This is a genomic window from Campylobacter concisus (genome assembly GCF_003048405.1).
GTDB classification, from domain to species: domain Bacteria; phylum Campylobacterota; class Campylobacteria; order Campylobacterales; family Campylobacteraceae; genus Campylobacter_A; species Campylobacter_A concisus_Q.
In genome coordinates, this window is sequence record NZ_PIQS01000007.1 from 1 (window position 1) to 44,857 (window position 44,857).

Below are 44,857 nucleotides of genomic sequence, written 5' to 3' on the forward strand. Positions count from 1 at the left end.
GTTTAAATTTTTGCTAAAATCACCGCATGAAAAATTTAGAAAAAAATAGAAATATATATATTAAGCATAATCGTTTTTATATTGACTATCAAAAGGACGGCGTAAGAATTCGCCGTGCCACTGGACTGAAAAAATCCCCTTTAGCATTTGATTTTATTCGAAAAAACTATAATTTATTTCTTGGCTCTGAAGAGGATATTGAACTTGCTAAGAGCAAATATTATGAGCTCGAGGATATGCAAACTGATCGCATAATCAGAAAAGGGGAGCAAAAGCTGGAGCCTATTAAAAATACTAGTGAGTTTAGCTTTGAGGGGATTATTTATAGATTGCTTAATGAAAAATCCTTTTTAAAGGATAAAACAATCAGGTTTTATAATGTTGCTAGTCAGGCTGTTATCGATTTTCTGCATTCAAAAAACATCTTTTACCTGTCCGATTTTGAAAGGCAGGATAGTATTGATTTTGTAAAATTTTGTAAAAACAAGGGCTTAAAAGATAGCTCAATTAATGGGTATTGCTCTTTTTTTAAAATGGTTTTTCGTTATGCTATTGCCAATGATATAATCTCAAAAAATCCATTCTATATACCTAGGTTCAAACAAGAATTACATAATGCCGACAATGGTGATTTTACCCCTTTTAATTTAAGTGAGATTTTGCAACTTATAAAACATGCCGAGGGCGAGCTACGCTTATTTTTAATAGTTGCATTCTTTACTGGGGCTAGGACTGGCGAGATTTTGGCTTTGACTTTTAATGACTTGGATTTTCAAAATAAGGAGATACGTATTAATAAAACTCTATCGGAGCTAGGTGTTTTGGATTCTCCTAAAACTAAATCCAGCAATCGTACAATCGATATGCTTGATATTGTTTATAATGAACTGATAAAACTCGATTATACCGATATTAATCAAAATATTTTTTCTCTTTCACGAGCAGTTATCAGATTAAAATTTAATGATTTGCAGAGATCCCTTGGCTTTAAAATACATAAGCTTTATGATACTAGACACTCATTCGCTTCTGTAATGTTAAGTCGTGGCGAGGAGCCGATGTGGGTTGGTTGTAAAATGATGGGTCATAAAAATTTAAATGAGACCTATCGCTCTTATGCTAAATATCTACCAAAAGATACTAGGCAAAGAGCAACTTTTTTAAAGAATATAGCAATTTAAAATTTTAAAAAAATAGACACTTTTTGATAAAAATATGCTATAATATACTAATTTAATTTAAAAAAGTAGATGACTTTTCACCCCTTTTTTATTTATTTAAATGCCTATTTTACGGCATTTCAGCTTATAAATTTTAAAATTTCACGCAAGTCTTTAACATCAACACAATGTGTCGCTTCTTTTTTTAAGATATCTTTTGCACAAAATGCAATGCTAAGGTCGCACTTTCTAAACATCGATATGTCATTGGCCCCGTCCCCAACACACATTATCTCGTCCTTGCCTAAATTTAATAGTCCACATAAGCGGTCAATCATATCTCCCTTTGAACTACTAAACATCATTTCTCCGCCAACTTCACCACTTAAAATTCCATCTTTATGGTGTAAGATATTTGCAAAATTTGCATCAAAATTAAGCTTTTTTTGCATTACATCGGTTGCATTGTGAAATCCACCGCTAAAAACCACAACTTTGATACCCTTTTGCTTTAAAGCTTCTATTAGCTCGCCAGCTCCTGGCATTATGGGTAAATTTCTGCAAATTTCATTTACTTTTAAAAGTGGCAATCCTTTTAAAAATTTTACTCTTTTTGTAAGACTTTCAAAAAAATCAAGCTCGCCATTCATTGAACGCTTAGTTATATTAGCTACTTCTTCACTAGCATTATTAGCGGCGGCGAGAATATCTATCGTCTCGCCGTCCATTATTGTAGAGTCAAAGTCAAAAACACAAAGTTTTATCAAGTTATACCCTAAAAATCACGCTTCAAAAGGCTTTCGACCTTCAAGATCGTAAGGATATTTTGATCGCGCTTACCGATACCATAAATCATGCCTTTGTCTTTTACCAAAGTCTCTGGTGGCGGATCGATCCTGTTACGATCTATTCTGATAGCCTCCGTCAAGCGGTCTATCACAAAGCCAGCGATATTATCCGCATCTTTCATAACGATATATCTTGTGCTTGGGCTTTGTTTTGTGACATTTAGTGAAAAACGCTTACGCAAATCAATAAGCGGAATAACATTTCCACGTAGGTTAAACACGCCAAGAACGTAATCAGGCACACTAGGAACACGTGTATATTCAATAGGTTTGATTATCTCTTGGATATTTAAAATAGGTATTGCGTACTCTTCCTCACCGACAACAAATCCTACTAGTTGAACTATATCCTCATTATTTTTTAACTCAGGACCATTTATTTGCTGTTTTTGTTTGCTTAAAACTTGATTTAGTTTATTGTTCATCCCTTACCCCTAAGCTAATTTTATATTCTTTCTAACGACATTTTCTAGGTACTCGGCTGAATATGGTTTTGTAATATACTCAGTCATTCCAACTTCTACACCACGCAATCTATCTGTTTTTGACGTCCTTGATGTAACAGCAATAAGTGGTAAATTTCTATACTTAGAGTATTTTCTAATTTCGCCAGCCAGTGTATATCCATCCATCCTTGGCATCTCAATATCTATCAAGATCGCATCAAAGGAGTGTTCTCCGGATTTTACGATGTTTAATGCCTCAACACCGTTTGTGGCTTCTATTATCGTTACCCCAGTTGGTTCAAGCGCTTTTTGCATGATAGTTCTATCCATTTTTGAGTCATCAACTATCAAGACTTTATAATCGCTTGGTTTTTCCTTTGCTTTTGTGCTATCTTCTATTTCGGCTCTAATATCTACCTTGATATCTTTTGCCATCTCCATCATAGCACCAACGTCGATAATCAATGTCACACGGCCATCACCTCTAATAGTCGCACCGGCAATACCTGGGATATTTTGTAAATAATCACCCATTGATTTAATAACAATCTCTTCTTGTCCAACCAAAGTATCGACGATAATACCTAGTTTTGCTTCAGCAACACCGATTATTACGACATAAGTTTGATCTCCACCATCAAATGCTTTTTCTACACCAAATACATCAGAGAGTCTAACAAGAGATAAGACTTCATCTCTTAGCCTTAGTACATTTTTGCCATCGATCGTGTAGATATCATCAATCGGCACGCGAACAGTTTCAAGAACGCTAGCAAGTGGAATAGCATAAAATTCTTCTTGAGTTCCAACAAGTAGTGACTGAATAATCGCAAGCGTGAGTGGAATTTTAAGCTTCATAACTGTGCCTTTTCCAACTTCACTTTCAATATCAATGATGCCGTTTAGTTTTTCGATATTAGTCTTAACAACATCCATACCAACACCACGACCAGATACGTTTGTAACCTTTGCTGCAGTTGAAAATCCTGGTCTAAAGATAAGACCAAATGCCTCTTTTTCGCTCATCGCATCAGCTTCGCGCTCAGTGATGATGCCTTTTTCTATCGATTTAGATTTAAGCATGTCAGCATCTAAACCCTTACCATCATCAACTATCTCAACAACGATATGATTGCCTTCATTGTAAGCTTTTAGCTGAACAAGACCTTTTTCAGGCTTGCCTGCTGCCTTTCTTGTCTCAGGATCCTCGATGCCGTGATCGCATGAATTTCTGATGATGTGAACTAGTGGATCGCCGATCTCTTCTACGATTGACTTATCAAGCTCAGTCTCTTCACCTGAAATTTCAAGATCGATTTGCTTACCAAGGTCGCGGCTAAGATCGCGTATCATACGTGGGAATTTATTAAAGACTTTTGCTATTGGAAGCATTCTTGTCTTCATAACTGCAAGCTGAATATCAGTCGTCACTAAGCTTAGACTTGAGACTACTTGATTTAGCTCTTCAAGGAATTTCTCACCCTCATATCTCTCTTCCACATCATCATAAATTTTTAATAAGCGGTTTTTACCAAGAACAAGCTCACCAATTAGGTTCATTAAGTGGTCAAGTCTTTTTACCTCAACACGTATAGTTTGTTCCTGAGCTACTGCACCGCTACTTGCCGCTGGGACCTTCTTATCTCCGTCTTTTTCTTTACTCTCTGCTTTTGCAGCTGGAGCTGAAGTACTACTTGCAGCCGGGGCTATCTCGCTAGGAGATTTTGGAGCTATGCCTTTTGAAGCACGCCTTGCTTGGTCTTCTGCTTTTCTAACCTTTAAAAGTCTTTCTATCTCAGCTTCTACTTCAGAGTCGCTTAGCTTTGAAAGCTCAGCATCACTTATCTCTGGTGCTTCTTCGGCAGGCGCGGCTGGCTCTGGCTCTGGTGTTGGCTCAGCTACCGGTGTGGCAGGAGCTTCAGGAGCTGCTGCTGGAGTCTCACCTTCAGAAATTTGAGTAAGTCTTGCGCAAATATTTTTAATATCAATGCCAGCAGCTGTATCATTTCCATGATCTCTAATGCTACTTAACAAACCTTTCATCATATCAACTGACTCAAGAACTACGTCCATAATGTCTGGAGTGATCTTTAGCTCGCCTTTTCTAGCTTTATTTAAAACATCCTCCATATGGTGAGTAAGCTCTGTTAAAACATCAAAATTTAAAAAGCTTGAACTACCTTTTACTGTGTGAGCAACGCGGAAAATTCTATTTAATAATTCCAAATCTTCAGGGTTTGACTCAAGCTCAACAAGATCGTGATCTATCTGCTCAATAAGTTCGAAAGCTTCTATTAAAAAGTCTTCCATTATTTCTTTCATATCATCCATGTTTCACCTCATTTTGCAGATTTAGAATGTGCTTCAATAACTTTTAGCACTTCTTGATAAAATATGCTTGCATCAAATTTTGTAAGATACGCCGCACCACCAGCTTCTTTGCTCTTGATTTCACTAAAATCATTACTCAATGAGGAGTTAAATACTATTGGTACTTCTTTAAATCTTTCATCGTTTTTAAGAGTTGAAGCAAAGCGGTATCCATCCATCTGTGGCATTTCGATATCACTTAAGATAACTCTAAGCTCTCTTGATAGGTTATCTCCGTATCTTTGATAAAGCTCTTCCATTCTCTCCAAGCCCTCAACGCCGTTTTTGGCCTCAACTACACTAAGTCCCATTTTCTCAAGTGCGTCTTTTACCAGCTTTCTAGCAGTTGAGCTATCATCTAGAACTAAAGCGGCGCCTTTTAATTTTTGATCGTCTGTTACATCAAATTCGATCTTTGGTGAGTAAATTCCAAGCTCTTCTACTATACTTTCAAGATCAAGGATAAGTAAAACTTCATCATTTTCTATTCTTGTTACGCCTGTTATTTTGCCTTTGTCTAAAGCGCCAGAACCTGAAGCAAAATTTGCTGGCTCAATATCTTTCCAGCTTATGCGTCTGATCCTTTTTGCCTCATGGACGATAAAACCGATCAAAATACCACTAAACTCAGCAATAATAACACGTGGCTTTATAACTACGCCTTCGGTTGGCTCGATAATATTCATCCATCTTGCCAAATTTATGACAGGGATCACCACGCCCCTTAAATCAAAAATTCCCTCGATATACTCGGGAACGCCAGGAAGCTCTGTAAGATTTGGCATCTTAATGATCTCCCGCACCTTTGCGACATTGACTCCGTATATTCCTTCATATACTTTGTTTTCGGTCTTTTTAAAGATACGAAAATCAACAAGTTCCATCTCGTTTGAGTCCGTTTTTAGTACGTTATCTCCAAACATCAATGTCCTTTCAAACTCATTTTGAGCAAATTTAACTTTTGCTGGGCGTATTCTACAACAAAATAACTTTGCTCACATGCAAAACAAGGTAAATTTATATAAAACTTATCGTAAATGTTAAATTGCTCGCCTTGATGATAGTGTCCTTCTATTACGATATTAGCCTCGTATCCCTGCAAATGCTTGCTCATTAGCTCCTTAAAATTAGGAATTTTATAGTCTAAATTTTTATTGGTAAGTTTGGCTAGTATCGCTTTTGATATTTTAAAATTTAAAAATTTATCCAAAGCATTCATAAATTTTAAAAACCATCTAAAGCGCAAAAATCTAAGTGCGTATTTATCTACAAAAGGTAAAAATATATCACCATGCGCGATCTGAACGCGCTCTTCATTGATTGTCTTAAAATTTGCTGGCTGATCGTAAATATCATAAACCCTAACGCTTTTATAGCGCAGCATCTCACGCCCATCCCAAATTTCTCTTGTTTTATTAAATAAATTTGAAAGTCTAAAATCGTGATTACCCTCGAAGTAAAAAATTTCTATCTTTTGTGAAATTTTATTTATAAGATCTAGATGCTCAGCGTAAAATTCTCTTGTATATTCGCCCTCGCCCGTTAGAAAGTCAAACATATCGCCTAACAAAAAAATTTGTGGCGGTTCTTTTATCTCGCCACTATCAATGGCTCTTAAAAATTTTAAAAAGCCATTTCGATTTACGTTTTCATGTGCATCAGCTATAAAGATCGCGCCTTCTTTTATAATGGGGGCATATAGATATTCGCTCAAATTTTGCCTTAATTAAAAATTAGCAGAGCCAAAAAGCAGTTTCTAGCTCTTTGTCTCATCTTTTTAGTCAAATTTTATAGGCTTATAGCAAATTTTTACAATCTCAACGTCGCTTCTGCCTTTTGGTAAATTTAACACCACTTCATCGCCCTCAGCCTTACCCAAAAGCTGCTTTGCAAGTGGCGAATTTATCGAGATATAGCCTTTATCGATGTCGCTTTCGCTAATGCCAACTATCGTATATGTATGCTCTATTTCGGTTTCCTCGTCCATTATCGTAACACTTGAGCCAAACCTAACTCTATCGTGCTCATAGCTACTTGGATCGATCACTTCGGCATTTGCAAGAAGCGAGCCTAGCTCAGCGATCCTAGCGTCTATAAAGGCTTGTTTTTCTTTTGCTGCGTGATACTCAGCATTTTCTTTTAGGTCGCCGTGACTTCTTGCGATATCTATCTCAGTTACGATTTGAGGACGCTGCACGAGCCTTAAATCCTTTAGTTCAGCTTCTATTTTTTCATATCCGTATATTGTCATTGGTTCACTCATTTTTTACTCCATATTCTTTAAAATTTTTACTACATTTTTGCTGCTGCCATGTGACAAATACTCTCTCAATTCGTCACAGCCTTTTAAAAATTTCTGCCTATCACAGCTCTCATAGGCTTTAAGTAAATTATCAGCCGTTGCAAACTCTTGGATAAACTCCTCATGAAGCGGCTCTTTGCCCATGAAGTCAAACATTATATTTGCAAGTCCTGCGTGCTTGATCTTTACAAATTTCCTAGCTATAAAAACATCTATCGCTTTTGCTTTATAGGCTAGCACAAATGGTGTGCCAATGAGCGCAGCCTCAAGCGTAGCCGTACCTGAGCAAATAAAGGCAAAATCGCTATCATACAAAGCTTCAGGCGTGTTTGAGATGACCTCAAAATCGCTCACATCACCATAAATTTCGCCCACTTTATCAAGCAAAAATGGTGGCACGACAAGCAGCCTTTTTGCTTCTATCTTTTTAGCAAGCTCTCTATAAACTGGCATCAGCCTTGAAATCTCTGACCTTCTTGAGCCTGGCAAAAACGCCACTTTACCGCTGCTACTTAGGCTAGTTTTCTTAAGCTTTATCTCATCCATCAAAGGATGTCCCACGTAGGTCGATCGGCTATAAAATTTCGCATCAAATGGCAAGATCGAAGCTAGGTTGTCACAGTACCTCTCAACCGTACTCACTCTTTTTGGCTTCCACGCCCAAACTTGGGGCAAGATGTAGTATGTCACGGCTGCCTTTACCCCAGCCTCTTTTATCGCCTTTGCAAGCGGTAGGTTAAAGGCTGGGCTGTCGATAAGTAGCACTGCATCAACCTCTTTTGCCATCTGGCTCATCACTTTCATCGCCTTTTTGGCTTTAAAGATGAGCGGCAAAACCTCGACAAAACCCATCGCTGAAAACTCGCTACTTTTCATATATGGCGTGCCAAGCTCTTCGCTAAAAATTCCCATAAGCTCAAATTCACTCTCGAAATTTTTCAAAATTTCTTTTAAATGCAAATTTGCCGATGGCTCAAGAGCGGAGACTAAAATTTTCATTTACACACTTTCATCAGGTCTTTTTTTGGGGGCATTATACGCAAAATTTCTTTAAAATTTTAAGAAAGCTGTGATAAAATCCAACCCTTTAAAGGATAAAATTTGAAAGAAATTTTGATAACAAATGACGATGGATTTGAGGCGACTGGCCTGCTTGCTTTAAAAGAAGCTTTAAGCGAGCTAGACGGCGTAAATGTCACGATCGTAGCTCCAAGCTCTGAAAAATCAGCCTGCGCTCACTCTTTGACACTTACAAGACCACTTAGGTTTATAAAACTTGATGATAACTTTTTTAAACTCGATGACGCAACGCCTAGCGACTGCGTCTATCTCGCACTTCACGCACTTTATAATAAAAAGCCAGATCTGGTGATAAGCGGCATAAATCATGGAGCAAATTTAGGCGAAGATATCACCTACTCTGGCACGTGCGGAGCTGCCATGGAGGGAGTTTTGCAAGGCATTAGAAGTATCGCTTTTTCGCAGTTTTATGCAAATAACTCGCTAAATGAACTTGGCTTTGAGCTAGCAAAAGAGGTGGTGAAATTTATCGTACCAAAGGTGCTAGATGGTGAAATTTCGCTAAATCAAAGAGAATTTCTAAATGTAAATATCCCAGCTGTAACTAGCAAAAATTTCAAAGGCTACTCCATCGTACCAGCTGGCAAACGCACTTACGCCACGCATGCTACGCTTAATCGCAACCCAAGAGGCATCGAGTACTACTGGCTTGGAAATGCTGCGCTTGAATACGAAAAAGGCGAGCCAAGCGACATCAGCAAGGTAAATGAGGGCTTTGCCACGATAACGCCCATAAAACTAAATATGACTTCATACGAGAGTTTGGAGAGCTTAAAAGGGAAATTTGATGCAAAATGATAGATTTACAAGGATAAGATGGCTCTTTGGCGAGGATGGTTTTAGCAAACTTCAAAGTGCGAAAGTGCTAGTTTGCGGAGCTGGTGGTGTGGGCGGAATGTGTGTGGATGCGCTTGCTAGAAGCGGGGTCGGAAGCATCACTCTAATCGACAAAGACATCTTTGACATAACAAATCAAAATCGCCAAATTTACAGCGAAAACGTTGGTGGCATAAAGGTGGAGGAATTTGCCAAAATTTATCCTTGTATCACGCCTATTCAGGCACTGATTACACCAGAATTTATTGCTGGTTTTGACTTTAGTAAATTTGACGTGGTGATCGATGCAATCGATGATATCACTGCTAAGATTGCCCTTGCAAATGCGGTAGATCCTAGCAAATTTATAGCCTCGATGGGTGGGGCAAAAAGGGTTGATCCAACTAAGATAAAGGTGGCTGGCGTGTGGAAAACCTCGGTCGATCCGCTAGCTAGAAAATATAGATATGAGCTCAAAAAATCAGGCTTTAGCGGTAAATTTGACGTGGTCTTTTCAACAGAAGAGCCACGTTGCAAGCCGCTTGGAAGCTTCATGGGCGTGACTGCTTGCTTTGGGCTAAATTTAGCTTCACTAGCTGTTAAAAAGATAGTTGGGCAGTAAGTCAAAAATTTACTCTCCAAGCAAAATTTCAAATTAGAGCTGGCATTTTGTGGATATAAATTTAGTAGCCAGCTCTACAAAACACGAATTTAACAATCCAAGATGAGAATCTAGCAAATTTTAAAATTTATGAGCGAATAATTTCGGCTCTAAAATTTGAGATAAGCGGTAAGCGAAGCCAAGACTTTTAATCGAAACACTAACCTATAAGCTCTAAATCTTGGCTACAGCGTGGAAATCGCTTATTTTAGTAACAGGGGCTTATGGAAATTTTATAAAATCAAAAGAGAAAAACTAAACAAGACAAGGTAAATTCTCTTTGATTTTTATGGAAGTATCATACAAAATTTAGTAGCCAATTCTTACGAGTGAATGAAAGTTTAAAATTTGCAAAGACGGCTTGATTAAATTTGCAATTTTTTATTCAAAAAGTAGGCAAAAGGACTTAATTTTACTTCTCAGGCTCGCAACTGCGTGGCAGACACGAAGTCCATCCCTTCATCCCCCTTTAATCCCCCAAATCCCTCGCACATTCAAGGGGCATGCTCTAGTGCTTTGCACTGCATGCGGTCTAAACTCTATCAAATTTTAAAATTTACGAGCGAGCATATCACACTTCTAAATTTAGTGGCGAATGTTTATGAGCCCTAAAATTAGTAAGTTGCTAAGGCTGGTGAGTAAGATTTTAAAATTTGTAAAGATAGTAAAATTCTATTTTTAAAATAAAGACTTTGAGTTTTAAAAATTTATATAGTTTTTGGATTAAATTTAAAATAGCCAGCTGCAATTTTAGCAGCTGGCTAAAATTTTAGTTTTTATGTATGCGAAGGTAGCTATTTAGTGCGCCAACATAGGCTTTTGCGCTTGCCATCATAGTATCTATGTCAAGTCCATGGCCTATTACAGCCGTTTTACCCTCAAACTCGACCTTTACATCAACCTTTGCAAGTGCATCCTTGCCTTGAGAAACAGACGCCACTTTATAGTCTTTTAGCGTGCCGCTAATGCCACTAATGCGATCAACCACCTTAAATATCGCATCAGCAGTACCATTTCCTAGAGCTGAGTCACTGATGATCTCATCGTTGTGTTTTATGCTAATTGAAGCACTCGCAAGGCTTCCGCCGCTACTTTGAAGAAGAGCCGTGATCTCATAAGCTTGTGGAATTTTTGTAATCTCTTCAGCCACAAGAGCCCTAATATCATCATCAAATATCTCTTTTTTCTTATCAGCTAGCTCTTTAAATTTTTCAAAAGCCTTATTAAGAGCATCGCTATCAAGGTCAAATCCAAGGCTAGCAAGCTTATCTTTAAACGCGTGACGACCGCTATGCTTACCTAGAACAAGGGAATTTTTCTCAAGACCTATACTCTCAGCGCTAATTATCTCATAGGTCTCTTTGTGTTTTAGCACGCCGTCTTGATGTATGCCGCTCTCATGAGCAAATGCGTTTTTACCAACGATAGCTTTGTTTGGTTGAGGCTCAATGCCTATAATACTAGCGATCAGTCTTGAAGTTGGATAAATTTCTTTTGAGATAATGTCTGTATAAAATGGAGCAAAGACGTCTTGGCGGGTTTTGATAGCCATCACGATCTCTTCAAGCGCAGCATTTCCAGCACGCTCACCTATGCCATTTATCGTACCTTCGACCTGCCTTGCACCAGCTTTTATAGCCGCTAACGAGTTTGCCGTAGCCATGCCTAAGTCATTGTGATTATGCACAGAGATTATTGCTCTATCGCCTACAAATTTTACTATTTCACTAATGCGAGCAGTTATCTCTTCAGGATATAAATAACCAACCGTATCAGGGATATTTAAGGTTTTTGCACCCGCATTTATGGCAGCATCACAAATTTCTTTTAAAAAGCTCATTTCACTTCTACAAGCGTCCTCGCAGCTAAACTCCACATCATCGCAAAAGGTTTTTGCGTATTTTATAGACTCGATTGCACGTTTTATTACTTCATCTGGGCTCATTTTTAGCTTGTACTCCATATGAATTGGACTTGTCGCTATAAATGTATGAATTCTCTTATTTTTAGCTGGAGCTAATGCCTCGCCAGCTGCCTTGATATCACGCTCAACTGCGCGTGCAAGAGAGCAAACCGTGATATTTGAGGCTTGCTTTGCTATTTGATTTACCGCATCAAAATCCCCTGGGCTTGCTGCTGCAAATCCAGCCTCCATAACATCCACGCCAAGCCTTTCAAGCTGAAGTGCGATCTGTAGTTTTTCGGCTGTATTCATCGATGCACCAGGGCTTTGCTCGCCATCTCTTAAAGTTGTATCAAAGATTATAATTTTATTCTTATCCATTTTTGTCCTTTTTTATTTTTTATATTTAAATTTTAAATTTGATGAGTTAAGTAAAGAAAAATTTGCTACCTAAGTAGCAGCAGTAGAGAGTTTTTGATTTCGATTTTTGGTAAAAATTTACGTGATTTTATGACGCCATTTTCGCTCATTCGCTCTCCTTTTTTTTGGAATTTTTACTAAACATTATAGTGGCTCTTACTATGCCATAAAGCATATAGACGCTCATAACCAAAGTCGCACTTTCAAATGGATATAGATAAAGCATCGAAAACGCAACTACAAGAGCTACTAAAATTCTTATCACGTGGGTTTGCTTTAAATTTATTTTTTTAAAGCTTGGATAGCGGATGTTGCTAACCATTAAAGCTGCCAGAGTAGCTTCAAGTAGCATCAAGCACCACTCAAATCCTTCTAAAAAAGTATAGTCGATATAAATACCAACCCAAAGTACGCTCACAATAGCTGCTGATGGTATAGGAAGCCCGATAAAAACATTTGGCTCATATGTACCAGTAGTGACATTAAAACGAGCAAGCCTAATAGCTCCAAAAACCACAAACATAGCAGCTATAAGCGCTCCAAATCTGCCAAAATTTTTACCAATAGTCAAATAAAATAAAATAGCTGGCGCTACACCAAAAGCAACAAGATCTGCAAGGCTATCAAACTCTACCCCAAATTTACTAGTTGTCTTTGTAAGTCTAGCCACACGTCCATCAAGTCCATCTAAAATAAGCGATAAGATTATATAAATAATGGCTTTAAAATAGTTGCCTTGAATAGATGAAATAATGCTAATAACACCCAAAAAAGCACTAGCTGCTGTAAATAAATTTGGCAAGATATACATTAGTTGCATCTTTTGTATGTTATTCATCTCTTTTTCCCTCTTCAAAATATCCCAAAAGTGAAGCAGCCTTTACGCTTTCTCCAACGCTTACACATATCTTAGTATCTCTTGGTAGGTATAAAATCACCTCACCACTTCCTAAAAAACCAAATTTTCTAGATGCTTTCAGGCTAGTAACATTTGAAATTTCTAAACTTCGACTGAAAGCTCCAGCTATAATTTTCATAACAAATTTTATATTCTCTTTTTCAAAGCGAATAATCGCTCTTTCATTTAAAAATTCTGAAATTTTCATAGCTTGACACAAAAATAAGCCATGTCTTTTGCGTATTTCAGCTACTTTTACATCACTTACAGCCCTTAATGTACCAACATCAAAAAAAGATTTTTTTATGACGATCTTAGCTACTTCATTATTGTCAAAATTTGAAGCACTGATCTCTTTTATCTTGCCATCAATTGGCGATAGTAAAGCCAATTTATCATCAGAAAATGGCTCTCTCTCAGGGTCTCTAAAAAAATAAAGACTCAAAAAGAATAAAATAGCAAAAAATAGTGGCAAGATCCCAAACAGCAAAGATAAAACAAATAAAATTAGAAAAAATAATATAAATTTATATCCTGCTTTCGCGATATAGCCACTCATTTTTATTCCTCTTTTTTACTCTTTTCGTCTTCTTCGGTCTCTACAAGTCTGCTCTCTAGACTATTTTCGATCTCATAGTTTTTAATGATCTCTCTAACTCTTTTTCCTTCGATTGTTTCTTCTTCATAAAGTGCTGATACCATATTTTCAATAGCTCCTTTATAAATTTCAAGCAAACCAAGCACAGCCGTGTATCTTTCATGAAGAAGTGTTTTTACAAACTCATCAACCTTTTCAGCCATCTTATCACTATAGTCTTTGATGCTTTGACCGCCATTTAAAAACGTAGCACGTTGCTTTTCAAGCACCATAAGACCAGCAACATCACTCATACCATACATACTAACCATAGCTTTTATGATATCAGTTGCACGCTCTAGGTCGTTGCTAGCTCCGGTTGAAATTTCTTTAATAAACACCTCTTCAGCAGCCCTACCAGCCAAAAGCACATCTACTTCTGCTATCAGTTCATGCTTTTGCATCATAAATTTATTCTCTTCAGGCGTGTTTAGAGTATAGCCAAGTGCCGCAAGACCACGTGGTACGACTGAGACTTTTGTTACCCTTTTTGCACCTTTTGTTAGTTCAGCTATCAAGGCGTGACCACACTCATGATAAGTGACGATTCTTTTTTCTTTTGGATTTACGCGGCGAGACTTTTTCTCAAGTCCAGCAATCGATCTCTCAACGGCCTCCACAAGATCAGCCTGCTCGACAAAGGTCTTTGACTTACGTCCTGCAAGAAGTGCAGCCTCATTTATAATATTTTCAAGATCAGCACCAGCTAAACCGGTCGTAAGCCTTGCAATATCTTCGATATTTACATCTTTGCCAATCTTTACATCTTTCATATGAACTTTTAAAATGTCGCAGCGTCCTTTAAAATCAGGCTTATCAACAAGCACTTGCCTGTCAAATCTACCTGGCCTTAAAAGCGCAGCGTCCAAAACTTCAGGTCTATTTGTAGCCGCTATAACGATAACTGGCGACTTGTCCGCATCAAAGCCGTCCATCTCAGAAAGAAGCTGATTTAGTGTTTGCTCTCTCTCGTCATTGCCGCCCATCGGACCAGAATTTCTACTTTTGCCGATCGCATCGATCTCATCTATAAAAACAATCGCTGGAGCCTCTTTTTTAGCATTCTCAAAAAGATCTCTAACTCTGCTTGCGCCAACGCCGACAAACATCTCTATAAAGCTTGATGCTGACATAGAGAAAAACGGCACACTAGCCTCACCCGCAACTGCTCTTGCAAGAAGTGTTTTACCAGTGCCTGGAGGGCCAACTAGCAAAATTCCCTTTGGAATTTTTGCCCCAAGTCTTAGATATTTATCAGGACTTTTTAGATAATCAACTATCTCTTGAACCTCTTCTTTTGCTTCTTCAACGCCTGCAACATCGTCAAATTTTACTTTTGGCTTTTCAGAATTTATAAGTTTTTTTGCACTTCCTATGCCAAGTATGCCACCACCGATGTTCTTTTGCATACGACTAGCAATAAACATCCAAATAGCAAAAAATATAAATACTGGAATAATCCATGAAAATATAAGATCGCCAAACCAGTTATTTTCGCTATAAACGCTATAAGTTATGCCATTTTGCTCAAGTATACCAATGAGAGTTGGATCATTTATGCGTTTTGCAAGATAGATAGTTTTGTCACTACCTATGCCTTTTATGGTAGTCTCTGAGATAGCAACCTCATTTAGCTGCTTATTTTTTAACATATCTTTAAACTCAGAATAAGCTACCATTTTACTCTGGGCATTACTATTTAGCCCAAAAGAGCCACCTAGTCCGTCTCCACTAAAGCTTCTAAAAGCTAAAACTATAACTATTGCAAAAATGGCAAAAATGAAAATAGGATTTTTATTAAAAAAACCGTTATTGTTGCCATTATTTTGGTTATTATTTTGGTTATTCATCTATTTCCTTATAAACAAAGCTACTCCAATCGTTACTTTGTTTTATCTCAATTAGCTCCAAATCCTTAAACGTATCTTTAATCCTATCTTCGTATTTGCTTAAAATTCCTGACAATACCAAGTAGCCGCCTTTTTTAAGCGATTTTTTTAAGTCATTTGAGAGCATAAAAATGACATCAGCAATGATATTTGCTACAACAATGTCATATTTTTGCTCTAAATTCGCGATAGAGCCTGTCCAAATTTTATTAAATTTAATCCCATTCAATTCGGCGTTGCTAAGTGAGCTTTGTGTGGCTTGCTCGTCTGTATCGCAAGCATTGACCTTGCAACCAAGCTTTGCCAGGGCAATACTTAAAATTCCACTTCCACAACCTACATCTAAAGCGGTATTGCCACTTTTTGCATATTTTTGTAAAAGTTGTAAACAAGAATTTGTGCTTTCATGGTGCCCTGAGCCAAAGGCTAGAGCTGGGTCAATTATGATATTTGTTACGCCATTAAGTGGCTCTTCCCAGCTAGGTCTAACATAAATTTTATCAACCAAAATAGGCTTAACTGCCTTTTTATATTCACCTAGCCAGTCTTTATTTTCTTTTAAATTAAGAGAAATTTTTAAATCATTTGAAATTTTACGAACACTAGAGAGCCCTTTTGCATACTCTTCGATACCCCAAGCTATATCTTTTAGATCATACTCTTCCCTGATGATGATCTCGTGATCTAGCTCTTCAACACAGGTAACTCCAAAAGAGAAAACTAGCTCTAAAATTTCATCATAAAAATTTGATGTTTTTATGCTTAATTCGTAGAATTTATCTTTCATTAACCAAGAACGTCTTCAAGCTTCTCTTTTAAGACTTGTGGAGTAAAAGGTTTAACGATGTAGTTATTAACTCCTGCTTTTAAAGCCGTTATAACTTCAGCTTTTCCGCCTTCTGTTGTTACCATTATGATAGGCATATCAACATACTTCTGCTCTGCTCTTACCTTTTTAACAAGCTCAAGACCGTTCATCTCAGGCATATTCCAGTCAGTGATAAGAACTTCGATACCTTCATTTTGAGTTAAGATATTCCAAGCCTCAAGACCGTGCTCAGCCTCAAGAATTTCTTGATGTCCTAACCTTTGTAAAGTATTTTTTATGATTCTTCTCATTGTTGAACTGTCATCTACAACCAAAATCTTCACATAATATCCTTTTAGTAAAAATTGCCCTATTCTAGCTAATTTAAATTTATAAAAGCTTTAACGCTATCTAAGTAGTTTAAAGGCCACTTTTAGGTCAAGCAACCCCTCATAGTAGGCTTTCCCAACTATTACGCCACTAATCTCATTTGTGGCTTTTAGCATCAAAATATCATTTATATCACTCACGCCACCACTTGCTATCGTCTCGAGCTTACTATTTCTAGCTATTTGCAAGCTAAACTCAACATTAACTCCGCCAAGCATTCCATCCTTATTAATATCGGTGCAAATCACAGCTTCTACACCCACATCTGCAAATTTTCTTGCAAGATCAACTGCTTTTATATTTGAGATCTCACCCCAACCTTGCACGGCCACATAGCCATCTTTTGCGTCAATGCCAACTACAACTCTATAAATTTCAGCCATTTTTGCTGTAAATTCTGGATCCCTAAGAGCTACTGAGCCAAGGATCACTCTGCTAACTCCAAGGTCTAAATAGCGTTTTATTCGCTCTTCATCTCTTATGCCACCACCCACTTGGATGCTTAAATTTGTAGCCTTTGTAATCTTTTCAATTGTTTTAAAATTTATCGTCTCTCCAGCAAATGCACCATCCAAATCAACCACATGAAGCCATTTTGCGCCATAATCTTCAAATTTCTTAGCAAGTTCACTTGGCTCGTTGCTATAAATTTTTGCACTTTGCATAAGACCTTTGCTAAGCCTAACTGCTTGTCCCTCTTTTAAATCAATAGCTGGAAAAATTTCCATCATAACCTCGCAAAATTCTCTAAAATTTTAAGTCCAGCTTCATGACTTTTTTCTGGATGAGGCTGAAAGCCAAATATATTTTCATGCCAAACCGCACTTGTAAATTCATATCCATAAGTTGTCTTTGCCAGTGCAAATTTATCATCACAAACCACGTGATAGCTGTGTACAAAATATAAATACTCAAGCTTTTTTAGTCCTAAAATTAATGGACTATTTTGCTTAAATTCCAAAGCGTTCCAGCCAATGTGAGGTATTTTTAATGGCTTATCGAAATTAGCTTCATTAAATTTTACGACCTTACCAGGCAAAAGAGAGAGTCCCTCATGCTCGCCAAACTCAAAGCTTCGCTCAAATAAAAGCTGCATACCAAGGCAAATACCAATAAAAGCTTTGCCGCTTTTTACAGCTTCTTTTACGGCTTCGTCCATGCCGTTATTTTTTAGCTTTGTTATCGCCTCACCAAAAGCTCCAACGCCTGGCAAAACAATGTGCGAATACTCCTTTAAATTTTCAGGCTTACTTACTAAGGCACATTTTTTGTCAAGAAAATCAAAAGCATTTATCACACTTTTGATATTTCCGGCCCCATAGTCAATTATCGCTATCATTGGTTCTTTGCCTCTAATTAGCCTTTTAAATTTAGCGCATGATTAAACTCAGGCACGATCACCTTAAGTGCAGGTGCGATCTCATTATCCTCAAGCTGCAAAAGCTCACTTATCTGCGAGTTTAAAAGCACTAAATCGTAAGGCTCTGAATGCGTTACAAAGATTGATTCATATTTTGTTTGCACATCATCTTTGTTGATAAGTAGCTCTTCATAAAGCTTCTCGCCTGGTCTAAGACCCACAAATTCTATACCCAAATGCTCTTTATTTGAAAGAAGAAGCATCTTTTTAGCAAGATCTACGATCTTAACAGGCTCGCCCATATCAAGCACGAAAAGCTCGCCACCTTTTGCGATAGAGGCTGCTTGAAGGACTAGCTGACACGCCTCAGATGTGAGCATAAAATATCTTGTGATCTCTGGATGAGTGACACTTAGCGGCTTATTCGCAGCGATCTGTGCTTTAAATTTAGGTATAACTGAGCCACTTGAGCCAAGGACGTTACCAAAGCGAACGCAAACTATCTCGCATACACCTGCTTCATTTGAATTTAGTGCGTAAAGCTCGCAAACACGCTTAGTTGTACCCATTATGTTTGTTGGACGCACAGCCTTGTCTGATGAGATCATGACAAATTTTTTAACACCATATTTTTTTGAAAGATCGACTGCATTTTTCGTACCAAAGATGTTGTTTTCAACTGCTGAGCGAGGATTTAGCTCGCAAAGTGGTACGTGTTTGTAGGCTGCTGCATGGATGACGATTTCTGGTCTAAATTCTTCAAAAACCTCTTCAAAGTCCTTTAAATTTGTGATATTTACAAGCTTGCTAATAGTTCTTTTATCTTTTGTATCTTCGCCTATTTTATAAAGGTTGAACTCGCTATGCTCAACCATTATAAGCTCACTTACGCCATATTTCAAACACTGCTTACAAATTTCACTTCCTATACTGCCGCCAGCTCCAGTGACAAGCACTCTTTTATCTTTTAAGAAATTTGAAATAGCCTCTGGATTAAGGTCTTTTGGCTTTCTAGCGAGCAAATCTTCGATTGAGATATCTTTGATCGGCTCATTTTCGATAAGAGAAAAGAGCTTCATATCTCTTATACCATATCCACTTAACTCATCAACTAGGGCTTGAAGCTCATCTTGATCTAATGCAAGCGCGATGATAGCAGTCTTTGCGTCATAATCTTTTATAAGGCTTGGTATCTCTTTTTTATCTTGTACTAAAAATCCATCACAATAAGTGCCAACAAGATCGCTCCTTTCATCTACCACTCCAACCGCGTAGTAGTCAAGATAACCTTGTTTTAAGCCACGCAAGACGTGAAGCGCTTTTGACGTTGCACCTATAACAATACAAGGCTCACCTTTATGAGGTCTATTTGAAAAGTCTAGCACCATGCGTTTTGAAATTCTTAAAAGCCCAACAAGTAAGCATGAAATAAGAAGATCAATGAAAATAACGCTTCTTGGGTATGGATTTAAAAAATCTTGAATGATAAAAAAAACGATCGTAAATAAAACCGCTGAGCAAACGTGAGCTAGGAAAATTTTTCTTGCTTCGTTTAATCCGAAAAACCTCCACGGCACCTTGTAAATTTTAAACATCCACATAAAAAATAGCTTAAATACGATCAAAAATCCAGCCGTTACAAAAAGCCCTTGCACGTAGATATCTGGGATGTCAGCGTTAAATCTTAAAAGATAAGCCGCATATATCGAAAAGATAAATATAAAAACATCACCAAGAAGGAAAAATACGAGCCTTTTTAACTTCGTTGCATGAAACATTTACGCATTTTCCTTGACTATTTTTATCACTCTTTCTTGTGTCTGTTCGCTCATATCGCTGCCACTTGGCAAGCAAATTCCTCTTGAAAATAGATCTTCGCTATATCCATCGATAAAGCTTAACGCACCCTTAAAGACAGGCTGCAAGTGCATAGGCTTCCAAAGTGGGCGACTCTCAATATTTTCATCTGCTAGTGCTTTGATAACTTTTAAATGTGCATCTTTTTTAGCAAAAACGCCAGTTGTGAGCCATCTGTTACCACGAGAATTTGGCAGTTCTGGCATAAATTCTAAAATATCGCCAAGCTCTTTTTCATAAATTTCAAAAACTCTTCTCTTTTGCTCGACTCTTTTTTCTAAAACTTCCATCTGTGCCACGCCAATAGCGCCTAGCACGTTGCTTAAGCGGTAGTTGTAGCCATAGTCTTTATGCTCATAGTGAAGCAAAGGCTCTCTTGCTTGAGTGCTGTAAAATCTAGCTTTTTCTACAAAATCCTTGTCGCCAACTAGCATACCTCCGCCTGAAGTGGTGATGATCTTGTTGCCGTTAAAACTATATGCACCCATCACACCAAATGTGCCAAGCGCCTTACCAACGTAAAATCCGCCAAGTGCTTCAGCTGCATCTTCAACTAAAGAGATGCCCTCGTTTTGGCAAATTTCGCAAATTTCTTTCATCTTTGAAGCTTGCCCGTAAAGATGAGTGACGACCAATACCTTTGGCTTTTTAGGTAAATTTGAGATCGCTTTTTTAAGTAGTTCTGGGCTTAAATTCCAGCTCTCGTCGCAGTCGATGAAGACTGGAGTTGCTTTTTCATAAAGTATAGGCGAGACTGAAGCCATGAAAGTAAAACTAGAAGCCAGCACAAAGTCGCCATCTTTTACGCCAAGGACACGAAGTGCTAGGTGAAGCGCCGCCGTTCCAGCGCTTAGTGCAAGAGCATCTTTTGCTCCGGTGTAGCTTTTTATACTTTCTTCAAATTTATTAACATACTCGCCAAGTGGCGCTATATAGTTGCTTTCAAAAACTTTTTTTATATATTCTTGCTCTTTTCCGCTCATATTTGGTGGAGATAAAAAAACCCTATCCATTTCATCCCTTTCGTGATTTTTTGGCGATTTTAGCACTTATTTTTAAATTTATATCTTAGCGCGCTCGCATGCTGGCACGCCATAAGCCTTTGTGCCGTCCTTTATATCTCTAACGACCACACTTCCAGCACCGATGATGCAGTTTTTGCCAATACTTATACCTTGAATGATGCTTGAGCCGATACCTATGTGCGTAAATTCGCCCACGCTAACGTTTCCAGCAAGGGCTGCATTTGGGCTGATGTGAGCAAATTTGCCTATCACGCACTCATGCTCTATCACCGCGCCAGAGTTTATGATAGCGCCCTCTTTTATGCGAGCTTTTGCGTTTATCACAGCATTTGGCATGACCACTACGCCTTTTTCTATCACAGCGCTCTCGCTCACAACCGCGCTTTTATGGATCAAATTTACTATCTCAAAGCCAACATCCTCTACTTTTTGGCTGATCTTTTGCCTGGTTTTATTATCGCCAATGGCTATTATGATGTCAGCTTTTTCAAGCTCTGGGTTAAATTTACGCTCACTAGCATCGTCTAAAAAAACCATCTCATCATAGCCGTTATTTCTAGCGATGTCAGCGATCACAAGGCCATGCCCACTCGCTCCGTAGATGTAAATTTTCTTAGTTTTTGCCATTAAATTTCTCCGTCGTAGCCTGCCCTTCTTTGCTGACGCCACTTCGTTTTAGCACCTTTTCGATAGTCTGCAAAGCGATCTTTACATCAAGCAAAAAGCTTAAATTTTTAGCGTAATAGACGTCGTACTCAAATTTTTTCTCCCAGCTTATGGCATTTCTGCCATTTACCTGCGCTAGGCCTGTGATACCGGGGCGCACATCGTGGCGGTGCTTTTGTGTTTCGTTATAAATAGGCAGATACTCAACCAAAAGCGGCCTTGGTCCGATAAAACTCATATCGCCTTTTAGCACGTTAAAAAGCTGTGGTAGCTCATCAAGGCTAAGAGATCGGATCAGTTTACCAAATTTACCAAGACGCTGATCATCTGGCAAGAGCTCGCCATTTGCGTCACGCTCGTCGCTCATCGTCTTAAATTTATAAATTTTAAAAATTTTCTCATTTAGCCCTGGCCTTGCTTGCGTGAAAATAACATCACGGCTAACCTTAAAATAGATAAATATCGCCGTTGCTATGATGATGGGCGATGTTAAAATGAGCAAAAACAAAGCCCCCAAAATGTCAATCACTCTCTTTAAAAAATTTCTATACATCTATAAATTTCCTATAAATTTCTATATATCTTTTCGCGATTTGCTTCTCATCAAACTCGCTAACCGCCCAGCTTCTACCATTTTGCCCAAGTTTAGCGCAAAGCTCCTCATCATCAAGCAAAATTTTTATCTTACTAGCAAGATCACTTGCGTCTTTTACCTTGCATAAAAGTCCGTTGTAGCCCTCTTTTACAGCTTCATTGCAGCCTGTTACGTCGCTTGCAACGACTGCTTTAGCCATGCTCATCGCCTCTAAAACCGTTCTTGGAAAGCCCTCTTTATAGCTAGGAAGTGCTAGCAAATAAGAAGCCTTTAAAAGCTGTGGTATGTCGTTTCTAGCGCCAAGATATCGCACCTTGCCACCTTTTAAAAAGCTCTCGTCTGCAGTTGATTTATTACCAGCAAAGCCCTCGCCCACAAAGACAAATTCGCAGTTTTTGTAGCCATTTAAAATTTCAGCTGCCTCGTAAAATTCACGAACGCCCTTGTGCCACATGGCTCTTGCGATCATTAAAATTACCTTTTTATCACCCAGGTCAGCTGCCTGCGTGATAGCTGGATCAAATTTAGCAGTATCTACGCCGACACTTTTTATGCGGTACACTTTGCTTTTGTCTATCAAATTTTTAGAGATCAGATAGTCTGGATCTGCGTCATTTACGAAGATGCAAGCATCAGCTTTTGCAAAAGAGAGCTTATAAAGGCTCTCCATGACAAAACGCACAGCCTTCGTCTTAAGATCATCATCGATATAAAAACTACCAAGGCCTTCGACCAAATTTATCACGTGCTTTATGCCAGCGTTTTTAGCGGCAAACGTGCCAAAGACATTTGACTTGTGAGCGCCAGTCTGCAGCAGGTCTAAATTTAGCTCACCCAAAATTTGAGATAGTTTTTTTGAGTTATTTATAACAGTTAGTGGATTTAGGCTGGCTTTGTCAAGCTCGTAAGTGACAGAGTGAAAGCTTTTAGCAAGCTCATCAGTGAAATTTCCTTTTGGAGCGATCGCAAAAACTTCATGCCCCATATCTTTTAAAGCCTGCATAATAGGGCGTCTAAAAAAGTGTATGCTCATATCAGCGTGGCTTAAAAACCCTATCCTTGCCATCTCTACCTCTTTAGTTTATAAATTTTTGCCGCACCATCAAGTATGACTGGCTCAAAAATTTTTGGATCGTACCTTTCAAGTACAAAAAGCTGGATGTATGCGCTATTTAAAATACTTTCATCAAGGATGATAAACCTACCATAATCTCTCATAAAAATGACAGAGATATTTGAGCTTTCGTTATTTTTATACTCTTTGACATTTAGCTTGCCAGCCTCGTTATAATCAGTCTCTATGAAAGATTTAAGAGGCAAGATATTACCATCATAGATTAAATTTGTGACATCACTTGTGAGCGTAAAACCACCATTTAGCCTAATGCCATTTTCATTTTGAGAGATCGCTCTTGTCACGATAAAAAGGCCGTTGTTTAAATTTTTACCGCTTTTTAGATCGATCTTGCTAAATTGCAAAATTGTCGGAAAAATACTAAGCATCCTATCTGGCAAGTAGTAGTAAATATCCCTTGTCTTAGCCGGTAGGCTAAAATTTGCCTCTTTTATATCACTAAAAAACTGATCAACGCTTAAATTTCTATCTTTTAAAATTTGAGCCAAGTTGCCGTTAAATCGCTCTTTAAAATTTCTCTCTGTATACTCAACATCAAGCCTTGCCATATTTGCTGAGCTCACCTCATCGCTTCCAAGCGCAAAACTCACGGCAAAATTTTCACGTCCAAGGTGCTTTCCGCCGTCAATGAGCGTCTTAACATCGCTGTAATATCTGATCGGATATCCATAGTCCCACCACGCAACCACGTAGTCCTCGCGTCCTGCGATACTTTTTAGCTTGTTTAAAATTTCAACCTCTTTGTGCACAAAAACCGGCTCAGCTTTGTAACCATAGATATGAATGAGCGCTGGAGTAAGAGCGAGCACGGTTATAAAGGCTCTCGCAAGATTTAGCACCGCTCCTTTTAGCTTTAAATTTGAAAGTATAAACTCCACCAAATAGCCAAAGCCAAGCGCCATAATAGGCACAGCATAAATGGTAAATCTAAGGCCACTTTTAAATGCCAAAAAGCCAAGTGCCAGCATGCCGAGCGAGACGGCAAATGAGCGGTGTTTAAAGCAAAAAAGAGCAACACCAGCAAGTGAGATCAAAAATGTGATGACATTTGCGCTGATCCTCTCACAAAATAGCGTAAAATCAACGATGCTTGACTCTTGGATAGTTTGATTGACATTAAAAAAGTGAAAGCTCATGCCTCCAACTTCAGGTGCATCTCTAAAGACGTAAAATTTAAGCTGAAAAATAATCGGATTTAGTCCGCCACGAATGACAAAGACGATAAATATAACTGCCAAAATGCCAAGAGCAAATTTTAAATTCATCATCTCTTTTTTAAATAAGCAAAGCAGATAAATAGCTATAATAGCGATAAATTTAAGCGTTAGATCAAGATTTGAAATGGCAAGTAAAAGCAGCGAAATTTCAAGATAAAAAAGTGGATTTTTTCTATCAAAAATAAGCGTATAAAGTAAAAATAGCCCAGTTAAAATGCTAATAAGCGAAAATGCGCTCGCATACCACCACATGTAAATAAGCACGCTTAAAGGCGCGATTATTAGGCTCTTTGCGTCCTTTTTCTCAAGCACTCTAACAAGCCCCCAAACGACAAAGACGCTAAGTGGGATGATGAGCATGTCGGTGTCGTAGTAGCCTGCCATAGTGCGGTTGTAGTAGCTATTTGCGATCACTGTAAGAAGTGCGGCGATAAAGCCAGCCATTTTTAGTTTGTATTCATTTGCGATCAGGATAACTGGCACAGCCACAAGCGATGAGAAAAATACGCTCATATAAATCATCGCCGTCTCAAGCTTGACGCCCAGAAATTTCACGATCCAGTAAGTAAGTGTGGAAAGCGGATAGCCGTAGTAGCTAAGGTCATTTTCTTGGTGAAAGCCAGCCAGCATGTCCCTTGCACCCTCGGCAAATGCGTAGCCGTCGTTTGTGCTGATCATTAGCTCGTTGTTCCAGAAAAATACTGGATACTCACTCGCCCAAAAGACCCAGTAAAGCCTACAAATCACGCTAAAAAAGACTGCGACAAATATCATCAAGTATAAAGAGTAATTTTTAAAAAATAAATTTCTATTCATTAGGATTTTCCAAAAAATTTATAAGCTTGCTCGCTATATTTTCACTATCAAAAAATTTAGCCCGATTATACGCAACCTTTTCAAAATTTTGCCTTATCTTTGGCTCGTTAAGCACCTTTATCATCGCCTCTTTCATCGCATTTTCATCATCAACTGGCACCAAAATGCCAAACTCACTCTCGCCCAAAAGCTCCTTTGCGCCACTCTTATGCTCGGTTGAGATGATAGTTTTTTCGCACGCTAGCGCTTCAAGCAAGACGTTTGAAAAGCCCTCAAAACGCGAAGCGCAAAGCAAGCAAGAGGCGTTTTTTATGTGCCTAAAAGGATTTTTATCAGTGCCAAGAAGCTTTACTCGATCACCCACGCCAAATTTGTCTATCAAATTTTGTAGCTCGTCCTTTAAAGGCCCTTTACCAAGGATACCAAGCGTAGCGTGAGGGTCGTTAATGGAAGCTATGACTTTTATTAGCATGGCTTGATTTTTACCGCTATCAAGGCGGCCAATATTTATGAAAAATGGCTTAAAATCACTCTCAAGTGGCTCATCTTTTAGCAAATTTATAGTTTTTAGATCAAGGGCGTTATAAAGCACCTTTGTCTTTGCCTCGCTCATGCCAAAATTTCGCACCAGATCCTCTTTGTTGCCAGCTGCATTTGCGAGGATTAGATCGGCTTTTTTATAAAGATGAGTGAGTAAAAATTTATTAACTCTGCCGCTTAGATCGTTTTTATATAGGATCGACGGGCAACTTCGCTCGCTGATAACTAGCCTAGCCTTTAGCCCTAAAATCCTAGCAAGCCCAGCGATATAACAAGGACGGTTCATCAACACAAACTGCGTGTCGATGCCCAAATTTAGGCAAAGCTTTTTATATTTAAAGGCAAGCATTGGCATCGCTAAAAAGAGCCTTGCAAGCTTCTTTAGTCCGCTCTCATAAGGATCGCTATTTTCTATAAAGTGTATTTGTACCTCGCTTGGGATCTCGTAGGCGATGACCTTGCTCATTAAGATGAGATGAACTTCATAACGTTTAACCAAAAATGGTAGTAAATTTGCCACATTTCGCTCAGCCCCACCAGGCCCCATCGAGTATAAAAAAACGGCTAATTTTTTCACTTGCTAACAACCTTTTTTATAAATTCTCGCCACTGCTTGATGATATTTTCTTTGCTAAATAAATTTACACTTTCGCTGGCATTTTTTGCTAGTTTTTTTCTTAAATTTTCATCTTTTAAAAGCATTTCAAGCTTATCTTTTAGATCATTTGTATCGCCATTTTTAAAGATAAGTCCGTCCAAGCCGTCATTTATAAGCTCTCTTGCGCCCACGGTGTCGCTACTTAGCCTAGCACAACCAAAAGCGCCTGATTCTATTAGCACATTTGAAAGCCCCTCGCTTCGTGAGCTAAGAGTGAAAATTTTTGCCTCACTATAAAGCTTGCTAACATCGCTCATGTGACCTAAAAATTTGATATTCAGCCCTAAATTTGACGCCATTTGCTTCAGTTCGGCCTCTTGCCTGCCACTGCCTGCGATCTTTATCTTCCAGCCATCAAGCAAGCTCTTATCCACCTTACTAAGCGCCTCAAAATAGATATCATAGCCCTTTACCGCTTCCAGCCTTGCCACGCTTAAAATGACATTTTGCTTCTCGCAAATTTCAGGCACATCGATAAAAAGTGGGTTGTGGATGACCTCGCGATTTTTGGCAAATTTATAGTACTCGTAGTCACTTTTGCTTAGCACGCTTAAGCCATCTACAAATTTATAAGCAAGATCACGCATAGCGCTTGCGATTTTGCTTTTTAAGTAGCTATGCTCGTGGTGCTCGGTTGCTATTAGTTTGCTCTTTAGCCCAGCATTTGCCAGTACGCAAGCGACGTTTGTCCAGTCGATAAAGCTAATTATCAGATCAGCCCTTTGCTCTTTAAAAAGCGCTCTAAGAGCGAGGATTTTCTTAAATTTTAAAGCGACACCTGAACCAGTGACGCTAAGATTTATGATCTTTATCTTTTCACTAAATCTATAAAGCCCAAGGTCCTCTTCAAGCAAAGCGATAGTGATCTCATTGTCTTTGCAAAGCTCGTTTGCAAGCACGTTTAGCACTCGCTCAGCCCCACCATTTCTAAGTGCAGCTATGACAAAAAGAATTTTCACTTCACACCTCCAAGCCTTAAAAGCTCCAGCCATTTTTTATAAATTTGCTCCACGCTAAACTCATCAAGTCTAGCCCTTGCATTTTTAGCAAATTCGCCCATTTTTGCTTCATCTTGCAGCATTTTTGCAAGCTTTTCGCTCATCTGATCAGCGTCATTTATCTCGCAAAGCAAGCCATCAAAGCCATCTTTTATAAGCTCTTTTGCCCCGCTAGTTCTTGTCGCAACACGCACGCAGTCATAGTTTATCGCCTCTATCAAGGTATTTCCAAGACCCTCGAAATTTGAGCAAGAGATCAGCACCTTTGCCCTTTTATAAAGTGAGGCGATGTCGCTAACGTTGCCTAAGAATTCGACATCAGCGTCTAAATTTTTAGCTAAATTTTCTAAATTTACCCTCTCGCCGCCATCTCCAGCAACTGCGAATTTATAGCCACTTTGCTTTAAGCTTGCAGCCACTCTTACAAACATTTCGCAGTTTTTTATCTTATTTAGCCTGCCAACAAAGATGATTAAATTTTCTTTAGCAAAGCTCTCACTGCGCATCTCTTCAAAGAGTGGGTTGTAAATTTTCATCACATTTTTGCAAAATTTAGAGTAGTAGCCTAGATCCTCGTCGCTTAAGACGCTAAGTGCGTTTGCAAATGGATAGCTTATGCGTCTTAGCAACTTAAAAATGGCTCTTTTTGGCGCAAGGTAGTTTGTGTGCTCGCTTATGATTATAGGCGTTTTTAGCCCAGCTGAGCTAAAGAGAACCAAGGTATTTACGGCGTCTAAAAATGATATCACAGCGTCAAATTTGCCCTCTCGTATGAGCGCTCTTAAAGCAAGCACCTTTGAAACTCTCTTTTTTAAATTTCCAACCAAGCCAAGCTCATCAGCCCCAACGCCTAAATTTATAAGCTTCACACCACTTGCTAGCTCGTAAAATGGCTCATCATTGTCAAATTTAACAAGGCTTACATCATGATCCAAGCTAAATCTTGATGCGATCACCGCACAAACTCGTTCCGCACCGCCACTTCTAAGCGTTGATGTGACAAATAATATCCTCATACACCAAACCTTTGTTTGATTTTTACTCTAAGCTTTGAAAGTGCTGGTAAAATGCCACTTGGAAGCGGACTAAGCAACAAGAAAATAAACGCCTCTTTGCTAAATTTAATGCCAAGACTTTTAAAGATACACCTTAGCATCAGCCCATATTCGCCAGCGATTTTGGCGTAGTAAGCGGCATTTTTATACTGCATAGCTAGAAATTTTGGCTCATTTTTTATAGCGATGTCGTAGTGCAAGTTTGCTGTTTTGATGTAAGCGTTTGCAACGTTTAACGCGTGTTTGCCGGCATTTAGCGTAGCACTATCACTTCTTGCGATGCGGTAGATGTAAAGTGGCTTTTTAAGATAGAAGACATTTTTTTCAAAAAAGCGGATATAAAGCTCATTTTCGCCGCCAAAACTGCTCTCATCAAACCTAAAATCATCTATAAATTCACGCGAAAAAAGCTTAAAATACTCGCCATTTATCCGCCCACAGTGATAATCAACCTTGCTCATCGCCCCACTCTTGTTATACGGGCTTCTACCAGCCATAACCTCGGTCATCACGCCATCTTTTTCGCAGATAGCGTCTGCAAAAACACACGAGTACTCGCCACTTTTTAAAATTTCATAGCACTCAGCAATCGCCTCTGGCAAAAGCTCATCATCATCATCAAGTAAGCAGACAAACTCGCCTGTTGCGTTGTCAAAGCCATTGTTTTTGTTGCCATTTGGACTCTTTTTGTGAGCGGTGTTTTTTACAAATTTGATCCTTGCGTCGTTAAAACTCTTGCAAATTTCACTCGCACTCTCGTCATCGCCGTCGTCCGTTACTATGATCTCTAGGTTTTTATAGCTTTGAGCTAGAGCACTTTTTATGGCCTTTTGTAAAAGTTCCGGACGCTTATAAGTCGCTGTTACGATGCTGATTAATGGCTCGCTCATTTAGCCCCTTTTAAAAATTCTCTCATAGCCTTGAAGTTTTTCAAGCCGTGAGAAAAGTATAAATTTAATTGTTTTTATGTAAGCCTTTAAATTTGCCTTGTATCCTCTCTCAAGGCGTTCTCCTTCGATATTTGAGCCACTAAGATCAGTTGGGTGTGCAAAAAGATCACAAAAATACATCTGCATATCATTAACGCCTAGCAAATAGTCCCAAATATCGGTCGTGCAAAGCGCGCGTTTATGAATTTCAAGCAAATTTTTAGCGCTTTTTTTAGTTAGCACATAAGCCCCTGCTCTATAAATACTTGAAAATGAGTGCTTTGAGACCTGCCAAAGTGGCTTACTTAGGCTAGTATCCACCTTTTTGCCAAAGGCGCTAAACCTACCCTCTAGCCCATCTTGCATACCGCATATGAGCACACCGTCTTCTGGCATCTTACTAGCTGCCAAAAAGGCCTCTTTTATAGCCGAGTCGTCCCCAATCACGTCGTCTTCAAAGATGAGGGCAAATTTGGCCTCACCTGCCAAAAACGCCTCGTAAGCTTTCACGTGTGAGAGCGAGCAGCCGACTTCTGCTGGGCTTAAAACCTTGCCGTAAGCTTTAAATGATGGCGAAATGATCTTATAGTACTCCCTCGCGTTTAGCTCCCTGCCGTCTATTGCGTCTATTAGCTTAAAGCTATCATAAGAGCCAAATTTCTGCTGCAAAAGCTCGCGCCTTTTGGTATCTTTTGCCAAAGAGATCAGATAAATTTCATCCATTTAAGACCTTTTAAATTTTTTTAAAATTTTACGCCAAACTATGCCTCGCTCGAAGGCATTAAAAAACAAAAAATATCCCAAAACATAAGCTGCGCCGGCGTAGATCGCAGCAAAGATAGCAAATTTTAGCCAGTTATCTAAGCTCACAAAGTCCTTGCAGGCAAACATCGCAAGCACGCAAAGCGCAAAAACGGCTAAATTTTTAAAATAAACCCCATAAAACGTAGTGAGCTTTACCTCTAAATTTAAAGCAGCGTTTATGAGGTCAAAGCCGAGAATTCTTATGCTATAAAAAATGGCTGCGACGATGACGATACCATAAACGCCGTAGTCACTAAATTTAAGCAGTGCGATCTGCGCTATGATCGTGCTAACGCCAAGGATAGTGTTGGCAATGGCTGGGCGGCGAAGCTTGTTTGTCGCGCTATCAAGGTTAAAAAGCGAAAAAACAAAGCTTATAAAGACGATAGGCACTAGCGTTATCATCGAGACGTTGTAGATAAATTTGACCTCATCTGCGCTTTTAAAAGGTAGCCAAAGCGTGTAAAAATCAAGCCCGAAAACGACGAAAAACGCTGCTGGAGCGCTCATCACAAAGGCGATCACCTTCATTGAAAATTTAGCCTCTTTTATGAGGTCCGTGATCAAATTTTTAGAGTAAAGCTCGACAAATTTTGGCGCAAAGATACCGCTAAGCTGTGCCACAAAGCTCTCAAGTATGATAGGAGCGGCCTTGGCAACAGAGAGAAGTCCTGTGGCGTTTGCATTTACAAAAATGTTGCAGATAAAAAGGTCCATGCCCGTCAAAAGTATGCGGTTTAGCGCATTAAAGCTGTTCCAAATGCCAGAGCTTAAAAGCTCTTTGATCTTAGAAAAGTCAAATTTACTAAGGCTAAATTTTAGCTCTGGCGTGATGCGAGCTGACATAAAAATGGTGCTAAAAAATACAAAAAGGCTAGCAACTAGTGCTGAAATGGCGATGTATGAGATAAATGGCTTAAAAAAGAAAAAGAGCGCCACGATGAGGATCGCTAGGATCGCACTTGAGGTGGCATTTCTGATGGAGAGCAGGTAGAGTTTATTTGTCACAAAAGCGCAAACCGTCAAAACGCCGTTAAATAGCCCAACGCAGAAATTTATAAAGTAAAAAACAAGGGTCATTCTCACATCAAATAGTAAATTTTCAGGGACGTTTAAAAAGCTTTGCAAATTTATGATAAAAACCGAACTAAGCACCACTACAACAGCGCAAAAGAAGATATTTACGACAAGCACTGATGAGTAGTAGGTGTTTGCGAGGTTTAGATCCTTTTTGTGCCACGCATGAGCGACAAAGCGTCCGCTGACCGAGTTTATGGCTACACTTATGACTGCTGCGTAGCTAACGATTGCGTTACTAAGACCCACAAAGCCAAAAGCTTCGTTGCCAAGGCTTTTTAAAATAAATGGCGTAAGAAAGAAATTTATGCCCATTGATACGACAAAAACAACGATTGAGCTTATTAGATTGATTAGCATTAGATTTTTAACCTATAAATTTTTACGCCACTTGAGATGACAAATGGCTCAAAGTATCGCTCATCAGCTCGCTCAAATATAAAAAGCTGCACAAAAGATGAGTTAAAAGCATTTTCATCAAGCAACAATATCCGCGCATAATCTTCCAAAAAAAGCACATAAATTTTGGCATTTTTATCTATGATTTTTTCATCTATTCGTAAATCTCTTCCAGCACCTTTTACCTTATAAAATGATTTTACGGCTATTTTTTCGCCGTTATGTATGATAAAATTTTGCTCATTTGTAGGCAAAGTATAGCCGTCTCCAAGGTCGATACCAGCTTCGCTAATGCCATTTAATGCACTAACATGATAAAAATCCTCTTTTTGCCTTTTACCAGTTGTGGCGTCGATATAGCTATATCTAAAGATATTTGGCGCGATGTCAATCATATTAGGCACAAGATAGTAAAAAATCTCTTTTTTCGCAGCTGGCAGAGTGAAATTTTCGCTTTCAAGCTGACTTAAAAAAGTATTTATATCGCTTGTGTTGTAGTCTTTTAAAATTTTATCTATTGGCCTTATATTTTGCCCAAGTGAGATGTCATTATACGTAACTGCTACTCTTGCAAGTCTAGCCGAAAATGCCTCATCTTTTCTCAAAGCAAGGCTAACAAAATAATTATTTTCACCACCTTGTCTGCCAGGATCGTTTAAAGTCATAACATCAGCAAAATACCTTATAGCATATCCGTAATCCCACCATGAAAATACATAATCATCGCGCTTTGTGATCTTTTTGAGTTCATCAAGTGCTACTGCTTCATCACGGCTAATTACAGTCTTTGGCCTATATGAATAAGCAAAATCTAAATTTATAGCAAGAGCGGCTACGGCAAAAACTAAAAATGATAAATTTTTAATAGAATTTCTAAGATCAAATAAATTTAAAAAAAAATGCAAGAAATACCCAAAACCAAGCGCAACAAGTGGTGTTACATACATAACAAATCTAACTCCACCAAAGAAAGAGAGGAGTCCAAGTCCAAGCATTGGTAATGTAAGTAAGAATGGACGAAATTTCAAGCAAAGTAATAAGTATCCAATAATAGCCGCCAGTAGTATAAGAATATTTCCCGACATGAAATAGATAAAATACAAATGGCTAGCACTTTTTACTTCACTGATGAAATTATGCTCATTTATGAAGTGAAATTTATCGCTAAGAATTTCATTGCCTTTAAAAACATAAATACCCATTTTTGAGGTAATGAAATCAAAACCACCAAAATAGATAAAAATAGCTAGCATTAAAGTAAGAAAAATGGCTAAATTTCTAGCTGAGAGTAAATTTTTATATTTACAAAAAAGAGAGAAAAATAAAGCAATAACCACTAAATTAAAAATCAAAATTTTATTTGCTATTAGTGGATCTTTAGTAAAAACATTTGAGCTTACGATGCTTATAAACATAAAAAATATTGCTTGATAATTTTGCAATCTATCTCGCATAAAAGCAAGAGTGTAAAGCAAAAAAATAAATACAATACTTAAAATAAGTGCATATGAGCTTTGATACCACCAAAGATAAAGCGATATAAAGACTCCAGGCAAAACGATAAATTTTTGTTTATTTGCATTCAAAAGCCTGATCAAAAAATAGATGATAAAAAGCGCAAATGTGACATTTAACATGTCACTATCAAAATATCCAGGCGATGTCCTTGAAAGATAGCTTGGTAAGATAACACTCATAAACGCTGCCATAGCTCCAGCTTTTAGGGCTTTAAACTCATTTGATATCAAAATAACTGGAAGTGCGATAAGAGGTGCTAAAAACGCACTCATATAAAACATCACACTTTCGATCTTGAAAGGTAAAATTTTGCAAATATAAAAAACTATTGTTGAGATTGGGTGATTAAAGGGGCTAAAGTCACTTTGCTGATGAAAGCCAGCAAGCATATCTCTAGCGCCCTCTGCGTAATAGTATGCGTCATTTGTCGTAAGTATAAACTCGCCATTAAAGTAAAACTCTGGCATATCCTTTGCCAACAATACCCAGAGCATCCTGGCCGCAAATCCAAACAGATAAGCAGCCAGAAATATAATTAAAATTTTACAATTTACGCTTACTTTGTGCACTAAATTCCTTACAGCCTAGCGTCAGCCTCTGGGTAGATATTTTTTATATCATAAACTAAATGACCTTTTAAATTTAGCTTTTTAAACTCATTATGAGCTACGGCGATCACGATGCAGTCGTAGTCATCTAGGTTATACTCTTTTACTAGATCAAAGCCGTACTCGTGTTTTACCTCAGCACTATCAGCCCAAGGATCAGTAACATCGACCTTGCAGCCAAAATCTTTTAGCTCATCAACCACGTCTATAACGCGAGAATTTCTTATATCTGGGCAGTTTTCTTTAAATGTCATACCAAGAACAAGCACGCGGGCTTTGTTGATAAGCACGCCTTTTCTTATCATTAGTTTTATCACTTGATCGGCTGCGTATCTGCCCATATCATCGTTGATACGGCGGCCTGCTAGGATCATTTCAGGATGATAACCTACCTCTTGAGCTTTGTGAGTGAGATAGTATGGATCTACGCCGATGCAGTGTCCACCAACTAGACCTGGGCGGAAATTTAAGAAATTCCACTTCGTACCTGCAGCCTCAAGCACATCAATGGTGTTGATATGAAGCTTTTCAAACAGCATCGCAAGCTCGTTTATAAAGGCGATGTTTATATCACGCTGAGTGTTTTCGATGACCTTTGCAGCCTCGGCTACTTTGATACTTGAGGCCTTATGAGTGCCAGCTGTGATGATCGAGCTATAAATTTCATCGACCTTGTCAGCGATCTCTGGGGTTGAGCCACTTGTGATCTTTTTAATCTTTGTCACTGTGTGCTCTTTATCACCTGGGTTTATACGCTCTGGAGAGTAGCCGCAGAAGAAGTCTTTGTTAAATTTAAGCCCACTTTTTTCAAGAAGTGGCACGCAAATTTCTTCTGTAACGCCTGGATAAACGGTGCTTTCATAGACAACGATATCACCTTTTTTAAGCACTTTTGCCACGCTCTCAGTCGCTTTTATGACTGGAGTTAGATCAGGGCGTTTGTTTTTATCTATTGGAGTCGGGACGGTTACGATAAAGAAGTTGCAACTTCTAATATCATCTAAATTTAGGCTAAATTTCATGCCATTATCGATCGCTTTTTTCATCTGCTCATTGCTAAGCTCAAGCGTTCTATCATAGCCACTTTTAAGCTCTTCTATACGTTTTGCATTTACGTCAAAGCCGACTACTTCGTACTTTTCACTAAAAGCTGCTGCTAGTGGAAGTCCCACATATCCAAGTCCTACTACTGCTATTTTCATTTATTTTTTCCTTTCTTTTTTGGCTCTATCTTTTTTACGCGTTCATACATTCTTATTTCTGCACTTACACCTTTTGGAGTTATGATTTTAATAGGACTAACGCCTGGTAAAATTTGAGTGAGCTCATAATAAACCCGCCTCTTTTTCTTTCCATCCTTGCAGAGCATCATCGTTTGCGCTAGCTCGTCACCGCCGCTAAATTCATAGTAAATCCCGCGTGCGTCCTCTTTTTGTTCAAGCTTTCCGCCGAGCAAAAAGGCAAAGTTGCAGTCGATTTCTATCTCTTTAAAAAATGCGACTTCGTATTTAAAATAATCAGGCGGCATCTTTGAGATGGGTAGCTCAAAAATATTTTCCTCGGTTTTTGGCGCATTTTCGCTCGCCAAAAGCGTAAACGGCAACACGCAAGCTGCGACAAAAAGTAAAATTTTTCTCATGCCTTTACTCCGATTTGGAAATACTTAAATCCGTGTTCGGTTAAAATTTTAGCGTTGTATTGATTTCGTCCGTCAAATATGACAGCATTTTTTAACCTTTGTTTGATCTCCATAAAATCAGGCGATCTAAACTCGCTCCACTCAGTCACAAGCACCATAGCATCAGCGTTATCAAGTGCATCGTACTTATTTTTAGCGTATTTCACATCTAAATTTGGCATATATTTTTTGGCTTCTTCACTTGATTTTGGATCATAAGCGACCACTTTTGCACCAGCTTCATCTAAAAGCTTTATCAAAGTTAGCGAGCTAGCCTCTCTCATATCATCAGTGTTTGGCTTAAACGCAAGTCCCCAAAGCGCAATCGTCTTGCCCTTTAGATCGCCGCCAAAGAAGTTATAAATTTTCTCAAATAACACTCTTTTTTGAGCCTTATTTCTTGACTCGACCGCGTTTAAAAGCTCTGGCTCAAAGCCATTTTGTCTAGCTGTGTAGATGAGTGCCTCGACGTCTTTTGGAAAGCAGCTGCCGCCGTATCCGCAGCCTGGATAGATGAAGCTATATCCGATCCTTGAGTCGCTACCAATGCCTTTTCGTACCAAATTTACGTCCGCACCCACGCGTTCGCAGATATTTGCTATTTCATTTATAAAGCTTATCTTTGTTGCCAGCATTGAATTTGCAGCATATTTTGTCATCTCGGCTGACTTTACGTCCATACAAATGAGCCTATCGTGATTTTTCATAAATGGCTCATAAAGCTCTCTCATCACACTAAAGCCCCACTCGCTACTAGCTCCGATAACTACGCGATCAGGCTTTAAAAAGTCCTCAACTGCCGCACCCTCTTTTAAAAACTCTGGGTTTGAGACGACTTCAAATTTAATCTCTACATTTCTCTTTTTAAGCTCAGCCTCGATCACCTCGTGCACCTTGACTCCAGTGCCCACTGGAACGGTTGATTTATCAACTACGATTAGTGGTTTGCTTAAATTTTCTCCGATAGACTTGGCAACTGAGAGAACGTATTTTAAATCTGCCTGTCCATCAGCGCCCATAGGCGTACCCACCGCGATAAATAACACATCTGCATGCTCTAGCGCCTCAGTTATCTGCGTGCTAAATTTAAGCGAGCCATTTTTGTAGCACTCACTTACGATATCAGCAAGCCCTGGCTCATATATCGGCACGACACCGTTTTTTAGTGCCTCGATCTTTTTTTCATCGACATCGACGCAGATCACGCTGTTACCCATTTTGGCAAAGCATGCGCCACTTACTAGTCCAACGTATCCAGTTCCAATCACAGCTACTTTCATGCTTATCCTTAAATTTTCTTTTCCCACTCAAGGGCAGTTTTTATGATGAGAGCTAGATCATCTCTTTTTGGCTTCCAGCTTGTTAGCGAGCGTAGTTTGCTTGCGTTTGAGATAAGGATGGCTGGGTCGCCGTCCCTTCTTGGCGCATTTAGCACTTTAAAATTTACTCCGCTTACTTTTTTTGCGGTCTCGATGACCTCTTTTACGCTAAATCCCCTGCCGTATCCCACATTAAAAGTTTCGCTACCATTTTTGCCAATATACTCTAGTGCGCTGATGTGAGCGTCTGCTAGGTCGCTAACGTGAATGTAGTCTCTAACGCATGTACCATCTTTTGTCGCGTAGTCATCGCCAAAGATGCCCATGCTATCACGCTTGCCAAGTATAGTTTGCACAGCCACCTTGATAAGGTGCGTGGCATTTGGATAGTTTTGACCGATTAACCCCTCTTCGTCCGCGCCTGCCACGTTGAAGTAACGTAAAATCGCAAATTTAAAATTTTCATTTGAAGCGGCGTAGTCTTTGATGATCTGCTCGCTCATAAGCTTACTTCTGCCGTATGGATTTATCGGGTTTGTAGGCGTTGTTTCGCTCACCTCTGCCACGTCTGGCTCGCCATAAACTGCAGCAGTTGAGCTAAATATAAATTTATTTACATTGTAAGTTTTTGCGTATCTTAGCACCCTCGCAACGTTTGCGGTGTTGTTTAGATAGTATTTTAGTGGCTCGCTCATACTCTCAAAAACCTCGATAAACGCCGCAAAATGGATGATCGCATCAAATTTACCATTTTCAAAAATTTCACTTAGGTCATCTTCTAAATTTGCGTTTATAAATTTAAAATTTCCGATTTTTTGGAGTGCCTCAAGTGCTTTTTGTGAGCCTTTGCAGAGATTGTCGATGATGGTTATCTCATCATTGCCTTGCTTTAAAAGTGCTTTTACTACGTGGCTGCCGATGTATCCAGCACCACCTGTTACTAAAATTTTCAAGTTTAAGCCTTTCGTAAAAAGTGGTTAATTTTATCAAAAATAGAGTAAAGCAAAAGTAAAGCAAGGCTTCGAACGAAATTTAATCCTCTCTAACCCTCAAAAATATAGGAAACCTTGGCTTGCCATAAGACGTTAAATTTTGAAATTTATATGTGATTATGGAGCCTATCTTTGGGGGATTTGTGCGTTGCTCGTCGCTTAGTCCAGAGCCTATTTTAAAGGTAGTGCCAGCTTTTGCCTCATCATCCTTGCCGCCAATCGCTTTACAGGTAAGCGAGCCAGCAAGATTAGCGTATTTACCGCTACCTTTATTTATGGAGACCACCTCGCACTCGGCATCTTTAAATTTCTTAAATTTAAGCGCATTTTTGCTTCGTTTTCGCTCGTACGGTGCATTTGGCTCACGCACGACTACTCCCTCGCCGCCTTTTGCGATGATACTTTCAGCAAATTTTAAAAACTGAGCATTATCAAGCATTTTTGTCTGTTTTATGATGATTAAATTTTTATTTGGCTCATTTTTTAGAAATTTAGCCAAAACTTCAAGTCTGGCAAGCAAGTCACCACTTGCCTCTGGCACATCAAAAATATGAAATTTTAGCCTGCTCCACGCCTTTTCGTCTGGTACTTTATCCATCACGGTCGCTTGAATTTCTTCAAATTTAAGCTCCTTTGCGTAAAGCTCGCCATCTAGTGCAAATTTTGGGAAATTTTTAGTAAAACTTATCGGTGCATTCAGTTTTTTACCCTGCCTTGAGAGTAAATTCTCTCCGTCCCAGTAGGCACGCACGCCATCAAGCTTTTCGCTAGCTAACCAGCCTGAGACGTTTTGCTCTTTATACTCGCTAAGTCGCAGCAGGTCAAGAGAAAATGCAAAATTTAAAAGGAGTAGAACCGCAAAAATTATTCTGATCAGGCTTTTGCCTTGCAAAAACAATATTCCAGATGATCGTCTAAAACTCCCACACTTTGCAAAAAGGCATAGGTGCTAACAGAGCCTAAAAATTTAAACCCTCGCTTTTTTAGCTCCTTTGCCACAAAGTCAGACATCGGCGTAGTAGCTGGCACTTGTTTGATATCTTGATAGTGATTTATGATCTGTTTGCCGTCAAATTTGGGGTCAAATTTTCTTAGCAAATATCCCCACAAATAGTCATAAAAGCTGCCAAATTCTTTGGTTACGGATAAAAATGCAAGGGCGTTTGCAGAAAGCGATTTTAGTTTTAATCTGTTGCGAATCAACCTCTCATTTTGCATAAATTTAGCTATCTCAGCCTCACTATAAAGCTTGATCTTCTCTGGATCAAAGCCATCAAACGCCTCTCTCATAGCCTCTCTTTTTTGAAGCACTCCATGCCACGAAAGTCCCGCCTGAAATCCTTCCAGAACTATCATTTCAAAAAATTTTCTATCATCTTTTACGACTTTGCCCCACTCGTTATCGTGGTAAGCTATATCAAGCTCTCCTTTTGCCCATTCGCATCGCCTCATCTGCTTTCCTTAAATTTTAACTCCGTAAAACTCGCAGTACCACTCAACAAATTTAGCCACGCCGTCATTTACTTTTGTATTTGGCTTGTAGTCAAAGTCGGCCACCAAGTCGCTCACATCAGCAAATGTCGCTGGTACGTCGCCTGCTTGAAGTGGGAGGAAATTTTTCTTGATCTCACGGCCGATCTTTATCTCAACCGCCTTAATGTAGTCCATGAGCTCAACTGGACTGTTGTTGCCGATGTTATAGACCTTAAAAGGCGCTTTTGAGGTGGCAGGGTCTGGGTGCTTTGCATCCCAGTTTGGATTAGGTTTTGCAGGATTATCGATGCATTTTATGATGCCCTTTACGATGTCATCCACATAGGTAAAGTCACGCTTCATCTTGCCGTAGTTAAAGACGTCGATAGTTTTATCTTTAAGCGCTGCATCAACAAACAAAAATAGCGCCATATCAGGGCGTCCCCATGGTCCATAAACCGTAAAAAAGCGAAGTCCGGTCGTTGGCACGCCAAAAAGATGGCTATAAGTATGCGCCATCATCTCGTTGCTCTTTTTAGTCGCTGCGTAGAGGCTTATAGGGTGATTTACTGCCTCGTGTGTAGAAAATGGCATGTTCTCATTTAGGCCATAAACCGAGCTAGAGCTTGCATAGACTAAATTTTTTATCTCATTGTGGCGGCAGCATTCTAGGATATTCATAAAGCCTGTGATGTTGCTGTCTATGTAAGCTTTTGGGTTTATAAGCGAGTAGCGAACGCCTGCTTGTGCGGCTAAATTTACCACTACGTCAAATTTTTCTTTAGTAAAAAGCTCTTTCATAGTCTTTTCATCGGCCAAGTCGGCTTTTATAAATTTTAAATTCGGATGCGTTTTTGAGGTGATCAGCTTGCCATAATCTATCTCGCTAGTCTCAAAGCCAGCAGTTTTTAGGCGTGCGAGCTTTAAATTTACATCATAGTAGTCATTTATAACGTCATACCCAACAACCTCATCGCCTCTTTTTATGAGTGCATTTGCCAAGTGAAATCCTATAAATCCAGCTGTTCCAGTTACTAAAATTTTCATATTTTTCCTTTCATTTTTGGCTTATTTTAGTGCAAAAATATAAATTTACGTATTTAGATCAGGGTAGTCCCAAGCGTTAAATTTAGCTCTTAAATCGTCATTTTCCCAACCTTTGCAGCATAGCCACTCAAGCCCTGCACGTCTTCCCATAACGACCTCTTCGTCAAGTCCAGCAACCTTTTTGCCATTTATCCTAGCATCTACACACGCCCAGTGATAACGATAAACTAGGTCAAGTTTGCTTAAAATTTCATCCAAACTGCGTAGTTTTGAGCGGTTTTTTAGTCCGCCTTCTCTAAAGACATCCATCACAAACTCACAGTCGCAAATTTTATCCATCTGGCCTATATCTTTAGCTATGCCAAGCGCCCAAAGCAAGATCCAAAGCGACTCATATTTCCAGCCCATATTTACGGCTGTTTTCATATCGGCTCTATCCTCAAAGACCTCTTTTTCTTTTACACTTAGATCGCCATAAAAATCGCCCAAAAAGTCTTTAGCCCAGGCTATCTCATCTTCACTTAGGTGGCCATTGTCGCGGATAGTGCAAGCACACATAATGGCCGTAAATGAGCAAACCGCACGAGCAATGATCTCATCAATGCTTCTTGGCGTAACTTCACTATTGTCATACCTTAGTGGCAGACTCTCAAGCACAGCCACGCCCTCTTTTTTTAAAATTTTTATACTCTCATCTTTTCTTTGTTGTGCTGTTTTTGGCATATCCGCACCTTTTTTAAAAATATCAAACACTCCCATTTTTATTCAAAAAACTCGGCGTTAAATTTCTCTTCGTTAAAATTTTTACCTAAAAATTTACAGGCTTCGATCATATCAGTTCTTGCTATTTCAAAACAACTAGTAGCCCCAGGGCTTGGAGTCATATTAAAACTTATGCCCTCGCCTGTGCTTATCTTGCCCTCGCCAAGCTCAAGGCACTTTTTATTACGGTCGATAACTTGCGGTCTTACGCCGCCAAAATTTATAGCATAGCTTAGGTCATTTTCACTTAGGCTTGGCACGATCTTTCTAGCGTCTTTTACAAATTCTTTTTTATTGATAAATGGCACTTCAAATAAGAAATTTCTTAAAATATAAGATCTGATGTCGCTATCTTTTAAGAGATTTGTAAAGACTTCAAAGACATTTTTATCAAATTTTAGGCATTTACAAAAGTCAAAAAAGCTTGAACAGCCGTGATATCTCTCTAGTTTTGGTATGACTAGGGCTGTTGGGCCAAAGCGAGTGTTGCCATTAGCTAAGATATCTGGATCGCCATGAAGAGCGGCAAATGGTAGCTTATCGTTTTGCACCATATAGACTTTGCCGTTTAGTAAGCGTTTTTTTGCGAAATAAAAGCTTCCAGCAACGGGCAGTGTGCTAAGATGAAGCCCATAACCCATTTTGTGAGCTAAAAATAGCGAGTGTCCTCCAGCATCTACTACAACGTAGTTTGCGGTGATCACCTCGCCATCATTTATCTTTATGTGAAATGTATCACCCGCCTTTTTTATATCAGTTACTTCTGAGTTTAGACTGATCTCATAGCCATCCGCGCCTAAATTTAGCGCATTTTGCACAAGTGAGTTTGCTAAGCCACCAAAGTCCATCGTCGTAAACTGCCCATTTTGCGTGCCTATGGCGATGATGTTTTCTGGCCTCTCATTGCCATTTGCGTCAAAAACGACGTTTGGCTCGATCTGTTTTAACTTCTCTTTGTCATAAATTTCAAGGTAAGGAAAAAGCTCTCTAAAACTCTCATATCGCTCTTTCATGCGCTCTACTTCAGCATCTCCGATAGCTAGTGCCATCTTTTGATGAGCGAACATATATTTGCCATCAAGATTATATTTTAGGGCATATTTTACTGGCATATTTGCCACACGAGAGACTTTTTTCGCCTTTTCTAGTGTGTAGTTTGTCTCGATATCGCCACAATGAATGGTTTGTGAGTTACCTTTGCCGTTTGAATTTAGAGTAGCTACGCCGTCATATTTTTCTAAAAGTGCGACCTTTTTTATGTCGCTAAATGCAGCCAACTCATAAAAGAGCGCCGTCCCACTAATGCCTGCTCCGACAATTACCACTTCAAAGTGCTTCTGCCTCATTTTTTCTCCCAAAAAAGTTTAGTCGCCAAAATGATACTATATTAATTTTAAAACAAACAGCATGGTGAAAAAAGCTAGAATTTTTATATAAAAGAGAAATTTGGCAAGGCTTTCACCTCGCCTTGAAGTTAAAATTTATAAGATACGTTTACTTTGAAATTTCTACCCGGCTCCCAGTCTACATAGTCTGGATTGCCTGTATAATCAGCCATTCTTTGAGACTGCGAAGCATAAGTTTTATTAAAGAGGTTATAAATTCCAGCATTTATCTCTAGTCCTTTAAATTTACCGCTACTTGGCGTATAGCTAGCATAGATGTCGCTGACCGCATAGCTTGGTATCTTGGCATTTTCACTATTGCCAGCCGAGATGGTATTTTTCGAGGCAAAGTAGATTAGATTGTAGCCTATTAGCGTATCAATCCTTGAAAATGCATACTCGGCGTTAAATGTGTATTTATCGCCTTGATCTCGGTAGCCAATGATATTTGAGGTGTAGTAGCTGCCGTTTGCTTTAGCAACCCTATCTTTGTATTTTACATTTTGATGAGTGTAGCTAGCAGCTAGGCTTAATGCATCTAAATTTAGCCTTGCAAGTAGCTCAACGCCACTTATATCAGCCCCGCCAGCGTTTATCCTAGCTAAGGTTGGATTTACGCCACCATTTGCTGCGTTGTTATCTACTATTAAATTTTTATATTTTGTCATAAAGTATTTTGCAGAGAGGCTGTACGAGCTAGTTTCACTTATTTCACCTTGATATCTAACGCCCGTCTCATAGCTATTGCCAGTTGTCGCTTTTAGATCTTTATTTGCCGCCCAGCTTAAAGGCCTGCCCCTACTAGTTCCACTCGCCATCATAGACTCCATGACGTCAGGCCCTCTAAAGACCCTCGCATAGCTTGCAAACGCATGCAAGCCTTTAATGATCTCATAATCAAGCGCAAGCGCTGGGGTAAATTCGTTAAATTTATAAGTGTAGCTCTTTACATTTCCAGCCCTACCATCGTAGCTTTTTAGCTCATGGTGCGTATATCTGATGCCAGGTGTAACGGTTAGCGAGCTAAAATTTAGTGCATCTTCTGCGTATATCGAGTAGTTATTTACCTTTTCTGGGTAGCGATTGTCTGGTTTGTTGAAATTTTTACTTTGATAAAACTCAGCACCATATCTAAATGTCTGCGTCAAAGTGCCGGTCTCGACTATACTCTTAGCCTTTGCATTTATACCGTTTGTTTTTACGCCTAAAATTTTTAAGACCGGGTCATCTTTTTTATGCTCGGTATTGTATACCGTTACATCTAAATTTAGAAGATTACTTGGTTTGTACTCGTATTTTAGCGTTGTAGTATCACGTTCATATTTTCGGTTATCAACAGGAAATTGACCAGTATACCAGCTGCCAAACTCGGCTCTCATTGGATACATGCCTTTAAATTCATTATGTTCTCTTGAGATAGAAATTCTATGTGCATCAAGGAAGCTATAACCAAGCTTTAAAAGATAGCTAAGATCGTTTCCGTCGCCGCCTATCTTTCTTTTGTTGCCGCTTTTGCCGTAGTCGTAGCCCTTGTGATTAATAGCAGCTATAAAGTCAAGTCCCTCAACTGGTGCAGTAAAGAGCATAAGACCTTGAGAAAATTCGCTGTTATTTGAGGCATATCCTGTCTTTATCTTTGCACCGATGATCTCACCACTTTCTAGCAAGTCTTTTGCGTCAACCGTTTTAAAGGCGACCGAACCGCCAAGTGCGCCTGAGCCGTTTACCACTGATCTTGAGCCAACCTCAACATCAACGGCTTTTATAAGATCTGGATCGATCAGCAAGTCAGCGTTGTGGTGAAATGTATTTCCGTTTTGTTTTGCGCCATCTATCGTGATATTTAGACCGCGATCGCTAACGCCCCCTCATGTAAATTTTTTGATTCATGCCGTTTGTGCCACCCACATAAACACCAGGAATATCTCTCATCACGTCTTTTACTAGGCCAGCATTTCTGGTTGAAATTTTGATGTCATCAACGCCGTATCCGCCACTGCTACTTGTTACCTCAACTCCGCTTAATACGCTCTCGTCTGCCCCATTTGCATAAACTGCTATGCTTGCTACAAGAGAGAGTTTAAATAAGCTTTTAAATCTCATATTTTCTCCTAATTTGGTTATTAAAATTACTATTTTAATTTTATAGCATAATTTTGAGATTGAATATTATAATTTTAAGTATAAATTTTGGATAAATTTTTGAGTTTTTAGATAAAAATATAAACTATTTTTAAATTTTAATTATCTAATAAATTAATTATATATCGAAATAAAGGACGAAATTATATGATTTTATCAAGGTAGTAAATAAGG

The 44,857-nt window shown here is 38.9% G+C and carries 42 protein-coding genes; 3 read left to right on the forward strand and 39 right to left on the reverse strand.

Going from position 1 to position 44,857, the window contains the following annotated elements; all coding sequences use genetic code 11:
* Nucleotides 1–26 precede the first annotated feature (26 nt).
* The gene (locus CVT18_RS09650; protein WP_107811806.1) at nt 27–1,181 is read left to right on the forward strand and encodes a site-specific integrase; all 1,155 of its coding nucleotides are present in this window, start codon (nt 27–29) and stop codon (nt 1,179–1,181) included.
* A gap of 119 nt (nt 1,182–1,300) precedes the next feature.
* On the opposite strand, the gene serB is transcribed toward CVT18_RS09650, so the two are convergent.
* From serB to lpxB, 7 genes are all read right to left on the reverse strand, one after another.
* Nucleotides 1,301–1,927 carry a phosphoserine phosphatase SerB gene (gene serB, locus CVT18_RS09655; protein WP_107824506.1) on the reverse strand — a complete coding sequence of 209 codons (627 nt, stop codon included), beginning with the start codon at nt 1,925–1,927 and terminating at the stop codon, nt 1,301–1,303.
* Nucleotides 1,928–1,935: 8 nt separating this feature from the next.
* Nucleotides 1,936–2,433, reverse strand: coding sequence for a chemotaxis protein CheW (locus CVT18_RS09660; protein WP_085658145.1), 498 nt, complete (start codon nt 2,431–2,433; stop codon nt 1,936–1,938).
* Between the two features lie 9 nt (nt 2,434–2,442).
* Entirely contained in the window at nt 2,443–4,785 is a 2,343-nt protein-coding gene (locus CVT18_RS09665) for a chemotaxis protein CheW (protein ID WP_103629431.1), read from the reverse strand.
* 8 nt (nt 4,786–4,793) lie between these two features.
* Nucleotides 4,794–5,747 carry a chemotaxis protein gene (locus CVT18_RS09670; RefSeq protein WP_021091802.1) on the reverse strand — a complete coding sequence of 318 codons (954 nt, stop codon included), beginning with the start codon at nt 5,745–5,747 and terminating at the stop codon, nt 4,794–4,796.
* Nucleotides 5,747–6,538, reverse strand: coding sequence for a UDP-2,3-diacylglucosamine diphosphatase (locus tag CVT18_RS09675; protein ID WP_103629430.1), 792 nt, complete (start codon nt 6,536–6,538; stop codon nt 5,747–5,749). The genes CVT18_RS09670 and CVT18_RS09675 overlap by 1 nt, the downstream gene beginning before the upstream one ends.
* Nucleotides 6,539–6,601: 63 nt before the next feature.
* Nucleotides 6,602–7,087: a transcription elongation factor GreA gene (gene greA, locus CVT18_RS09680; protein ID WP_103629429.1), complete on the reverse strand. Its 486-nt coding sequence runs from the start codon at nt 7,085–7,087 to the stop codon at nt 6,602–6,604.
* Nucleotides 7,088–7,090: 3 nt separating this feature from the next.
* Complete coding sequence (gene lpxB / locus CVT18_RS09685) at nt 7,091–8,125, reverse strand: lipid-A-disaccharide synthase (protein ID WP_103629428.1); 1,035 nt, start codon at nt 8,123–8,125, stop codon at nt 7,091–7,093.
* Between the two features lie 102 nt (nt 8,126–8,227).
* Between lpxB and surE the strand changes: the two genes are divergently transcribed.
* Together surE and CVT18_RS09695 are read left to right on the forward strand one after the other, a co-directional pair.
* A complete protein-coding gene (surE, locus tag CVT18_RS09690; RefSeq protein WP_103629427.1) occupies nt 8,228–9,004 on the forward strand; it encodes a 5'/3'-nucleotidase SurE in 777 nt (258 codons plus the stop codon).
* Nucleotides 8,994–9,644 carry a ThiF family adenylyltransferase gene (locus CVT18_RS09695; protein ID WP_103629426.1) on the forward strand — a complete coding sequence of 217 codons (651 nt, stop codon included), beginning with the start codon at nt 8,994–8,996 and terminating at the stop codon, nt 9,642–9,644. Before surE ends, CVT18_RS09695 begins: the two co-directional genes overlap by 11 nt.
* Nucleotides 9,645–10,452: 808 nt before the next feature.
* Here CVT18_RS09695 and CVT18_RS09700 read toward each other — a convergent pair.
* From CVT18_RS09700 to CVT18_RS10615, 32 genes are all read right to left on the reverse strand, one after another.
* Nucleotides 10,453–11,967 carry a 2-isopropylmalate synthase gene (locus CVT18_RS09700; protein ID WP_107824507.1) on the reverse strand — a complete coding sequence of 505 codons (1,515 nt, stop codon included), beginning with the start codon at nt 11,965–11,967 and terminating at the stop codon, nt 10,453–10,455.
* A gap of 145 nt (nt 11,968–12,112) precedes the next feature.
* The gene (gene pssA, locus CVT18_RS09705) at nt 12,113–12,844 is read right to left on the reverse strand and encodes a CDP-diacylglycerol--serine O-phosphatidyltransferase (protein ID WP_072594435.1); all 732 of its coding nucleotides are present in this window, start codon (nt 12,842–12,844) and stop codon (nt 12,113–12,115) included.
* Complete coding sequence (locus CVT18_RS09710) at nt 12,837–13,463, reverse strand: phosphatidylserine decarboxylase (protein ID WP_103629424.1); 627 nt, start codon at nt 13,461–13,463, stop codon at nt 12,837–12,839. The genes pssA and CVT18_RS09710 overlap by 8 nt, the downstream gene beginning before the upstream one ends.
* Nucleotides 13,464–13,465: 2 nt before the next feature.
* Nucleotides 13,466–15,391: an ATP-dependent zinc metalloprotease FtsH gene (gene ftsH / locus CVT18_RS09715; RefSeq protein WP_021091790.1), complete on the reverse strand. Its 1,926-nt coding sequence runs from the start codon at nt 15,389–15,391 to the stop codon at nt 13,466–13,468.
* Nucleotides 15,384–16,217 (reverse strand): 50S ribosomal protein L11 methyltransferase, encoded by an 834-nt coding sequence (locus CVT18_RS09720; RefSeq protein WP_103629423.1) that lies wholly within the window; start codon nt 16,215–16,217, stop codon nt 15,384–15,386. The genes ftsH and CVT18_RS09720 overlap by 8 nt, the downstream gene beginning before the upstream one ends.
* On the reverse strand, nt 16,217–16,582 hold the full coding sequence (locus CVT18_RS09725; protein ID WP_002939933.1) for a chemotaxis response regulator CheY: 366 nt from the start codon (nt 16,580–16,582) through the stop codon (nt 16,217–16,219). Before CVT18_RS09725 ends, CVT18_RS09720 begins: the two co-directional genes overlap by 1 nt.
* Before the next feature lie 63 nt (nt 16,583–16,645).
* The gene (hisA, locus tag CVT18_RS09730) at nt 16,646–17,356 is read right to left on the reverse strand and encodes a 1-(5-phosphoribosyl)-5-[(5-phosphoribosylamino)methylideneamino]imidazole-4-carboxamide isomerase (protein ID WP_103629422.1); all 711 of its coding nucleotides are present in this window, start codon (nt 17,354–17,356) and stop codon (nt 16,646–16,648) included.
* Complete coding sequence (gene hisH / locus CVT18_RS09735) at nt 17,356–17,967, reverse strand: imidazole glycerol phosphate synthase subunit HisH (protein ID WP_103629421.1); 612 nt, start codon at nt 17,965–17,967, stop codon at nt 17,356–17,358. Before hisH ends, hisA begins: the two co-directional genes overlap by 1 nt.
* A gap of 17 nt (nt 17,968–17,984) precedes the next feature.
* Complete coding sequence (gene pglF, locus CVT18_RS09740) at nt 17,985–19,766, reverse strand: UDP-N-acetylglucosamine 4,6-dehydratase (configuration-retaining) (protein WP_107824508.1); 1,782 nt, start codon at nt 19,764–19,766, stop codon at nt 17,985–17,987.
* Nucleotides 19,767–20,858, reverse strand: a complete 1,092-nt coding sequence (gene pglE / locus CVT18_RS09745; protein WP_107824509.1) for a UDP-N-acetylbacillosamine transaminase — start codon at nt 20,856–20,858, stop codon at nt 19,767–19,769.
* Between the two features lie 48 nt (nt 20,859–20,906).
* Nucleotides 20,907–21,497 carry a UDP-N-acetylbacillosamine N-acetyltransferase gene (pglD, locus tag CVT18_RS09750; protein WP_107824510.1) on the reverse strand — a complete coding sequence of 197 codons (591 nt, stop codon included), beginning with the start codon at nt 21,495–21,497 and terminating at the stop codon, nt 20,907–20,909.
* The gene (gene pglC, locus CVT18_RS09755; protein WP_107824511.1) at nt 21,484–22,089 is read right to left on the reverse strand and encodes an undecaprenyl phosphate N,N'-diacetylbacillosamine 1-phosphate transferase; all 606 of its coding nucleotides are present in this window, start codon (nt 22,087–22,089) and stop codon (nt 21,484–21,486) included. Before pglC ends, pglD begins: the two co-directional genes overlap by 14 nt.
* Nucleotides 22,082–23,197: a N,N'-diacetylbacillosaminyl-diphospho-undecaprenol alpha-1,3-N-acetylgalactosaminyltransferase gene (gene pglA / locus CVT18_RS09760; protein WP_107824512.1), complete on the reverse strand. Its 1,116-nt coding sequence runs from the start codon at nt 23,195–23,197 to the stop codon at nt 22,082–22,084. Before pglA ends, pglC begins: the two co-directional genes overlap by 8 nt.
* 2 nt (nt 23,198–23,199) lie before the next feature.
* Nucleotides 23,200–25,299 carry an STT3 domain-containing protein gene (locus tag CVT18_RS09765; RefSeq protein WP_107824513.1) on the reverse strand — a complete coding sequence of 700 codons (2,100 nt, stop codon included), beginning with the start codon at nt 25,297–25,299 and terminating at the stop codon, nt 23,200–23,202.
* Nucleotides 25,292–26,416, reverse strand: coding sequence for a glycosyltransferase (locus CVT18_RS09770; protein WP_103629414.1), 1,125 nt, complete (start codon nt 26,414–26,416; stop codon nt 25,292–25,294). The genes CVT18_RS09765 and CVT18_RS09770 overlap by 8 nt, the downstream gene beginning before the upstream one ends.
* Entirely contained in the window at nt 26,413–27,456 is a 1,044-nt protein-coding gene (locus tag CVT18_RS09775) for a glycosyltransferase (RefSeq protein ID WP_103629413.1), read from the reverse strand. The genes CVT18_RS09770 and CVT18_RS09775 overlap by 4 nt, the downstream gene beginning before the upstream one ends.
* On the reverse strand, nt 27,453–28,511 hold the full coding sequence (locus CVT18_RS09780) for a glycosyltransferase (RefSeq protein WP_103629412.1): 1,059 nt from the start codon (nt 28,509–28,511) through the stop codon (nt 27,453–27,455). The genes CVT18_RS09775 and CVT18_RS09780 overlap by 4 nt, the downstream gene beginning before the upstream one ends.
* The gene (locus CVT18_RS09785) at nt 28,508–29,440 is read right to left on the reverse strand and encodes a glycosyltransferase family 2 protein (protein ID WP_103629411.1); all 933 of its coding nucleotides are present in this window, start codon (nt 29,438–29,440) and stop codon (nt 28,508–28,510) included. The genes CVT18_RS09780 and CVT18_RS09785 overlap by 4 nt, the downstream gene beginning before the upstream one ends.
* Entirely contained in the window at nt 29,441–30,202 is a 762-nt protein-coding gene (locus tag CVT18_RS09790) for a glycosyltransferase family 25 protein (RefSeq protein ID WP_103629410.1), read from the reverse strand.
* Entirely contained in the window at nt 30,203–31,720 is a 1,518-nt protein-coding gene (locus CVT18_RS09795) for an MATE family efflux transporter (RefSeq protein WP_103629409.1), read from the reverse strand.
* A complete protein-coding gene (locus CVT18_RS09800) occupies nt 31,720–33,846 on the reverse strand; it encodes an STT3 domain-containing protein (RefSeq protein ID WP_103629408.1) in 2,127 nt (708 codons plus the stop codon). The genes CVT18_RS09795 and CVT18_RS09800 overlap by 1 nt, the downstream gene beginning before the upstream one ends.
* A gap of 8 nt (nt 33,847–33,854) precedes the next feature.
* Nucleotides 33,855–35,087, reverse strand: a complete 1,233-nt coding sequence (locus tag CVT18_RS09805; protein ID WP_103629407.1) for a nucleotide sugar dehydrogenase — start codon at nt 35,085–35,087, stop codon at nt 33,855–33,857.
* Nucleotides 35,084–35,524 (reverse strand): ecotin family protein, encoded by a 441-nt coding sequence (locus CVT18_RS09810; protein WP_103629406.1) that lies wholly within the window; start codon nt 35,522–35,524, stop codon nt 35,084–35,086. Before CVT18_RS09810 ends, CVT18_RS09805 begins: the two co-directional genes overlap by 4 nt.
* Nucleotides 35,521–36,843 carry a UDP-glucose dehydrogenase family protein gene (locus CVT18_RS09815; protein WP_103629405.1) on the reverse strand — a complete coding sequence of 441 codons (1,323 nt, stop codon included), beginning with the start codon at nt 36,841–36,843 and terminating at the stop codon, nt 35,521–35,523. Before CVT18_RS09815 ends, CVT18_RS09810 begins: the two co-directional genes overlap by 4 nt.
* Before the next feature lie 8 nt (nt 36,844–36,851).
* Complete coding sequence (gene galE, locus CVT18_RS09820) at nt 36,852–37,835, reverse strand: UDP-glucose 4-epimerase GalE (protein ID WP_103629404.1); 984 nt, start codon at nt 37,833–37,835, stop codon at nt 36,852–36,854.
* Nucleotides 37,836–37,914: 79 nt separating this feature from the next.
* A complete protein-coding gene (locus tag CVT18_RS09825) occupies nt 37,915–38,748 on the reverse strand; it encodes a DNA ligase (protein WP_107824518.1) in 834 nt (277 codons plus the stop codon).
* Nucleotides 38,748–39,326 carry a DNA-3-methyladenine glycosylase I gene (locus CVT18_RS09830; protein WP_107824514.1) on the reverse strand — a complete coding sequence of 193 codons (579 nt, stop codon included), beginning with the start codon at nt 39,324–39,326 and terminating at the stop codon, nt 38,748–38,750. Before CVT18_RS09830 ends, CVT18_RS09825 begins: the two co-directional genes overlap by 1 nt.
* Nucleotides 39,327–39,335: 9 nt before the next feature.
* Nucleotides 39,336–40,394 (reverse strand): NAD-dependent epimerase, encoded by a 1,059-nt coding sequence (locus CVT18_RS09835; RefSeq protein ID WP_107824515.1) that lies wholly within the window; start codon nt 40,392–40,394, stop codon nt 39,336–39,338.
* A gap of 45 nt (nt 40,395–40,439) precedes the next feature.
* Complete coding sequence (locus tag CVT18_RS09840; protein ID WP_234410337.1) at nt 40,440–41,117, reverse strand: DUF4272 domain-containing protein; 678 nt, start codon at nt 41,115–41,117, stop codon at nt 40,440–40,442.
* 38 nt (nt 41,118–41,155) lie between these two features.
* Complete coding sequence (locus CVT18_RS09845; protein ID WP_107824517.1) at nt 41,156–42,502, reverse strand: FAD-dependent oxidoreductase; 1,347 nt, start codon at nt 42,500–42,502, stop codon at nt 41,156–41,158.
* Between the two features lie 128 nt (nt 42,503–42,630).
* Nucleotides 42,631–44,382 (reverse strand): TonB-dependent receptor domain-containing protein, encoded by a 1,752-nt coding sequence (locus CVT18_RS09850; protein ID WP_320205071.1) that lies wholly within the window; start codon nt 44,380–44,382, stop codon nt 42,631–42,633.
* Nucleotides 44,383–44,398: 16 nt separating this feature from the next.
* A complete protein-coding gene (locus CVT18_RS10615; RefSeq protein WP_234410338.1) occupies nt 44,399–44,644 on the reverse strand; it encodes a hypothetical protein in 246 nt (81 codons plus the stop codon).
* Nucleotides 44,645–44,857 lie beyond the last annotated feature (213 nt).

Bases quoted from the DNA above. Each gene is read 5' to 3' on its own strand.
- hisA (WP_103629422.1), bottom strand. From the start codon at position 17,356: ATGGAAATTTTTCCAGCTATTGATTTAAAAGAGGGACAAGCAGTTAGG.
- pglF (WP_107824508.1), bottom strand. From the start codon at position 19,766: ATGTTTCATGCAACGAAGTTAAAAAGGCTCGTATTTTTCCTTCTTGGT.
- CVT18_RS09815 (WP_103629405.1), bottom strand. From the start codon at position 36,843: ATGAAAGTAGCTGTGATTGGAACTGGATACGTTGGACTAGTAAGTGGC.
- CVT18_RS09700 (WP_107824507.1), bottom strand. From the start codon at position 11,967: ATGGATAAGAATAAAATTATAATCTTTGATACAACTTTAAGAGATGGC.
- pssA (WP_072594435.1), bottom strand. From the start codon at position 12,844: ATGAATAACATACAAAAGATGCAACTAATGTATATCTTGCCAAATTTA.
- CVT18_RS09710 (WP_103629424.1), bottom strand. From the start codon at position 13,463: ATGAGTGGCTATATCGCGAAAGCAGGATATAAATTTATATTATTTTTT.
- CVT18_RS09810 (WP_103629406.1), bottom strand. From the start codon at position 35,524: ATGAGAAAAATTTTACTTTTTGTCGCAGCTTGCGTGTTGCCGTTTACG.
- CVT18_RS09795 (WP_103629409.1), bottom strand. From the start codon at position 31,720: ATGCTAATCAATCTAATAAGCTCAATCGTTGTTTTTGTCGTATCAATG.
- ftsH (WP_021091790.1), bottom strand. From the start codon at position 15,391: ATGAATAACCAAAATAATAACCAAAATAATGGCAACAATAACGGTTTT.
- CVT18_RS09650 (WP_107811806.1), top strand. From the start codon at position 27: ATGAAAAATTTAGAAAAAAATAGAAATATATATATTAAGCATAATCGT.
- CVT18_RS10615 (WP_234410338.1), bottom strand. From the start codon at position 44,644: ATGAGATTTAAAAGCTTATTTAAACTCTCTCTTGTAGCAAGCATAGCA.
- CVT18_RS09840 (WP_234410337.1), bottom strand. From the start codon at position 41,117: ATGCCAAAAACAGCACAACAAAGAAAAGATGAGAGTATAAAAATTTTA.
- CVT18_RS09805 (WP_103629407.1), bottom strand. From the start codon at position 35,087: ATGAAAATAGCAGTAGTAGGACTTGGATATGTGGGACTTCCACTAGCA.
- lpxB (WP_103629428.1), bottom strand. From the start codon at position 8,125: ATGAAAATTTTAGTCTCCGCTCTTGAGCCATCGGCAAATTTGCATTTA.
- pglC (WP_107824511.1), bottom strand. From the start codon at position 22,089: ATGTATAGAAATTTTTTAAAGAGAGTGATTGACATTTTGGGGGCTTTG.
- CVT18_RS09670 (WP_021091802.1), bottom strand. From the start codon at position 5,747: ATGTTTGGAGATAACGTACTAAAAACGGACTCAAACGAGATGGAACTT.
- CVT18_RS09790 (WP_103629410.1), bottom strand. From the start codon at position 30,202: ATGGATGAAATTTATCTGATCTCTTTGGCAAAAGATACCAAAAGGCGC.
- CVT18_RS09720 (WP_103629423.1), bottom strand. From the start codon at position 16,217: ATGAAAGATAAATTCTACGAATTAAGCATAAAAACATCAAATTTTTAT.
- CVT18_RS09780 (WP_103629412.1), bottom strand. From the start codon at position 28,511: ATGAGGATATTATTTGTCACATCAACGCTTAGAAGTGGCGGTGCGGAA.
- CVT18_RS09785 (WP_103629411.1), bottom strand. From the start codon at position 29,440: ATGAGCGAGCCATTAATCAGCATCGTAACAGCGACTTATAAGCGTCCG.
- CVT18_RS09845 (WP_107824517.1), bottom strand. From the start codon at position 42,502: ATGAGGCAGAAGCACTTTGAAGTGGTAATTGTCGGAGCAGGCATTAGT.
- greA (WP_103629429.1), bottom strand. From the start codon at position 7,087: ATGAGTGAACCAATGACAATATACGGATATGAAAAAATAGAAGCTGAA.
- CVT18_RS09835 (WP_107824515.1), bottom strand. From the start codon at position 40,394: ATGAAAATTTTAGTAACTGGAACAGCTGGATTTATAGGATTTCACTTG.
- pglD (WP_107824510.1), bottom strand. From the start codon at position 21,497: ATGGCAAAAACTAAGAAAATTTACATCTACGGAGCGAGTGGGCATGGC.
- CVT18_RS09665 (WP_103629431.1), bottom strand. From the start codon at position 4,785: ATGGATGATATGAAAGAAATAATGGAAGACTTTTTAATAGAAGCTTTC.
- hisH (WP_103629421.1), bottom strand. From the start codon at position 17,967: ATGATAGCGATAATTGACTATGGGGCCGGAAATATCAAAAGTGTGATA.
- CVT18_RS09830 (WP_107824514.1), bottom strand. From the start codon at position 39,326: ATGAGGCGATGCGAATGGGCAAAAGGAGAGCTTGATATAGCTTACCAC.
- pglA (WP_107824512.1), bottom strand. From the start codon at position 23,197: ATGGCAAGGATAGGGTTTTTAAGCCACGCTGATATGAGCATACACTTT.
- CVT18_RS09660 (WP_085658145.1), bottom strand. From the start codon at position 2,433: ATGAACAATAAACTAAATCAAGTTTTAAGCAAACAAAAACAGCAAATA.
- CVT18_RS09765 (WP_107824513.1), bottom strand. From the start codon at position 25,299: ATGAATAGAAATTTATTTTTTAAAAATTACTCTTTATACTTGATGATA.
- CVT18_RS09695 (WP_103629426.1), top strand. From the start codon at position 8,994: ATGCAAAATGATAGATTTACAAGGATAAGATGGCTCTTTGGCGAGGAT.
- pglE (WP_107824509.1), bottom strand. From the start codon at position 20,858: ATGGATAGGGTTTTTTTATCTCCACCAAATATGAGCGGAAAAGAGCAA.